The 55601-nt window shown below is 61.8% G+C and carries 59 protein-coding genes (1 of these 59 only partly in view); 27 read left to right on the forward strand and 32 right to left on the reverse strand.

Annotated elements, in window-relative coordinates; genetic code table 11:
* Positions 1 to 25 precede the first annotated feature (25 nt).
* The 12 genes from CD04_RS0114120 to CD04_RS0114175 all read right to left on the reverse strand — a co-directional run bounded on the left by CD04_RS0114120 (position 26) and on the right by CD04_RS0114175 (position 9449).
* A complete protein-coding gene (locus CD04_RS0114120; RefSeq protein WP_081858027.1) occupies positions 26 to 1150 on the reverse strand; it encodes a MucB/RseB C-terminal domain-containing protein in 1125 nt (374 codons plus the stop codon).
* A complete protein-coding gene (locus tag CD04_RS22740; RefSeq protein WP_051849310.1) occupies positions 1116 to 1787 on the reverse strand; it encodes a sigma-E factor negative regulatory protein in 672 nt (223 codons plus the stop codon). The genes CD04_RS0114120 and CD04_RS22740 overlap by 35 nt, the downstream gene beginning before the upstream one ends.
* 33 nt (positions 1788 to 1820) lie before the next feature.
* Positions 1821 to 2435: an RNA polymerase sigma factor RpoE gene (rpoE, locus tag CD04_RS0114130; protein WP_304413006.1), complete on the reverse strand. Its 615-nt coding sequence runs from the start codon at positions 2433 to 2435 to the stop codon at positions 1821 to 1823.
* Positions 2432 to 2881: a hypothetical protein gene (locus CD04_RS0114135; RefSeq protein WP_231480645.1), complete on the reverse strand. Its 450-nt coding sequence runs from the start codon at positions 2879 to 2881 to the stop codon at positions 2432 to 2434. The genes rpoE and CD04_RS0114135 overlap by 4 nt, the downstream gene beginning before the upstream one ends.
* Positions 2862 to 4100, reverse strand: a complete 1239-nt coding sequence (gene fabF / locus CD04_RS0114140; RefSeq protein ID WP_031407854.1) for a beta-ketoacyl-ACP synthase II — start codon at positions 4098 to 4100, stop codon at positions 2862 to 2864. Before fabF ends, CD04_RS0114135 begins: the two co-directional genes overlap by 20 nt.
* A gap of 163 nt (positions 4101 to 4263) precedes the next feature.
* Complete coding sequence (gene acpP / locus CD04_RS0114145) at positions 4264 to 4503, reverse strand: acyl carrier protein (protein WP_031407857.1); 240 nt, start codon at positions 4501 to 4503, stop codon at positions 4264 to 4266.
* A 60-nt stretch (positions 4504 to 4563) separates the two neighbouring features.
* A complete protein-coding gene (fabG, locus tag CD04_RS0114150; RefSeq protein ID WP_031407859.1) occupies positions 4564 to 5313 on the reverse strand; it encodes a 3-oxoacyl-ACP reductase FabG in 750 nt (249 codons plus the stop codon).
* Positions 5310 to 6248, reverse strand: coding sequence for an ACP S-malonyltransferase (gene fabD / locus CD04_RS0114155; RefSeq protein WP_031407861.1), 939 nt, complete (start codon positions 6246 to 6248; stop codon positions 5310 to 5312). The genes fabG and fabD overlap by 4 nt, the downstream gene beginning before the upstream one ends.
* Positions 6249 to 6340: 92 nt before the next feature.
* A complete protein-coding gene (locus CD04_RS0114160) occupies positions 6341 to 7318 on the reverse strand; it encodes a beta-ketoacyl-ACP synthase III (protein ID WP_031407862.1) in 978 nt (325 codons plus the stop codon).
* Between the two features lie 84 nt (positions 7319 to 7402).
* Positions 7403 to 8476 (reverse strand): phosphate acyltransferase PlsX, encoded by a 1074-nt coding sequence (gene plsX / locus CD04_RS0114165; RefSeq protein ID WP_031407863.1) that lies wholly within the window; start codon positions 8474 to 8476, stop codon positions 7403 to 7405.
* A 148-nt stretch (positions 8477 to 8624) separates the two neighbouring features.
* On the reverse strand, positions 8625 to 8807 hold the full coding sequence (rpmF, locus tag CD04_RS0114170; RefSeq protein WP_031407866.1) for a 50S ribosomal protein L32: 183 nt from the start codon (positions 8805 to 8807) through the stop codon (positions 8625 to 8627).
* 63 nt (positions 8808 to 8870) lie between these two features.
* A complete protein-coding gene (locus CD04_RS0114175) occupies positions 8871 to 9449 on the reverse strand; it encodes a DUF177 domain-containing protein (protein WP_197033135.1) in 579 nt (192 codons plus the stop codon).
* Between the two features lie 115 nt (positions 9450 to 9564).
* On the opposite strand from CD04_RS0114175, the gene CD04_RS0114180 reads away from it, so the two are divergent.
* From CD04_RS0114180 to CD04_RS0114195, 4 genes are read left to right on the forward strand one after another with little or no spacing between them, the layout of a single operon-like run.
* Positions 9565 to 10089: a YeeE/YedE family protein gene (locus CD04_RS0114180; RefSeq protein WP_369792838.1), complete on the forward strand. Its 525-nt coding sequence runs from the start codon at positions 9565 to 9567 to the stop codon at positions 10087 to 10089.
* Between the two features lies 1 nt (position 10090).
* Positions 10091 to 10519, forward strand: a complete 429-nt coding sequence (locus CD04_RS0114185; RefSeq protein ID WP_031407872.1) for a DUF6691 family protein — start codon at positions 10091 to 10093, stop codon at positions 10517 to 10519.
* A 5-nt stretch (positions 10520 to 10524) separates the two neighbouring features.
* Positions 10525 to 11139, forward strand: a complete 615-nt coding sequence (locus CD04_RS0114190) for a Maf family nucleotide pyrophosphatase (RefSeq protein ID WP_031407875.1) — start codon at positions 10525 to 10527, stop codon at positions 11137 to 11139.
* Complete coding sequence (locus tag CD04_RS0114195) at positions 11139 to 11894, forward strand: SAM-dependent methyltransferase (RefSeq protein WP_031407877.1); 756 nt, start codon at positions 11139 to 11141, stop codon at positions 11892 to 11894. The genes CD04_RS0114190 and CD04_RS0114195 overlap by 1 nt, the downstream gene beginning before the upstream one ends.
* 27 nt (positions 11895 to 11921) lie before the next feature.
* On the opposite strand, the gene CD04_RS0114200 is transcribed toward CD04_RS0114195, so the two are convergent.
* The 3 genes from CD04_RS0114200 to CD04_RS0114215 all read right to left on the reverse strand — a co-directional run bounded on the left by CD04_RS0114200 (position 11922) and on the right by CD04_RS0114215 (position 14696).
* Positions 11922 to 12923 carry a S49 family peptidase gene (locus tag CD04_RS0114200; protein WP_031407879.1) on the reverse strand — a complete coding sequence of 334 codons (1002 nt, stop codon included), beginning with the start codon at positions 12921 to 12923 and terminating at the stop codon, positions 11922 to 11924.
* An 88-nt stretch (positions 12924 to 13011) separates the two neighbouring features.
* Positions 13012 to 13674 (reverse strand): HAD family hydrolase, encoded by a 663-nt coding sequence (locus tag CD04_RS0114210; RefSeq protein ID WP_031407882.1) that lies wholly within the window; start codon positions 13672 to 13674, stop codon positions 13012 to 13014.
* A gap of 8 nt (positions 13675 to 13682) precedes the next feature.
* Positions 13683 to 14696 (reverse strand): RluA family pseudouridine synthase, encoded by a 1014-nt coding sequence (locus CD04_RS0114215; protein WP_031407885.1) that lies wholly within the window; start codon positions 14694 to 14696, stop codon positions 13683 to 13685.
* A 659-nt stretch (positions 14697 to 15355) separates the two neighbouring features.
* On the opposite strand from CD04_RS0114215, the gene CD04_RS0114220 reads away from it, so the two are divergent.
* Positions 15356 to 18406: an Rne/Rng family ribonuclease gene (locus CD04_RS0114220; RefSeq protein ID WP_031407887.1), complete on the forward strand. Its 3051-nt coding sequence runs from the start codon at positions 15356 to 15358 to the stop codon at positions 18404 to 18406.
* Positions 18407 to 18435: 29 nt separating this feature from the next.
* On the opposite strand, the gene CD04_RS0114225 is transcribed toward CD04_RS0114220, so the two are convergent.
* A complete protein-coding gene (locus tag CD04_RS0114225) occupies positions 18436 to 19389 on the reverse strand; it encodes an SDR family oxidoreductase (RefSeq protein ID WP_038168416.1) in 954 nt (317 codons plus the stop codon).
* Positions 19390 to 19404: 15 nt separating this feature from the next.
* Between CD04_RS0114225 and CD04_RS0114230 the strand changes: the two genes are divergently transcribed.
* On the forward strand, positions 19405 to 20442 hold the full coding sequence (locus tag CD04_RS0114230; protein ID WP_031407891.1) for a CDP-6-deoxy-delta-3,4-glucoseen reductase: 1038 nt from the start codon (positions 19405 to 19407) through the stop codon (positions 20440 to 20442).
* 171 nt (positions 20443 to 20613) lie between these two features.
* On the opposite strand, the gene CD04_RS0114235 is transcribed toward CD04_RS0114230, so the two are convergent.
* From CD04_RS0114235 to CD04_RS0114270, 8 genes are all read right to left on the reverse strand, one after another.
* Entirely contained in the window at positions 20614 to 21330 is a 717-nt protein-coding gene (locus CD04_RS0114235) for an ABC transporter ATP-binding protein (protein WP_031407893.1), read from the reverse strand.
* A 79-nt stretch (positions 21331 to 21409) separates the two neighbouring features.
* Positions 21410 to 22189 carry an ABC transporter ATP-binding protein gene (locus tag CD04_RS0114240; protein ID WP_031407895.1) on the reverse strand — a complete coding sequence of 260 codons (780 nt, stop codon included), beginning with the start codon at positions 22187 to 22189 and terminating at the stop codon, positions 21410 to 21412.
* Positions 22189 to 23334 (reverse strand): ABC transporter ATP-binding protein, encoded by a 1146-nt coding sequence (locus CD04_RS0114245; protein WP_038168422.1) that lies wholly within the window; start codon positions 23332 to 23334, stop codon positions 22189 to 22191. The genes CD04_RS0114240 and CD04_RS0114245 overlap by 1 nt, the downstream gene beginning before the upstream one ends.
* A gap of 15 nt (positions 23335 to 23349) precedes the next feature.
* Positions 23350 to 24279 carry a branched-chain amino acid ABC transporter permease gene (locus CD04_RS0114250; protein ID WP_031407900.1) on the reverse strand — a complete coding sequence of 310 codons (930 nt, stop codon included), beginning with the start codon at positions 24277 to 24279 and terminating at the stop codon, positions 23350 to 23352.
* 381 nt (positions 24280 to 24660) lie between these two features.
* Positions 24661 to 26037, reverse strand: coding sequence for a replication-associated recombination protein A (locus tag CD04_RS0114255; RefSeq protein WP_051849312.1), 1377 nt, complete (start codon positions 26035 to 26037; stop codon positions 24661 to 24663).
* Positions 26038 to 26091: 54 nt separating this feature from the next.
* Positions 26092 to 26814 (reverse strand): outer membrane lipoprotein chaperone LolA, encoded by a 723-nt coding sequence (gene lolA / locus CD04_RS0114260; RefSeq protein ID WP_231480646.1) that lies wholly within the window; start codon positions 26812 to 26814, stop codon positions 26092 to 26094.
* Positions 26815 to 26835: 21 nt separating this feature from the next.
* The gene (locus CD04_RS0114265; protein WP_369792839.1) at positions 26836 to 29100 is read right to left on the reverse strand and encodes a DNA translocase FtsK; all 2265 of its coding nucleotides are present in this window, start codon (positions 29098 to 29100) and stop codon (positions 26836 to 26838) included.
* A gap of 72 nt (positions 29101 to 29172) precedes the next feature.
* Positions 29173 to 29844 carry a Crp/Fnr family transcriptional regulator gene (locus CD04_RS0114270; protein ID WP_031407907.1) on the reverse strand — a complete coding sequence of 224 codons (672 nt, stop codon included), beginning with the start codon at positions 29842 to 29844 and terminating at the stop codon, positions 29173 to 29175.
* Between the two features lie 276 nt (positions 29845 to 30120).
* Between CD04_RS0114270 and trxB the strand changes: the two genes are divergently transcribed.
* Together trxB and CD04_RS0114280 are read left to right on the forward strand one after the other, a co-directional pair.
* Positions 30121 to 31074, forward strand: a complete 954-nt coding sequence (trxB, locus tag CD04_RS0114275; protein ID WP_031407909.1) for a thioredoxin-disulfide reductase — start codon at positions 30121 to 30123, stop codon at positions 31072 to 31074.
* A gap of 516 nt (positions 31075 to 31590) precedes the next feature.
* A complete protein-coding gene (locus CD04_RS0114280) occupies positions 31591 to 33297 on the forward strand; it encodes an AMP-binding protein (protein ID WP_031407911.1) in 1707 nt (568 codons plus the stop codon).
* 7 nt (positions 33298 to 33304) lie between these two features.
* On the opposite strand, the gene orn is transcribed toward CD04_RS0114280, so the two are convergent.
* Positions 33305 to 33904, reverse strand: a complete 600-nt coding sequence (orn, locus tag CD04_RS0114285) for an oligoribonuclease (protein ID WP_031407913.1) — start codon at positions 33902 to 33904, stop codon at positions 33305 to 33307.
* Between the two features lie 163 nt (positions 33905 to 34067).
* Between orn and CD04_RS0114290 the strand changes: the two genes are divergently transcribed.
* Genes CD04_RS0114290 through CD04_RS0114305 form a run of 4 tightly spaced genes read left to right on the forward strand, consistent with a single transcriptional unit; the run spans position 34068 to position 37027 of the window.
* Entirely contained in the window at positions 34068 to 35390 is a 1323-nt protein-coding gene (locus tag CD04_RS0114290; protein WP_051849314.1) for a M48 family metallopeptidase, read from the forward strand.
* Positions 35391 to 35439: 49 nt separating this feature from the next.
* Complete coding sequence (locus tag CD04_RS0114295; protein WP_031407917.1) at positions 35440 to 35784, forward strand: 4a-hydroxytetrahydrobiopterin dehydratase; 345 nt, start codon at positions 35440 to 35442, stop codon at positions 35782 to 35784.
* Between the two features lie 23 nt (positions 35785 to 35807).
* Complete coding sequence (gene rsgA / locus CD04_RS0114300; RefSeq protein WP_031407919.1) at positions 35808 to 36716, forward strand: ribosome small subunit-dependent GTPase A; 909 nt, start codon at positions 35808 to 35810, stop codon at positions 36714 to 36716.
* A complete protein-coding gene (locus CD04_RS0114305; RefSeq protein ID WP_031407921.1) occupies positions 36713 to 37027 on the forward strand; it encodes a hypothetical protein in 315 nt (104 codons plus the stop codon). Before rsgA ends, CD04_RS0114305 begins: the two co-directional genes overlap by 4 nt.
* A gap of 237 nt (positions 37028 to 37264) precedes the next feature.
* Here the strand turns inward: CD04_RS0114305 and argF are convergent, their stop codons facing one another.
* Both argF and CD04_RS0114315 read right to left on the reverse strand, forming a co-directional pair.
* The gene (gene argF, locus CD04_RS0114310; RefSeq protein WP_038168426.1) at positions 37265 to 38203 is read right to left on the reverse strand and encodes an ornithine carbamoyltransferase; all 939 of its coding nucleotides are present in this window, start codon (positions 38201 to 38203) and stop codon (positions 37265 to 37267) included.
* Positions 38204 to 38235: 32 nt separating this feature from the next.
* The gene (locus CD04_RS0114315; protein WP_031407925.1) at positions 38236 to 39426 is read right to left on the reverse strand and encodes an aspartate aminotransferase family protein; all 1191 of its coding nucleotides are present in this window, start codon (positions 39424 to 39426) and stop codon (positions 38236 to 38238) included.
* Between the two features lie 258 nt (positions 39427 to 39684).
* On the opposite strand from CD04_RS0114315, the gene CD04_RS0114320 reads away from it, so the two are divergent.
* A complete protein-coding gene (locus CD04_RS0114320; protein ID WP_031407927.1) occupies positions 39685 to 40038 on the forward strand; it encodes a DUF3579 domain-containing protein in 354 nt (117 codons plus the stop codon).
* Positions 40039 to 40228: 190 nt separating this feature from the next.
* Here CD04_RS0114320 and rpsT read toward each other — a convergent pair whose 3' ends face one another.
* Positions 40229 to 40525 (reverse strand): 30S ribosomal protein S20, encoded by a 297-nt coding sequence (rpsT, locus tag CD04_RS0114325; RefSeq protein ID WP_031407929.1) that lies wholly within the window; start codon positions 40523 to 40525, stop codon positions 40229 to 40231.
* 96 nt (positions 40526 to 40621) lie between these two features.
* On the opposite strand from rpsT, the gene murJ reads away from it, so the two are divergent.
* Positions 40622 to 42169, forward strand: a complete 1548-nt coding sequence (gene murJ / locus CD04_RS0114330) for a murein biosynthesis integral membrane protein MurJ (protein WP_031407932.1) — start codon at positions 40622 to 40624, stop codon at positions 42167 to 42169.
* A 92-nt stretch (positions 42170 to 42261) separates the two neighbouring features.
* A complete protein-coding gene (locus CD04_RS22030) occupies positions 42262 to 42630 on the forward strand; it encodes a TraR/DksA family transcriptional regulator (protein WP_038168427.1) in 369 nt (122 codons plus the stop codon).
* A gap of 71 nt (positions 42631 to 42701) precedes the next feature.
* Here CD04_RS22030 and purM read toward each other — a convergent pair whose 3' ends face one another.
* Positions 42702 to 43736, reverse strand: coding sequence for a phosphoribosylformylglycinamidine cyclo-ligase (gene purM, locus CD04_RS0114340; protein ID WP_031407936.1), 1035 nt, complete (start codon positions 43734 to 43736; stop codon positions 42702 to 42704).
* 253 nt (positions 43737 to 43989) lie between these two features.
* On the opposite strand from purM, the gene CD04_RS0114345 reads away from it, so the two are divergent.
* The 5 genes from CD04_RS0114345 to folK are packed head-to-tail and all read left to right on the forward strand — an operon-like array spanning position 43990 to position 48470.
* Entirely contained in the window at positions 43990 to 45054 is a 1065-nt protein-coding gene (locus CD04_RS0114345) for an AI-2E family transporter (RefSeq protein WP_031407938.1), read from the forward strand.
* A complete protein-coding gene (gene hda, locus CD04_RS0114350; protein ID WP_051849316.1) occupies positions 45051 to 45797 on the forward strand; it encodes a DnaA regulatory inactivator Hda in 747 nt (248 codons plus the stop codon). Before CD04_RS0114345 ends, hda begins: the two co-directional genes overlap by 4 nt.
* A gap of 11 nt (positions 45798 to 45808) precedes the next feature.
* Positions 45809 to 46486 carry an HAD family phosphatase gene (locus CD04_RS0114355; RefSeq protein ID WP_031407943.1) on the forward strand — a complete coding sequence of 226 codons (678 nt, stop codon included), beginning with the start codon at positions 45809 to 45811 and terminating at the stop codon, positions 46484 to 46486.
* Positions 46483 to 47922 (forward strand): polynucleotide adenylyltransferase PcnB, encoded by a 1440-nt coding sequence (pcnB, locus tag CD04_RS0114360; RefSeq protein ID WP_031407946.1) that lies wholly within the window; start codon positions 46483 to 46485, stop codon positions 47920 to 47922. The genes CD04_RS0114355 and pcnB overlap by 4 nt, the downstream gene beginning before the upstream one ends.
* 8 nt (positions 47923 to 47930) lie before the next feature.
* A complete protein-coding gene (folK, locus tag CD04_RS0114365) occupies positions 47931 to 48470 on the forward strand; it encodes a 2-amino-4-hydroxy-6-hydroxymethyldihydropteridine diphosphokinase (protein WP_031407948.1) in 540 nt (179 codons plus the stop codon).
* Positions 48471 to 48479: 9 nt separating this feature from the next.
* On the opposite strand, the gene CD04_RS0114370 is transcribed toward folK, so the two are convergent.
* Together CD04_RS0114370 and CD04_RS0114375 are read right to left on the reverse strand one after the other, a co-directional pair.
* Positions 48480 to 48899, reverse strand: a complete 420-nt coding sequence (locus CD04_RS0114370) for an NINE protein (protein ID WP_031407950.1) — start codon at positions 48897 to 48899, stop codon at positions 48480 to 48482.
* A gap of 37 nt (positions 48900 to 48936) precedes the next feature.
* On the reverse strand, positions 48937 to 49464 hold the full coding sequence (locus CD04_RS0114375; RefSeq protein ID WP_031407952.1) for a GNAT family N-acetyltransferase: 528 nt from the start codon (positions 49462 to 49464) through the stop codon (positions 48937 to 48939).
* Positions 49465 to 49699: 235 nt separating this feature from the next.
* On the opposite strand from CD04_RS0114375, the gene rpsP reads away from it, so the two are divergent.
* The 6 genes from rpsP (at position 49700) to CD04_RS0114405 (ending at position 53718) form a co-directional block, all read left to right on the forward strand.
* Positions 49700 to 49969 carry a 30S ribosomal protein S16 gene (gene rpsP, locus CD04_RS0114380; protein ID WP_031407954.1) on the forward strand — a complete coding sequence of 90 codons (270 nt, stop codon included), beginning with the start codon at positions 49700 to 49702 and terminating at the stop codon, positions 49967 to 49969.
* 117 nt (positions 49970 to 50086) lie between these two features.
* The gene (gene rimM, locus CD04_RS0114385; RefSeq protein ID WP_197033136.1) at positions 50087 to 50671 is read left to right on the forward strand and encodes a ribosome maturation factor RimM; all 585 of its coding nucleotides are present in this window, start codon (positions 50087 to 50089) and stop codon (positions 50669 to 50671) included.
* 13 nt (positions 50672 to 50684) lie between these two features.
* Complete coding sequence (gene trmD / locus CD04_RS0114390) at positions 50685 to 51437, forward strand: tRNA (guanosine(37)-N1)-methyltransferase TrmD (protein WP_031407958.1); 753 nt, start codon at positions 50685 to 50687, stop codon at positions 51435 to 51437.
* A gap of 107 nt (positions 51438 to 51544) precedes the next feature.
* Positions 51545 to 51910 carry a 50S ribosomal protein L19 gene (gene rplS, locus CD04_RS0114395; RefSeq protein ID WP_031407959.1) on the forward strand — a complete coding sequence of 122 codons (366 nt, stop codon included), beginning with the start codon at positions 51545 to 51547 and terminating at the stop codon, positions 51908 to 51910.
* Positions 51911 to 52002: 92 nt separating this feature from the next.
* Positions 52003 to 52737, forward strand: coding sequence for a CoA pyrophosphatase (locus CD04_RS0114400; protein ID WP_031407962.1), 735 nt, complete (start codon positions 52003 to 52005; stop codon positions 52735 to 52737).
* A gap of 9 nt (positions 52738 to 52746) precedes the next feature.
* Positions 52747 to 53718, forward strand: a complete 972-nt coding sequence (locus CD04_RS0114405) for a CobD/CbiB family protein (protein WP_031407963.1) — start codon at positions 52747 to 52749, stop codon at positions 53716 to 53718.
* A gap of 43 nt (positions 53719 to 53761) precedes the next feature.
* Here the strand turns inward: CD04_RS0114405 and CD04_RS0114410 are convergent, their stop codons facing one another.
* Positions 53762 to 54235 carry a class I SAM-dependent methyltransferase gene (locus tag CD04_RS0114410; protein ID WP_231480647.1) on the reverse strand — a complete coding sequence of 158 codons (474 nt, stop codon included), beginning with the start codon at positions 54233 to 54235 and terminating at the stop codon, positions 53762 to 53764.
* A 395-nt stretch (positions 54236 to 54630) separates the two neighbouring features.
* Here CD04_RS0114410 and CD04_RS0114415 point away from each other — a divergent pair, with 395 nt between their 5' ends.
* A protein-coding gene (locus CD04_RS0114415; RefSeq protein ID WP_031407966.1) for an RNA-guided endonuclease TnpB family protein crosses the window boundary here: on the forward strand, positions 54631 to 55601 show its 5' portion. The gene runs 334 nt beyond the window's last position; 971 of the gene's 1305 nt are visible here — the first part of the coding sequence; it begins with the start codon at positions 54631 to 54633; its stop codon lies off the right edge, out of view.

Genomic DNA, 55601 nt, shown 5'->3' on the forward strand with positions numbered 1-55601 from the left:
AACGTATTGTGACTGCCATTTGGACTTAGCGAAGCCGCGCAATCGAATCTGCGAACAGCTTGAGGGTCTTCGTTGGCACGGCACCAATTGCAATGACCGACCAAGCACCCTTGCGATCGAGCAAGGCATTGGTCTCGCCCATGTGCAGGCTTGCGCCGTGCTGCTGCGTATCGGCGGTCGAGCCGCCGAAGAGCGAAACCGAGGCCAGCCCATCGCTGAAAAGCCATTGGGTCACTTCGACCGGCTTGGCGCGCAGCAACAGCCTGCGCTGATAGATGCCCACCGACTTGAAGCCGGGGGGCGGTTTGCTCAGCGTCCAACCCTGTGCCCTCGACGTCGTGGGCGTGGCCCGCATATGCTCCACTTGGTAGCCTCCTGTGCCGCGCAGCGCCTGCGCGACCATATCAGGCTTGGGTGGGGGGTTGAGATTGAGTTGCGTAAACGCCACCTGATCGAGCACATTGCCCTGATCGTCCAGGGTCTGTGCTTTCACCAAGAGGTCTGAGGTCCGCTCCGTCCACAGCCTGTAGCCGTAGCGCAGATCGTCACGCGGAGTGATTCGTGTCACCTCGCAGACGTATCCGGCGCAGCGCTCCTGTCCCTCGTGCTGCATGGAGTACAACGCCGCGAGCTCGGCACGCGGTGTCTTGAGCACACGTGGAAAGCTAAAGTCGGTTTGATGATCCTCGACGACAACGAGCCGCTCGGCCGGAAGGATGGTGCGCGTTTTCTCATTCTCGCATAGCAAGATACGCCGCTCTCCGTCGAGCGTTTCAACCTTCTCCAGCGTGCTCCCCTTCGTCACATAGTGATCAATCGTCGAGCTGACCATGCGCCCTCCGGACTGCACGACGAAGATTCCCGAGTAGTTGCGCCGCTGGGCCGCATGGCTCACCCGCTCCAACCATGCCTGCAAATCCTCCGCCGCATCTGGTTTCACAGCAGAGGAGACTTCCGGCCTGCTGGTGACTGCCATGGGCTGCGCTGAGCTGGCCAGGGAGCCGCTCTGCTCAGCCGAAGCGATCGTGCTGGCCGCCTTGGCCGAAAGCGGCACAAGGCTAAGCATGCCCCACAGGACGAGCTGCCGCAGGCGCGATGTTTGCAGACGCAAAAACTCAGCGCGACGCGGCCACACGGAATTCCGCTTCATGAATGTCGGCTAGTGAGTAAGGCAATACGCTGCCCGCCAGTTGCTGATGCGCCATAAGGTACTGCGCCCAAGAACCCGCCTGCTGATCAGCCACGCCAAGCACGACCGGCACTTCACCGCGCGCGTGCGTTGCCGTTAGCGCCACCGTGCGTTGCGATATGACCCGGGTTGGCAGTGCCTGCAACCCCGATTGCACCCGGCCCGCAATGCTTTGCTCATCATGCCGAGATGGCCACGTTGAAAAGCTCACGAGAGCCACAGCAGCGACGCTCGCCACGGCAGCGCCCACTGCGCTCCAGTGCCTGCGCCCGCGCTGAGACGCCTGGTCCTTCTCGCGCTGCGCGTTGCGAACTGCACGCGGCAGGCACTGCACCGGTTCGCGGCTGAGTCGCTCGGAAAACCTCTGGATAAAGGCGCGCTCATCGGCCAGCGGCACCAGTTCAGATGAACGCAGAAGATCACCAATCTGGTGGTACTGCAACCAGGTGTCTCGCGCGGCCTCATGCGACGAGAGCTCGCGCAACGCGTCGTCCAGCGCGGCGCTATCCAACGCCAAGCCTTCGCCCTCGAACTCGCCATCCATCAGCGCCGAAATTCGTGCCGGCATCATCGGCTGCTTCATACTGAACTGCTCCATCTCAACGCTCCAGATGAACTTGCACTTGCGCCCTCACCAGCGCTCGCCCGATTTCGTACCGAGCAAAGGGCGCAACTGCTTTGCGATGGCCTCGCGCGCCCGAAAAATGCGCGAACGCACGGTGCCGACCGGGCAACGCATGACCTGCGCAATATCCTCGTAACTCATGCCTTCAATCTCGCGCAGCGCGATTGCGGTGCGCAAATCTTCCGGCAACGCATCCATTGCCGCATTCACGGTACGTGCAATTTCCCGCCCGCCAAGAACAGCCTCGGGTGTTTCCATGTCGATTAGTTGCTCACCTGGCACAAAAGTTTCGCCATCGTCAGAAATGGTTGACGACTCGCGCACGATCGGGTCGCGCGCGCCGTCGGCAATGGCCTTCTTGGCCGTGTTGACGGCGATGCGGTAGAGCCACGTGTAAAACTGGCTGTCGCCACGGAACTGGCCAATTGCACGGTAAGCGCGAAGAAACGTCTCCTGCGCCACATCCTCCGCCAATGATTGATCGCGAACGAATCGGGAGATGAGCCGGAAAATGCGGCGTTGGTACTTGATCACCAGAAGCTCAAATGCCTTCTGGTCGCCGCTTTGAACCCGCTGGACGAGCAGTTGATCGGAAATCGACTCAACCACGAGAGCAGTCACAGCGCAAGGCGGGTGCGCAGCTCTCGCCAGGCCGTGGGGGAGATGTCGGCCGACACGGGCAACACCACACGCCCCTTGCTGGTCACAGCTAGCACCACGAGTTGCCCCGGAAGCCTCATTCCCCGCACTTCAGCAAGATCCTCCTGGCGGTGGCCCTGCAGGAGCTTCCACCCGGACGCGCCGTGGATCAGCGTGAAGGGATGGATCTTCCAGTACGGAAACTGCGCAGCGAGCACAAGGAGGAACACCGCCAGTGCCAGTCCGCCCATGACGGCAAGCTCGCGTTCGCCACGCCACTCCCAGACATTCCAACCGGCGGCCAACGCCACGGCCAAGTCAAAACCCGTCAACAGCGCATGCCAGCGCACGAAACGCTCGACATGCAACTGAAATTGCGGGATCACGTTCATACCGATGAGCAGGACCTCAGACTCGGCGAAAGACAAGTGATCCGTTCGTTCCGCCAAAACCGAAATTGTTCTTGAGTGCGTGCTCGATGGGCATCTCACGTGCGGTATTGGCGCAATAATCGAGGTCGCATTCCGGGTCTGGCGTGAATAAATTGATGGTGGGAGGCGAAACCTGATGATGCAACGCGAGCACCGTGAACACCGACTCCAATCCGCCAGCCCCACCAAGCAGATGCCCGGTCATGGATTTGGTGGAATTGACCACGAGATCCTTAGCATGCGCACCGAATGCCGCCTTGATCGCATCGGTTTCGTTTTTATCACCCAGCGGAGTGGATGTGCCGTGCGCGTTAAGGTATTGAACCTGCTCAGGAGCAATCTCCGCATTGCGCAGCGCTGCCAACATGCACTTGCGCGGGCCGTCAACATTGGGGGCCGTGATGTGGTGCGCGTCGGCGCTCATGCCGAAACCGAGAAGCTCGGCATAAATCCGGGCGCCGCGCTTTTTTGCGTGTTCCCATTCCTCCAGCATCATGATGCCTGCACCCTCGCCCAGCACGAAGCCGTCGCGATCCTTGTCCCAGGGCCGGCTGGCTGTTGCTGGATCGTCGTTACGGGTGGACAGTGCACGCGCGGACGCAAAACCGCCGATCCCCAAAGGGCAGACGGTCGCTTCCGCACCGCCGGCCACCATGGCGTCAGCATCGCCGGACTCGATCAAGCGCGCCGCCAGTCCGATCGCGTGCAGTCCCGTGGTGCAGGCCGTTACCACGGCAAGATTGGGCCCTCGAAATCCGTACTGGATTGACAGATGGCCCGAGATCATGTTGATGATGGACGACGGCACAAAGAATGGCGAGATCCGCCGCGCGCCGCGGTCGATGAATTCCTGGTAGGTCTGCTCGATCATCGGCAGGCCGCCGATACCGGACCCCACCATCACGCCGATGCGCTCCGGGTCGACACCCGACGAATCGGCCAATCCGCTGTCCCGCACGGCTTGTATGGACGCTGCCATCCCGTAATGGATGAAGGTGTCCATATGACGGGCCTCCTTAACGGGGATGTAGGCGCCCACGTCAAAGTCACGCACCTCGCCAGCAATCTGCGCGGCGAATGTGGATGCGTCAAATTTGGTGATACGTCCGATCCCGGATTTTCCGGCAAGCAGATGACTCCAGGCATCTTCGACCGTGTTGCCAATGGGCGAGATGATGCCCAGACCGGTGATGGCGATTCGACGGCGCAGACTCATAGGACAGGGGTTCGCAAAGCGGAATCGAATAGGGAAAAGGAATGTATCGCACACATGCAACCGAGCCGAACAGGCTCAGGCTGCAAGTTCAAGGCTCTGCGCGCCGAACGCGGCCCGCAGCCTGGAGCACACCCGCGCCGCCGTATGGCGGGCGCACCCATGCTCAAGCCTTGTGGTGCTGTTTGGCGTAGTCAACCGCCAGTTGCACGGTCGTGATCTTTTCGGCGTCCTCATCGGGAATTTCGATGCCGAATTCATCCTCCAAAGCCATCACCAATTCCACCGTATCCAGCGAGTCTGCGCCCAGGTCATTGACGAAGGATTTTTCATTCGTGACCTGGTCTTCGGCCACACCCAACTGCTCGGCAATGATCTTTTTGACGCGCTGCTCAATATCACTCATGTAATTCTCCATAAAAAAGGCTATCGAATTCTAACAATCCGGATGCGAACGCCCCGACGATCAAGTCATATACATGCCGCCGTTCACGTGCAGTTCCACACCGGTGATGTAACTGGCGTGCGGGCTGACGAGAAAACCGACGGCATGGGCGATGTCGTGGGGCTGCCCCAGGCGCCCCAGCGGAATGCGGGTCAGAAGGGCCTGCGAGGCGGCCTCGCCAAGCGAGCGTGTCATGTCGGTGTCGATGAAACCCGGTGCGACGCAGTTCACGGTGATATTCCGGCTGCCAAGTTCCTGCGCCAGCGCCCGAGTCATGCCGGCCACACCTGCCTTGGCCGCGGCGTAATTGGCTTGACCCGGATTGCCCGAGGCGCCCACAACCGAGGTAATGTTGACAATCCGCCCTGCGCGCTGCTTCATCATGGGCCGGATCGCCGCACGACACAGACGAAATACAGCGCTCAGATTCGTTTCGATCACGAGCGCCCAATCGTCGTCCTTCATGCGAAGGGCCAAGGTGTCGCGGGTGATGCCCGCGTTGTTGACCAGAATATGCAAGCCGCCGCGCTCCCGAACCAAACGATCGATGAGCGCTTCGCCGGCATGGGCATTGGTCACATCGAGCACAACACCCTCGCCCGCACTCGCCAGCGCCCCGGCAATTTGCGCAGCGCCAGCCTCGCTGGTCGCCGTCCCCACGATGAACGCGCCCTGCCGGGCAAGCTCGGCCGCGATCGCTTGCCCGATGCCGCGGGTGGCACCAGTGACCAGAGCGACTTGCCCGGCCAATGGAAGTTGGGGTGATGTCATAGTAAAGCCTCCATGATCGTTTGCGCGCTGGCCAGGTCCACGAGCGCATGACCGCTCAGGGCCGGATCGATTCGACGCGAGAGCCCCGCCAGCACCTTGCCCGGCCCACACTCGACAATTTGGCTGCAACCCGCCGCGGCCAAGGCGTGCACACACTCCACCCAGCGGACGGGACTTGCCGCCTGGGCTGCGAGCGCACGCCGTATGGCTTGCGGCTCGGGGTGTTGAGCAACATCGACGTTGTGGATGACGGGAATATCGGGGCTGCGCACCGGAACCTGCTCCAAGTACTGCGCCAGGCGCTCGGCCGCTGGTTTGAGTAGGCTGCTGTGAAATGGTGCTGAAACGGGCAAAGGCAACGCGCGCTTGGCGCCACGGGCCTTTAGCAAAATGCATGCGCGTTCCACCGCTGCCTTGGTGCCTGCAATGACCACCTGGCCTGGCGCGTTGAAATTCACCGCCTCGACCACTTCACCGCCCTCTGTGGCAGCCTCGGCACATGCGTCGCGCACCGCTGCATCGTCCAAACCCAGGACGGCTGCCATGCCGCCGCTACCCACAGGAACTGCTTCCTGCATGACTTGAGCGCGAAAGCGCACGAGCGGCAGTGCGTCAGCAAATGCAATGGCACCGCCGGCCACCAACGCGGTGTATTCGCCGAGGCTGTGGCCGGCCATGTACTGAGGTTTGCCGCCGCCCTCAGCGCGCCATAGACGCCACAGCGCCACGCCTGCAGTAAGCATGACGGGCTGCGTGTTGGTCGTGAGATTAAGGGCCTCGGCGGGACCCTCCGCGATCAGCCGGCCGATGTCCTGGCGCAGCGCATCGCCAGCCTCCTGCAAGGTTTCGCGCACAACGGTGTGACCGGCGGCACCGTCCAGCATTCCGACGGCTTGCGAGCCTTGGCCAGGGAAAACGAAGGCAAAGGTTTTCATCGATGATGGTGCGGATTAAGCGTTTGGCACGTCTGGGCAAATGGCGTTGAAGGGTTTTCAACGACGCGAACTAGCATGCAGACCGTCATGGGTTAATAGTCGAGGAGCGCAGCGCCCCATGTCAGACCACCACCCACGGCTTCAAACAACAGGGTGTCGCCCCGGCGTATGGTGCCAGCCCGCACAGCCGTATCAAGCGCCAAGGGGATGGACGCCGCTGAGGTATTGCCATGATCGGCCACGGTCTGCACCACCTTCTCTGCCGGGATCCCCAGCTTTTTTGCCGTGTGCAACATGATGCGAATGTTGGCTTGGTGCGGCACCATCCAGTCCACATCTTCGGGCTTGCGGCCGGACTTGGCCAGCACCTCGCGGGCGACATTCTCGAGCACGTGCACAGCTTGCTTGAACACAGCCGGGCCATCCATCTTGAGGAACGGGTGTCCACTGATCTCGCCCGAGGCGACCCGGCCTGGCGTGCACAAGATGCCAGCCTGGCGACCATCGGCATGCAGGCTGGACGCCAGCAAGCCCGGCGTCTGGCTCTCCGCCAGCACCACGGCCCCGGCACCATCACCGAACAGCACACAGGTGCTGCGGTCCTTGAAGTCAAGGATCCGGGAGAAGACCTCAGTCCCGATGACAAGGGCATGACGCGCCAAGCCGCCGCGTACGAACTGATCAGCAATGGTCAACGCGTAGACGAAGCCCGCACACACCGCCTGCACATCGAATGCTGCACCGCCCCCAGCCCCTAACCGGCCTTGAATGAGCGCGGCATTCGAGGGGAAGATCATATCGGGCGTGGACGTGGCGACGATGATCAGATCAATGTCCTGAGCGACCAGGCCCGCTGCTTCAAGCGCGCGCCGCGCCGCTTGCTCACCAAGATCCACGCTCGTTGTGTCGGCACCAACAAAATGGCGGTGGCGGATGCCTGTGCGCTCGACGATCCATTCATCACTGGTTTCGATGCCATCACGAGCCAACCGTGCGGCAAGCTCATCGTTGCTGACCTTGTTGGGCGGGAGATGGCTGCCGGTGCCGATGATGCGGGAATAGCGCGACATGGAAGCGGGATGGAATGTTTCGGATGAAAGGAGCCGGGATGAAACCCAGCGTCGGAAAGCGGATAGACGCCCAGCCCAAGCGAATCAGGGACTGGCAGCGGAAAGCGGTGCAGCGGGCGGGGTTGCTGCTTTTTCGCCCTGCAAGTGCAGTGCAGCAAGGATGCGTTCAATCTCCTGCACAACTTGGCCCTCCACCGCTTCATAGGCCCGTTCCAGCGCTTGCTGAAAAGCGAAGTCGTCTGCGGAGCCGTGGCTTTTGAATACCAGACCGCGCAGCCCAAGAAGGGCCGCGCCGTTGTAGCGACGGTGATCGACGCGGCTGCGAAAGCGTTTGAGCACTGGCATGGCTGCCAGCGCCATGAGCTTCGTCCAAGGACTGCGCGTGAATTCCTGCCGGATCATCCCGGTCAGCATCTGCGCCAGCCCTTCGGATGTCTTGAGCGCAACGTTACCCACGAATCCATCACACACGACGATGTCCGCGGTGCCCTTGAAGATGTCGTTGCCCTCGACGTTCCCCAGAAAATTGAGGCGGCCTTCGGCGTGAGCCTGGCGCAGCAGTTCACCCGCACGCTTGATCATCTCATTGCCCTTGATCACCTCTTCGCCGATATTAAGGAGCCCGACCCGGGGGTTCGGGTGCCCCCCAGCCGCGGCGAACGCGGTGCCCATCACGGCGAATTGCAGCAAATGCTCCGCCTCGCAGTCGACATTGGCGCCCAGATCCAGCATCAGCGTGCCGCTACCTGCCGCATTCGGCAGGTATGTGGCGATGGCCGGACGGTCAATTCCAGGCAGAGTCTTGAGCACATAGCGTGCAACAGCCATCAGCGCACCCGTGTTTCCCGACGAGACACAGGCATCGGCAGTCCCGTCTTTCACCAATTCAATGGCGCGGCGCATGGACGAATCTTTCTTGCGTCGCAGCGCGACCTCGACAGAGTCTTCCATGGTGACGACCTCGGCAGCCGGCACGATTTGAACGCGAGGGTGCCCATCCAGCCCATGCTGGCGAAGCCCCGCCTGCATGGCCTCGGGCTGCCCCACGAGCAGCATCTGGCAGCCCGCATGCCGATCAAGCAGGCCACGGCAGGCTGGCAGGGTGACCGACACGCCATAGTCGCCACCCATGACGTCCACGGCGAGACTAGCGGCCATGAACAGGGTGCAAGGCCAAGTTGAACAGATGCATGATGCAAACTGCGGCTAGGCGGCGATCGGCCGGCCGGGTCAGGTCACTCGGCACCGTTGCCGCAGCCGCTCAGGCGCGCTCGAGGACTCGACATGAACTGCGCGTGCCGGCAGCTCACTCTTCCGATTTGGTCTTTACGACCTTGCGTCCGCGGTAAAACCCGGTTGGGCTGATGTGGTGGCGCAAATGCACTTCACCGGTGGTGGGCTCAAGCGCCACAGGAGGCTGACCCAAATGCTGGTGCGAGCGATGCATGCCGCGCTTGGACGGCGATTTCTTGTTCTGCTGGACGGCCATAGTGCTACCCCGTGCGAAAAATCCAACGATTGTACACGCGCAGGCTTCTTGGGTTCCGAAAATCTAGCCCGGCTTTTTCAGCCGCGCCAACGCGGCGAACGGCGACTCGCGAGTCCCGCGAACCTGCGCCTCGGCAGCTCGGTTTTGCAGGCCCTCGGCCACGATGGGCTGAGGACACACGTCATGCATGGGAACCAGCGGTAGCGCGAGGATGAGCTGGTCTTCCACCAGGCTGCGGACATCCGTCGCTCCACGCACGCACAAGGCCTCTTCCTCGGACTCGAGTTCCTCGATGGTCAACTCGGGCTCCTCCTCAACCAGCCGGAACAGCGCCGTGTCATGCACTTCCTGCATGGAACCCTGCAGACATCGTTGGCACTGCATCGGCAGCACCGCCTGTACACTCAACTCCACCACGGCCTGAGCTGGCTGGCCAGCTCGTTGCCGCATGAATCCACGCAAGCTCCAGTTTGCATGCAAGGATTTCAGGGAAGTGGGTGTGCCCATGAGCGAGGACGCCAAGCGGGGCAAATCAGGCACGGCAAACCGCCCCTCAAGCACACGCTGCTGCCGCGCAAACTCTTGCAGATTCAGGCGCAATTCCTCGGTGGGCGCAGGACTGGCAGGATCATCTCGCATCATGGGCGCAGTGTAGCCCCGCATACTTTCGCTTACCTGCCCGCCTTGGCAATACTCCTAAACTTAAGAGTTTTCCGCCTCGATCCTGCGCGTCGTACACGGCGCGCCGCAAGCGCCCATGCAGCGAAAAGGACGGGTCCAGTTTTCGATTTTTCCGGATACTTACATGGATTGGATTGCACGCTTGTTTCCTACAGGTTGGACTCACTTTCTCGCTGGAGGTGTTGCGATCGGCGCGGGTGTGAGCCTACTGTTTCTTCTCACCGGGTTCATTGGCGGAGTGAGCACTGCGTATAGCGCCGTATGGTCCTATTTCAGCTCGTGGCCACACTTTCGACAAGAGAAATTCATAGCCACCCGCAACTGGCGGCTGACCTATGCGTTGGGGATGATCCTGGGAGCCCTGGTGTTCACGATCGCCTTCAATCACGGCGAGAGTTTCGTGACTCGCGTTCCGACCTGGCAACTTCTGTTCGGGGGCGTCATCGGCGGCTTCGGTGCCCGTATGGGCGGCGGGTGCACATCAGGCCATGGCATCTGCGGCCTTGGCTCGCTGCAATTGCCATCGCTCTTGGCGGTCATCACCTTTCTCTTCACCGCGATCGTTACCGCGCATGTGGTGCGAGCGCTTGGGGGATTCTGACATGCTCAAACGCGTACGCCCCCTGCCTGTACTCGTCTCCGCCCTGCTCGCCGGCAGCCTCTTCGGCTTCGGTCTAGCCTTGTCAACCATGGTCAAGCCCGAGGCGATCATCCAGTTCCTGCTCCTCAGAAATATGGGCCTTTTGCTGGTCATGGCCGGCGCCGCTTTCGTCGTGATGCTGGCCTATCGCTTCATCCCCAGACTCATGCGCACCCCAGTGTTCGGCCTAGGCTGGGGTGTTCATCCCTCTCACCTCAACGCCCGTACGATTATCGGTGCCGCGCTGTTCGGGGTGGGATGGGGCTTGAGCGGTGTGTGTCCCGGCCCTGCGCTGGCCGCGCTTGGCGTTGGCAACTGGCCACTCCTTTATGTGATCGGTGGAATCCTGATTGGCGCCTGGCTTGAGGGCCGGTTTTTCGAAAAGGACTGAAAGACATGCACGGCATTGCGCAGCCGCATGACCATCCGCCCCTGGTGCTCGCCTCGACCTCGGTCTACCGACGCGAGCTTTTGCAACGCCTGCGCCTTGCCTTCTCTGTGCGCAGCCCGCAGACCGACGAAACTCAACTGCCGAGTGAAGCGCCACGCGAGATGGCGTTGCGATTGGCCAAGGCCAAAGCAAGTGCCGTCGCGTCCTTCGAACCTGGGGCTTGGGTCATCGGGTCGGACCAGGTATGCGCATGCGAGGGGCGTGTCCTGGGCAAACCTGGTAGCCATGATGCAGCCGCTGCGCAGTTGCGCCTCCTGAGCGGACGCGAGTCGGTGTTTCATACGGCAATTGCACTCGTCGCGCCGGATGGCCGGACGCAGGTGCAGGAGGTCCCTACGCGGGTACGCATGCGCCTGCTAACCGACATGCAGATCGAGGCCTATTTGCGCGCGGACCAACCCTACGACTGCGCCGGCAGCGCCAAGTCCGAGAGTCTCGGGATCGCGCTCGTTGAAGCCATCAGCAGCGACGATCCAACGGCAATTGTCGGGCTACCACTCATTGCCCTGTGCAACATGCTTCTCGCTGCGGGATTTCCCGTATTGGGGTCTGCCGCGTGATGGAGCCGCCCAGGACGCAGGAGGGCAGGCTCCTACTGGTTCCAACGCCATTGGCCGACGTGGCGCAGACGCCGCTCAGCGATATTTTGCCGCAGGCCACGATCCACGCTGCCAGCGCGCTGCACCACTGGATCGTTGAAAACGCAAAGACGGCGCGGGCCTTTCTGGGGGCCATTCATGCGGTTTCGCCCCTGCGGGTGCCCTTGCAGCAGCATGTCATGGCGGTGCTTCCCAAGCATTCACAACTAGACCGTGCTTCCACACGCTCGCTGTTGCAGGCCGCGCGAAATGGGCAGGACATCGGACTGCTGTCGGAAGCCGGCGCACCGTGCATCGCAGATCCGGGCGCAGCAGTCGTTGCGGCCGCGCATGAGCTGGGCATTACCGTCGTGCCGCTGGTCGGCCCAAGCAGCATTCTTCTCGGGCTCATGGCAAGCGGTCTGGATGGCCAGCGTTTCGCCTTTCAGGGCTATCTGCCCGTTCAGGCCGAGGCTCGCGACGCGACGATCCGGGCCCTCGAGCGCGAAAGCGCCCAGCGCCATCAGACGCAGTTGTGCATCGAAACACCCTACCGCAACGCTTCGCTGCTGCTGGCCATGACCCGCGTTCTGCAACCGGCGACGCGGCTGACTGTGGCTTGCGGTCTTACAGGACCGCAGGCGTTCGTGCGCACACGCACTGTGGAGCAATGGCGCCATGAAGGGATCGCCATGCCCGAAAAGATTCCGGCGCTTTTCGGTTTTTTGGCGGACTGACCGGCTCGCAAAAGGCTGTCTCCTGCGTCACTGCAGCGACCAACCACCGCTTTGCATCATCTCGTGCATGGCGCCCATGCCGAGAGACGCACCGAAACGCTTGGCTAGCCGGTCCACCACGTTTTCACTCCGGGTGTAGTCCACCAGCGTTTTTTCATGCACCACGTCGCGCGCCACACTGTCGGTGTCGCCAAAACCGTCCGCCAGACCTTGCTGCACCGCGGATTCGCCAGTCCACACCAGTCCGGAGAAGGTATCGTCGTTGATTTTCAACCGCTTGCCGCGCCCCTTCTCGACTGCGGCAATGAACTGCATGTGGATCTGCTTGAGCATCCCCAACGCGTAGGTCTTCTGGTCTTCGGGCATGGGCGAAAAAGGATCCATGAATCCCTTTTTAGCGCCTGCCGTGAGCAGGCGCCGGGTTACCCCCAACTTGTCCATCAGCCCTGATACGCCAAACCCCTCCATCAACACGCCGATGGATCCGACCAAGCTTGCCGGGTTCACGTAGATCTTGTCGGTTGCCACTGCGATGTAATAGGCTGCCGAGGCGCAGACCTCGTCGCAAACCGCGTAGATGGGTATGTGCTTGTGCCTTGCGCGCAGGCGCCAGATCTCCGCGTTGATCTGGCTGGCCTGCACCGGACTGCCCCCGGGGCTGTTGATACGAAGGATCACGGCCTTGGTGTTCGCATCATCAAAGGCATCCTGCAAAGCAGCGTTGATGTTGTCCGCGCTGGCAACCGACGAGGCAGAAATCTCCCCGTTGATCTCGACCAGTGCCGTGTGCGCGCCAGCCGACGTCCCGCTCGTGTACTCGGCGATGTAGCCACCACCAAGCACGGCCAGCAGCAGACCGAGGAAGACCAGGCGAAAAAAAATCGACCAGCGGCGAGCACGACGCTTTTCGGCGACGATTTCCAATACCAACCTTTCCATCACGCTGCGCTCCCATGCGCCGGAAGGCGGATGCGCAGAGTCGCCGAGCGCGGGTTCTCGTGGAAAGTCTTCAGGATGCTTATCGTTCATGGCTTTTCAGGCAGCGTCGTCGCGTGCGGCACCAAAGCCGCGCGCGGGCAGAATACCAGTGTGCGCTGACCCACATGCTGCTGCAGGCTCATTTGCCAAGAAGAAAACGCTGCAGCGAGGCCACTGAATCGGCCACATAGACGGGCTGCAATGCAGCCAGTTCACGAGCGTCGTGAGCCCCGTAAGTTACGGCAAGCGCGGCAGCGCCTGCATTACGCGCCATGAGCAGGTCGTGGGTCGTGTCGCCAATCATCAGGGTTTCCTCGGGGCCATGGCCGAGCGTCTCCATGATCTGTTGCAGCATGGCCGGGTGCGGCTTGGACTCACTCTCATCGGCTGTGCGCGTTGCATCGAACAGATGGCGCAGGTCGGTGTGGTCAAGTGCGCGGTCCAGTCCCAGCCGCGACTTGCCAGTGGCTACGGCGATGCTATGCCCGGCGGATTTGAGTGCCAGCAGCATGTCGAGCGCGCCAGGAAACAATGTAAGGTCGTTGTCGTGTGCAAAGTAGTGACGGCGGTAGGCCTGCGAGAGCTTGTCGTAATCACCTGGGTCCAGCATCGGTGCGGCGAAGCGCAAGGCATCGCCCAGGCCCAGGCCGATCACATAGGACGCATCAACATCGCTGGGCACGGCGAGGCCCAAATCCCGACAGGCGGCCTGGATCGACCGGGTGATGACGGCGGTGGAGTCCATCAAGGTCCCATCCCAATCGAAGACCAGGAGGGAATATGCGGTTCGTGCAGGGGACATATGCGTGTTCAGGATTGGGGGGACGGCCGGCACAGTTCACTGAGGCGCCGCAACCAGCGTGCGTCTTCTTCCGGCCAGTCGGCCGTCAGCACCAACGGCTGACCGCTGTGTGGGTGATTGAGCGCCAGCCTGGCCGCGTGCAAAAACATGCGGGCGTTGCCAGGCAACCCTGCCAGCAGACCGCCTCGTGCCAGAGTCCGGTTGAAGGCCTCGGACCCGTACTTTTCATCGCCCACAATGGGGAACCCCAAGCTTTGTAGATGCACGCGGATCTGATGGGTGCGCCCCGTGTGGATCCGTGCCTCAAGCAGGGTCAATCCCGGCACGCCCGTCGCTGTGACCAGCGCGGAATCTGGCCAAGGGTAGCGCTGCAGGGGACGAAACTGGGTTCGAGCCGGTTGGCCCTCGCCAGCCGCCGCCACCCTTACGCGCCGCTCGCCTGAGACTGTGAGGAATTTATGCAGAGGCGTGTTCACCGTGACCGCATCACCCTTCCACAACCCGGCCACGAGTGCAAAATACCGCTTGTCAGCCTCGCGCTCGCGCAGACTGGCGTGCACGGCAGTCAGGGCACTGCGCTTTTTGGCCAACAGCAACACTCCGGAAGTATCACGATCGAGCCGATGAACCAATTCCAGAAAACGCCCCTCCTGGCCTGCACGCATGGATTCGATCACCCCGAAACTCAGACCCGACCCACCATGCACGGCGATTCCTGCCGGCTTATTGATGGCCAGTAGCCACGCGTCCTCATGCAGAATCGGGTATTGCCGAGCCGGCGCTGCCGTGCCTGGCGGTGCGGTGCGGATCGGCGGCACACGCACCTGATCCGACTCGTTCAACTTCTGCGACGCCTCGGCGCGCGCGCCATTGACGCGCACTTCGCCCGAACGCACGATGCGATAAATGTGGCTGCGAGGCACCCCTTTGAGCACGCGCGCGAGAAAGTTGTCCAAGCGTTGGCCTGCCCCTGATTCGCCCACTGGGAGCACGGTGGCTGCTGCTGGAGTGGGAGGGTGCATATAATTGGCGTACGAAGCGCGTGCTAACAGAGGCCGGCTGAGTGGATGGATGTGCATCTGAATGCCGTGGGGCCTGAATCAAACTGAAGGATTCACGCCCATTGATCTGGCATTTTAGGTCCGCATCCGTGCCGCTTTCGAGAACTCCGCCAATGGGAGCCCCGAAGCGGCAACCCAACCGACGGGCATGGTCTCTGCGCAGCGCCGAAGTCCGCACGTCCAGCGGCCCAGACCCAAGAGGTTGTCTGGCCTGCTGCTGGATCAGCAAGCTCGAAGTCTGAACGAACAGAATGCCCCATATGACCCGGCCCCAGGCCGCGGTCCATGACAAAACGCATAACGTGCCCATTCCCAACTGCCTTTATCCCGCCCCGCGCACTGCGCCCGCTGTCGGCATCGCATGCCGCGCGGCGCGTCGTCTGGGGTTGTGGTTCGCGGATGGAACGTGTGAAGCTAATCCGTGCCTGAGCATGCATCCATGCCCAGATCCCGGTGGCTGCGCCTCACTCACGAGGCTTTTGTCCTGAAGGAGGTGGCGAGCTTGCTCGCCACCTTGTGGTCATTCTCCAGTCTGGCACCGTGCCTGCTGCGCGAGTTGGGTCCAAGTGGCCCCGTTGCAGTCACGCAGCCCGCCCGATGGGTGGGATGGAGATATTGAAATGAAACGTATGTTGTTTAATGCGACGCAGGCCGAAGAGCTTCGCGTCGCCATCGTCGAAGGTCAGAAGCTGCTGGACATCGACATCGAGCAGGTCGGGCGCGAGCAGCGCAAGGGCAATATTTACCGTGCCGTCGTCACTCGGGTTGAGCCCTCGCTCGAAGCATGTTTCGTCGACTATGGCGAGGAACGCCACGGGTTCCTCCCGTTCAAAGAGATCTCGCGCCGCTACTTCAAGGATGGCGTGGCACCCTCGCAGGCACGCATCCAGGACGTGATCCGCGAAGGCCAGGAAATGCTGGTCCAGGTGGAAAAGGAAGAGCGCGGCAATAAAGGTGCTGCGCTCACCACTTTCATCTCGCTGGCCGGGCGCTATCTCGTGCTGATGCCCAATAACCCTCGCGGCGGCGGCGTGAGCCGCCGCATTGAGGGCGAAGACCGTCAGGAACTGCGCGAAACCATGGAACAGTTGCAGTACCCCGACGGCATGAGCCTGATCGCCCGGACGGCTGGCATCGGGCGCAGTGCTGAGGAACTCCAGTGGGACTTGAACTACCTGCTCAAACTCTGGTCGGCGATCGAAGAGGCCGGCGAGTCACAAAAAGGTGCTTTCCTCATCTACCAGGAGTCATCCCTGGTCATCCGCGCGATCCGCGATTACTTCACGAGTGACATCGGTGAAATTCTGATCGACACACAAGATGTGTACGAGCAGGCCCATCAGTTCATGGCGCACGTCATGCCTGATAACGTGGACCGCGTCAAGCGTTACCGCGATGACCTTCCTCTGTTCTCGCGCTTCCAGATCGAGCACCAGATCGAGACCGCGTACTCGCGCACCGTCAACCTGCCGTCGGGCGGCGCTATCGTTATCGACCACACCGAAGCACTTGTGGCCGTCGACGTGAATTCGGCGCGCTCCACGCGCGGAAGCGCAATCGAAGACACGGCCCTGCGCACCAACCTGGAAGCTGCGGAGGAAATTGCGCGTCAGATGCGGCTGCGCGATTTGGGCGGACTCATTGTCATGGACTTTATCGACATGGATGAGCCCAAGAACCAGCGCGCTGTGGAGGACCGATTGCGCGACTGCCTGCGACAGGATCGCGCACGCGTGCAAACAAGCAAAATTTCTAAGTTCGGCTTGCTGGAAGTCTCGCGCCAACGCCTGCGCCCTGCGCTGTCTGAAGGCGCTTACGTGACCTGCCCGCGCTGCAACGGAACCGGCCATATCCGCGATACCGAGTCCAGCGCGTTGCAGATTCTGCGCATCATCCAGGAAGAGGCGATGAAGGAGGGCACGGCAGCTGTGCACGTGCAAGTCCCCGTGGAGGTCGCTTCCTTCCTGCTCAACGAGAAGCGCGCCGAGATCACAAAAATCGAGTTGCGTCAGCGCGCCTCGGTGCTATTGGCGCCGAACAAGCAGCTCGAGACCCCGAATTACAAGCTTGAACGCCTCAAGCACGACGATCCACGCCTGGAAAACCTTCCCGTCAGCTACCGCATGGCGGAAGAATTCGAGCAGGAAACCACCATCCTGCGCAGCGAAAAGGATGAGCGCCCGCGCCAAGAGGCCCTGGTTCGCGGCATCACGCCCGAAGGACCCGCGCCGTCGGCGCCTGTTCCATCAAGCCCGCCGGTTCGCGCACCCTCTGCTGCTGCGCAGGCCGTCAAGACCGAGACCTCCACCACCTCTGGCGGCGCTGGCTTCTTCAGCTGGCTGCGCAAGGTATTCGGGGGCGGTGAGACACACACCCCGGTTCAGGTCACTGCCCCATCTGCACCGTCACCCACACCCTCCGCACCGGGCAGCGCGGCGAGCCGCAATGGCAACGGCGCCTCCCGAAACAATCGGGGCCGCGGGCGCGACGGCAGCCGACAGGGAGCCAAAGGTAACGAACGCAGTGCACGTGAACCCGCTGCCCTGAGCGAGGGACGCCGCCAAGGGCAAGGCGAGGGGGCCTCGGATAGCCCCACCGGCAAGAGCCGCTCCGCTCGCGGTGAGCGCAACGCGGCTGGGGGCAGCCTTGCCCAGCAACCCACCAAAGGCACTCGGCCCGCACAATCGGGGGAAACACAGCCTGCCCGTCCTGAGCGGGCAGAGCGTGCGGACCGCGGTGAACGCCCGGAGCGCGGACCACGCAATGGCCGCCAAACTCCACGCCCGGCTCAGGCTCCTGCCGCAGGAGAAGAGACCTGGGAAAGCTTCGGCCTGACCTTGCCAGCGCCCACACGCGCGCCGTCCGAACAACCCGGCGCATCCGTCCCGGATGAAACGCTCACGCCGCCCGTGGCACTAACGGACATCACACCATCGCCGGTGCTCGATGAAGCCGCGCCGCCGCTGGAGGGTGCCAGTGGCGACGCGACAACGCGTCGCAACCGGGGCCGCCGGCGCCGCGGAGGCCGCGGTGGCCGATCGCAGGAAGCGACGATCAGCGATGCCGTCAACCCTGAAGATCAACAAGAACCGGTTGGGCAGGAAACGACGGACACCGATCAAAGATCGACTTCGCAGCCCACCGCTGAGGAATCATCCTTGCCAAGCCTCGAGCGCCATGTCGCCCATGCACCGACTTCTGTGGCGAGCGCTGGCGCGGCAATGATGGCGATGCATGCCGGCGCTCAAGCCGAGAATGCCGGGCAACTACCCGCCGCTGTTGCTGAGCCTGCGCGTGCTGCACCGGCTCCAGTCGCAGAGCCTGCGTTGATCGCGCCGGCAATCGCCGTAACTCCTGCGCAGGCAGAGCCCGTGGTCCCCAGCGCTCAAGTGGCAAGTGCCACGGCCGCTGCCTTGGAGCCGACTCCCGAGTCCCTGCCCATACCTGACCTCAACGCTGTGGTGCAGGCTGCCGGACTGCAATGGGTGCAGTCGGATCCCATACGCGTCGAGCAGGCCCAACGTGCTTTGCGCCAGATGAGCGTGCCAAAGCGCGCGCCGCGCGAGCGCAAGCCCTTAGCGCTCGCGGACGAGGGACCGTTGATGCTGGTCGAAACACGCAAGGCGCTGCCAACTTTGAACATTCCGGAAAACAACGGCTCGGCGGGCTGATCCTGCGCACCGACGCCGAAACGGGCAGGTCACCCTGCCCGTTTTTTTGCGCCCGACTTTTCTGACAGGGGGCGCACACACTCGCCGCGGAGCCCTTGCGCCACTTGGGGGTAACACAATGCCACACCGAGTTCAGTGCGCATGCGCGTATTGTCCAAAATGCGCGACTCCGTCATGAAGCTCAAAGCCATGGGTGAGATACCGCTTGCCAGCGCCTGCGCACGCGCCACCCGGGGTGGCGGCGGCATGCCATACTCTTGCGCAGCAAGATCAAGATACTCACCCATCTTGATGCAGCTGTCGTCGCTTGCGTGGTAAATCCGGTTCGGGTCGGCACGAAACAGGGCAAACAGGACGATGCGGGCGAGATCATCCGCATGGATATGGTTTGTGTAGACATCGTCCTGCGGGCATAGGGCCGGGATGCCCTGGCGCAAGCGCTTTGCGGGCGACCGCCCATGCGCGTCGTAAATTCCAGGGATGCGAAGAATGCCGACGCGCGCATGGGGGCTTCGACCAAGCCCACGCCAACGGGCCTCCGCATCCAGACGTCGATGGGCACGGTCGGACTGGGGATGGGGCGGGCGCGTCTCGTACACCCGCGCACCCGCACAGTCGCCATAGACTCCCGAGGTGCTGGCGTAAACCACCCGCAGCGGTCGAGCTCGCGCTGCACCTATCATTCCGTTTCGCAAGACTGTGGTGAGATGCATTGAGCGCGGATCATGCAACCCGGCGCCCGGCGGCGGCGCCAACATGACAGCCCAGCGCGCCAAGCCGGCCAGGCGCCAAAGGCTGTTTACATCGTCCAGATTGCCAAGCAAAGGAACGATACCCGCTTGGCGCAGGATCCCTACGCGCTCCGGGTTTGATGTCAGTGCGATAACGCGAAAGCGCGGTCGCGCAAGCTCAGCCAGACGCATCCCGACGTCGCCACAACCGACGATGAGCAACCGAGGTTTACGGAACACACGCATCAACATGGAATCAAGTCAATCATGAGCCTGACAGTGAGAGTTTTACCCAGCGAACACCAATTCGAAGTCGGCAGCGGCGAAACCGTATTGGCTGCCGCCATTCGGCAGGGGGTGGGACTCCCCTATGGTTGCCAAGATGGTGCCTGCGGTTCATGCAAATGCCGCTGGATATCGGGCGAATTCGAACTCGGCGTCCATCAGCTTAAGGCTCTTTCGGAAGCCGAACGCGCAGCGGGCTTCATCCTCGCCTGCCGCACAACACCGAAAACGGATCTCGTGATCGAAAGCCACGAACTGCCTGCTGCGGGCATGTTTGCAGTGAAAAAGATGCCCTGCCGCGTCATCTCCATCGTGCGCCCAACGCCGGATGTGGCCATCATCCATCTGCAGCTTCCCGCAAACGACCGACTCGACTACCACGCCGGCCAATACGTGCAGCTTATCCTACGCGACGGCACCCGGCGTAGCTACTCGATGGCAAACGCGCACGGGGCTGACGACAAGCAGATTGAACTGCATGTCAGGCACATGCCCGGGGGCAAATTCACCGACCACGTCTTTGGTGCGATGAAGGACAGGGACATCTTGCGCCTGGAGGGCCCTTTTGGCAGCTTTTACCTGCGCGAGGATAGTAAAAAGCCCCTCGTGCTGCTGGCCTCGGGCACCGGGTTGGCGCCGATCAAGGCCATCATTGAATCCATGCAAGCCCAAGGCAATACGCGCCCCGCGGTGCTGTATTGGGGCTGTCGCAGCAAGGCAGACTTGTATTTACACGGTTGGGCGCAGGCACAGGCCGCTGCGCTGCCTTGGCTGGACTATGTGCCGGTGCTGTCAGAACCCAAGGATGACGACGCTTGGAGTGGCCGTACTGGATTCGTGCACCACGCGGTGATGCGCGACATTCCGGACCTATCGACCCACGAGGTTTACGCTTGCGGTGCACCGGTCATGGTGGATGCGGCCAAGGCGGACTTCACGACACAGTGTCATCTGCCCGAGGATGCCTTCTACGCCGACGCCTTCACAACCGAAGCCGACAAGGCAGGCCCGGCCGCCTGAGCTCAGGTTTGAAGCGTTCACGCCGCACGAGTCTTGCAAAGGCTCATGCGGCGCGCCGCGAAACCGCATCATTGCGCGGGTGAGCAAAGTCGCCTCAGGCAACCCTGCCAGCGGCCCGCACAACCTGAAGATCCATGTCACCGAGCGCCTCGTCGGGCTCCACGGCGTGTTCTACTCACCGAGATAAGCAGCGCGCACACGTGGATCGTGCAGAAGCTCATGGGCGGAGCCCGTCATGGTGACGTTGCCCGAGTCCATCACGTAGCCACGCTGTGCCAGTTCTAGCGCGCGCTTGGCGTTTTGCTCGACCAGAAGAATCGTCACCCCCTGCTTGGCGATGTCCGCAACAACCTCGAAGATCTTGTCAACCATGATGGGCGACAAGCCCATGGACGGCTCGTCGAGCAGCAGTAGTTTTGGCTGACACATCAACGCCCGTCCCATGGCAAGCATTTGTTGCTCACCGCCGGACATCGTGCCCGCAAGCTGAGTACGCCGCTCCTTCAATCGGGGGAAAATGGTGAATACCCGTTCGACGTCAGCTTCAACGCCCTTCTTGTCCTTGCGGATGAACGCGCCCATCAAAAGATTTTCGTGAATCGTCATGCGGGTAAACACTCCGCGCCCTTCGGGGACCATGGCCAGACCCATGCGCACGAGATCGAATGAGCCCTTGCCCTTGACCGCATGCCCCGCATACATGATGGAGCCGTCGGTGATGGGCTGCATTCCGGTAATTGCCTTGAGCGTGGTCGTTTTGCCCGCACCATTGGCGCCAATAAGGCTCACCAGTTCACCCTTGCGCACCTCGAAGTCGATGCCCTTGACGGCTTGAATGCCGCCGTAGGCAACCTTCAAGCCCCTGACCTGAAGGAGTGCGCCGGTCATCGTCGCTTCCGACGCGCCGCGTGCGGCGCCTTCGGTACGGAGTTCGCCTTGTTTCGGAAGGCCTTGCGATTCACTCATCTCAATGCCCCCCCGTACCCAAGTACGCTTCGATCACTTTGGAGTCCTTTTGTACATCGGCCGGAATGCCTTCGGCGATGATCTTTCCATAGTCCAGCACGGTCACGCGGTCGCAAAGGCCCATCACCAGCTTCACATCATGCTCGATTAGCAGGATGGTCCGGCCGTCGCCGCGAATGGTGGCCAGCAAATTGCGCAGCTGGACCTTCTCAGTCGCATTCATCCCAGCTGCTGGCTCGTCAAGAGCCAGCAGCTTGGGATCGGTGGCCAGTGCCCTCGCAATTTCGAGGCGTCGCTGATCACCATAGGACAAGGTGCGCGCCCGGAAATCGGCGTAGTGCGCGACACCGACATACTGCAGCAACTCATAGGCCTTGGCGCGGATGCTATGTTCCTCGGCCTTAAACCGGCGCGTCCGGAACACGGCCCCGAGCAAAGCGCTGTTGGTGCGCACATGGCGCCCAACCATGACATTCTCCAACGCTGTCATGTCGGGAAAGAGCCGAATATTCTGGAACGTCCGCGCGATGCCCTCGCGCGCAACCTGGTGCACGGCCTGCGGCCGGTAAGGCTTGTCCTCCAGCGAGAACTCGCCGCTGTCGGGCGTGTACATGCCGGTGATGACATTGAAAAAGGTGGTCTTGCCTGCGCCGTTGGGACCGATCAGGCCGTAAATCTGTCCGCGACGAATCTCGATCCCAACATCCGATAGAGCCTGCAGGCCCCCGAACCGCTTGGATGCGCCAGCAACCTTGAGAGTAATGGGTGCGGAGGTGCTCATCACACGCCCTCCTTGGCAACGGCGGGCGCAGCAGTACCGTTGCCCATGTTCAGCGCTGCAATGCCCTTGCCATGCTCAGGTGCTGGCCATAAGCCCTTGGGCCGAATGAGCATCACCAAGATCATGGCCATGGAGTAAATGAGCTGGCGAAGGATGCCACTGTCGATGTAGACATGATTGAACATGTGCTGCTGCCAATCCGAGATGAACCCCATGTAGCGAAGCGCCTCGGGCAGCACGGATAGCAGGATGGCACCGAGAATCACGCCGGGGATATTGCCCATGCCGCCGATAACCACCATGGCCAAGACGTTCACGGACTCCATTAGAGAAAACGACTCAGGCGAGACAAAGCCCTGGAACGCGGCGAACATGACGCCCGCCACCCCGCCGAACGTGGCGCCCATGGAAAATGCAAGCAGCTTCATATTGCGTGTGTTGATGCCCATGGCCTTGGCCGCAATCTCATCCTCCCGCATTGCCATCCACGCGCGGCCAATTCGCGAGTCCTGCAGGCGGTAGCACACGATCACGGTGAGCGTGACCAGTGCCAGAAAAAGCCAGTAGTACTCCGTCACCGAGTTGATGGTGTAGCTGCCAATGTCGATATTGCGGTTCAAATGCCAGCCAAACATGCGAACGCCGTGAATGCCGGAAACGCCCTGGGGCCCATTGGTGATGTTCACCGGCGCATTGAGGTTGTTCATGAAAATGCGGATGATCTCCCCGAAACCCAGGGTGACAATCGCCAGATAGTCGCCGCGTAGCTTCAGCACCGGTGTGCCAAGCAAGATGCCAAACAACGCGGCCAACCCGGCCCCCAGCGGGATCACGAGCCAGATCGACACGTTGAATCCGTTGGGAAACATTGCACCCAGCGCATCAAAGTTGCTCGTGAGCTGGTTGGACGACAAAAGCGCGAACATGTAGGCTCCCACCGCATAAAACGCGATGTAGCCCAAGTCGAGCAGGCCGGCAAGGCCAACCACGATGTTCAGTCCCAGCGCAAGCATGATGTAGAGCAGTGCAAACGCTGCGATGCGCACCCACGCGTCACCGACAACCTGCAGGCCCAAGGGCAGCGCAAGCAGCGCAGCGGCCGCAATGAGAAAACCAAGTAGATGGGTTTGCTTGTTCCTTAACATGTCGTGTCTCCTGCTTCAGGCGCGATCGGCCACGCGTTCGCCCAACAACCCTTGGGGACGCAAGGTGAGCACGAGGATCAGCACGATGAAGGCGAAGATGTCCTGGTAATTGCTGCCAAACATCCCACCCGTAAGGGTTCCGATATAGCCTGCGCCCAGCACTTCGATGACACCCAGGAGCACACCACCAAGCATGGCCCCGGACAGGTTGCCGATACCGCCCAGCACCGCCGCAGTAAAGGCCTTCAGGCCCGGCGTAAAGCCCATGTAGAAATTGGCGGTTGAGAAGTTTGCGTACCACATGACTCCCGCTATGGCCGCCAGCATGGCGCCGATGACAAAAGCGGCCGAAATCACCATGTTCGGGTTCACACCCATGAGCCCGGCAACCCGCGGATTCTCAGCCGTTGCCCGCATCGCACGGCCGAGCTTCGTCTTGTTAATGAGGATCGTCAGACCCAGAAGCAGCACGCAGGTGAGCACCAAGATCATGATCTGAACCGGCGTGATGACGACGCCGTGAATGGTGATGATGGTGTTCGGCAGCAGACTGGGGAAGACTTTGTAGTCGCGTCCCCAGATCACCATGGCGAGGGTTTCAAGCAGGATGGACATACCGATCGCCGTCACCAAGGGCGCAAGCTTCGGCGCATTGCGCAGTCGCCTGTATGCAAGGCGCTCGATGAAATAGTTCAGCGTGCCGCATACAAGCATGGCTCCGGCGGTGGCAATGATCACCGTGAGCCACCCGGGCAAACCGGGAGCGACGTGCGCGAGCAGAAGGAACATGCTGTAGGCGGTCAGTGCGCCGACCATCATGACGTCGCCATGCGCAAAGTTGATGAGATTGACGATGCCGTACACCATCGTATAGCCCAGTGCAACCAGGGCATACATGCTGCCGAGCACCAAGCCGTTGACGATTTGCTGTATGAAGGTTTCCATCCCGAGATGTCCTTATGGGTTCAGGGTCTTGCGGTTTGCAACTTCCCGGCCTTGGCCTTGTGAGCCTAGTGCAGCGGGTTGCGAGGGGCTTGCAAGTTTCGTGCTCAGGAGAAATCTCCCGGGCATGAGTGCGCCGGACCATGCGCGACGGCTAGGTGCAATGAGGATGCCGATGAGCGAGGCCGCTCCGGCGTATTGATGAGTCTCCCGTGACGAGCCACTTGGGTGCGCCCTGTCGTGCTTTGTTGTCCGTATGGCCGCGAATGATAACCACACACCGGGCCCAGCCAGCCTGTGGGATTCCCTCGGTTTGGCGCGAACTGCCCCGCAACGCGCCGTAATGGGCGCCCGCGCGCTCGGCGGCGTTGACGGCCCGGGCGCTCAGTCCCGAGCGCCCGGAGCGGAGGTTGAAGGGTCAAGCACCTTGGTGCCCGCGCGTGCCTGACGGTTCAACCGACGCAACTCCGCTAGGCGCTCGGCAATGCGGGCCTCTTGGCCGCGATCTGTGGGACGGTACAGCCGCGTTTCAGGTAAGCCTTCGGGGAAATAGCGCTCGCCCGCAGCGAAGGCGCCCGGTTCGTCGTGCGCGTACCGATAGCCTTCGGAGGCGCCAAGGCTGCGCATGAGCTTCGTTGGCGCGTTGCGCAGGTGCATGGGCACCGCCGCGGTACCGTGCTCGCGTACAAAACGCCGTGCCTCACCCGCGGCGACGTAGACCGCGTTGGACTTCGGCGCGATGGAAAGGTACAGAACCGCCTGCACAAGCGCCAGTTCGCCTTCGGGGCTGCCCAGACGCTCGAAGGCAGCGACCGCGTCCAGCGTGTGCCCCAGGGCACGCGGATCGGCCAGGCCGATGTCTTCGCTTGCCATGCGCACCAGGCGTCGTCCGATATACAGCGGGTCCACGCCGCCGTCGAGCATGCGTGCCATCCAGTACAGCGCCGCGTCCGGATCGCTACCACGCACCGATTTGTGCAGAGCGGAGATCACGTCATAGAACTGGTCTCCAGCCTTGTCGTAGCGGCGCAGCGACTCGGCAAGCGCCGCATGGAGAAGGCCCATGTCGACCACATTGCGCTTTGACGCCTGTGCGCAAGCCGTCACGGCTTCAATTGCATTGAACAGCCGCCTTGCGTCGCCGTCTGCGTGTGCAGCGAGTTGGGCCAAGGCGTCGGGCTCGATGTGCAGCCCGCCACTTGCTTCAAGCCCACGTACAGCGAGTACCTGCAACTCCGCGCCTGTCAGTGGCTGCAGTACGTAGACGGTGGCGCGCGAAAGCAACGCGCTGTTCACCTCGAACGAGGGATTCTCAGTTGTTGCGCCGATGAACGTGAAGAGCCCCGACTCAACATGTGGCAAAAAGGCGTCCTGCTGGCTCTTGTTGAAGCGGTGTACTTCGTCAACGAATACCAGCGTGGATCGCCCGGCTGCGCGAGCCTGCTCGGCCAGGAGCACCGCGTCGCGAATGTCCTTGACCCCGGCCAGAACGGCTGAGATGGCGATGAATTGTGCGTTGAACTGCTGCGCAATCAATCGCGCCAGCGTGGTCTTGCCCACGCCCGGTGGCCCCCACAGGATCATGGAGTGCATACGGCGGGTGTCAAAGGCCACGCGAAGCGGTTTGCCCGCTCCAAGCAGATGCTCCTGTCCCACCACATCGTCCAGACCACGCGGGCGCAAGCGCTCAGCGAGCGGTATGGACGTCGAAGCCCCTGGGCCCGCCGGCTCTTCGTCGAAAAGGCTTGGAGTCTGATCCATCATGCGATACGGTGCCTGCGTTCGAGGGTTTGCCGCACGATCAACGCACGGCACTCAGGGCTGCTGGATCACGGATGCGCCCTGCGGAGCCTTGAAGTGAAAACTCCCGGCAGCGAACTCTTGATTGCGCCGGATGTTGGAGAACACGATGGTCGACGTGCGCCGGAAGGCGTCGCGCAACTGCATCTGCACCAACTCTGGACCTTGCGGCGTTGATTTGAGGCCGATCCGCACCCAGTCAAACGAATTGTCTGTGCCGCGTGGCACGGCCTGGACCCACTGCAACCCACCGGCCGATGGCAACGGGGTCAACGTGAAGAGCTTCCCAACGTCACCGCCGGCTAGCAGTAAGGCCGGAGTGCCAGACAGCGCTTGGGACTGCTGGCTGACCGTTACCTGGTCGAGATCGTGGTCGTATGTCCAAATGGTCTGGCCATCGCTGACGATGTCCTGCCGATAGGGTTTGGTGTAAATCCAGCGGAATTTGCCAGGACGCTCAAACGCAAAACTGCCACTTGACGCTGCGCCCGCCTTTTTCTTTTCATCGACCACGGTCTGTGTGAAATCGCATTGCGCGCTGTGGGTCTCCCGAACCCATTGGTTCAGCAACGTCAAGCCCTGTGCGTGCGGGACAACAGACGGGGCCCGCTGGTCTGCGGCAGCGGATGCGCCCTGCGCATGCACTTGAGGCGCCAACGCCATTGCGAGGCCTGACACCAGCATGGTGCCGATCATCGTTACAAGTGGAAACACGGGAGATTTAAATCGCACATTCATTGATACCACTCCGAAAACGATTCAGGATTCGGCACGGACCGGAACCAAAATATCCCGATTGCCGCTGGCCGACAAAGTGGAGACCAACCCCGCTTTTTCCATCTGATCCAACAGCCGCGCCGAGCGGTTGTAGCCAATGCGCAGATGGCGCTGCACGAGCGAGATGGAAGCCTTGCGATTTTGCAGCACGATCTGCACTGCCTGGTCATACAGCGGATCGCTCTCGGCGTCGCCGCCTCCACCGTCAAAACTGCCGGCATCGCCTTCATCGCCCGATTCAGGTTCCAGCAAGCCAGGCACATAATCGGGTTCACCTTGCGCTTTGAGCTGCTCGACGACGCGGTGGACCTCGGCGTCGCTCACGAAGGCTCCATGCACGCGCTGCGGCACGCCCGAACCGGGCGGAAGGTAAAGCATGTCACCCATGCCGAGAAGGCTCTCGGCACCCATCTGGTCAAGAATCGTGCGGGAATCCACTTTGCTTGAGACCTGGAAAGCCATGCGCGTCGGGATATTCGCCTTGATCAGACCTGTGATGACATCCACGCTCGGGCGCTGGGTGGCCAGGATCAGATGGATGCCTGCGGCGCGCGCCTTCTGCGCCAAACGGGCAATGAGCTCCTCGATCTTCTTGCCGACCACCATCATGAGGTCAGCCAATTCGTCGATGATGACGACCACGTAGGGCATGTGCTGCAACGGCTCGGGGCTCTCCGGCGTGAGTGACAGCGGGTTGGGTACATGTTCGCCCCGCTGTGTCGCTTCATGGATGCGGGCGTTATAGCTCGCCAGGTTGCGCACGCCAAGCTTGCTCATCACCTTGTAACGCCGTTCCATCTCACCCACGCACCACGACAATGCATGCGCCGCCTGTTTCATGTCGGTGACCACAGGCGCAAGCAAATGCGGGATCCCCTCATAGACGCTGAGTTCCAGCATTTTGGGGTCGATCATGATCATGCGCACCTGCTTGGCCTCGGCCTTGTACAGCAGACTCAGAATCATCGCGTTGATACCCACCGACTTGCCCGAGCCCGTGGTGCCAGCCACGAGCAGATGGGGCATTTTGGCCAGATCGGCCACAACCGGGTTACCGACGATGTCTTTGCCCAGCCCCATGCTTAGCATGGACGACGCGTCGTTATAGACCTGCGAGCCGAGGATTTCCGCTAAACGAATGGTCTGCCGCTTGGCGTTCGGAAGCTCAAGGGCCATCGTGTTCTTGCCGGGGATGGTTTCCACCACACGAATACTCACCAACGACAGCGCCCGCGCCAAGTCGCGCGACAGGCCTACGACCTGAGAGCCCTTCACGCCGGCCTCGGGCTCTACTTCATAGCGCGTGATCACCGGGCCCGGCGATGCTGCCACCACGCGCACGGCCACGCCGAAGTCCTTGAGCTTCTTTTCGATCAAACGCGATGTGAACTCGAGCGTCTCAGCGCCGATGGCATCCTTCGGCGCGGTGCCATGGTCCAGTAGATCCAACGTGGGCAGAGCTGAACTTGGAATGTCGTGGAACAAAGGTTTTTGCTTTTCGCGCTCAACCCGTGGTGACTGCGGCACCTGCGCCACCGGCGGCTCGATGAACACGGGTGCGAACACTTCCTCGGCTTCGCGCGCCTGTTCGCTCACCACATCAGCCTCACGTTCCTGCATTGCCTGGACACCCGCCTGGCGATCCTGCGCCTGTGCACGGCGCTCCCGCAGGCGTTGCCAGATCCATTCCGCGCCCATCCCAACACGCTCGGCGGCATCGGCCCAGCTCATTTGTGCAAACCACGACGTGGACAACAAGAACACCGCCAACAGCACGATCGCGCTGCCGGTAAACCCCAGCAACCGCTGCGCCAGGTCGCCCAGCCAAGTGCCGATGACGCCGCCAGCATCGCCAGGCAGATCGCTCTTCAACCCATACAACCGCGTGGCCTCCAGCGCCGCGCTGGAAAGCGGCAGAAGGCACAGCCCGACAACCCCACCGACCTTGGCCAAAACATGATGGTGCCAGGTGTCGGACGCGGCATGTGAACGGCGCCAGCCACGCAGTAAGGCATAAAGGCCCATGGGCAGCAGCCAGAGCGCAGAAAAACCCAAAAGAAAGTAAAGGATATCTGCCGTCCAGGCGCCAGCAGCGCCCACCAGATTCGCGGTACCACGGGCTGCGTTTCCCGATGTGGACCAAGACGGATCGTTGCGGTGGTAGCTGAGCATGGCTAAGACCAGCAAAAGCCAGACAATAGCCCCGGCGGCCAGCCGGATTTCGGACAGCAACCGGCTTTTACGCACGCCTTGTGCAATGTTTGGGGCTTCTGCTGCCCGATTGAAAGCGAACCAGCGCAAGATATTGGTCAAGCTGTATCAGAGCAGTGAAGCCATATGTTCGCGCACGATTGTGCTGCCATCCTCGCGCTCGACCACCAGACCCTGCTGCTCAAAATCCTTCATCACGCGGCTGACCATCTCGCGCGAGGCACCAACCATCTTAGCCAAATCCTGGCGCGATAGCTTGTTCCCGATGATGCGCTCGGCACCATCCTCTTCGCTCATCTCCATCAACGCACGCGCCACACGTCCGTACACATCCATCAGCGCGAGAGACTCGATCTTGCTATCAGCTCGGCGCAAGCGGTGCACCAAACCACGCATGATGGAAAACGACATGCTGGAATTCTCGGGCAAACTTTGCAGGAAGGCCACGCGGCCCAGCATCAGGACATCGGTTTGCGCCTCGGCACTCACAGATGCCGAATGGGGCTCGCCATCAATCAGGCTCATCTCGCCAACGTGATCGCCCGGGTGCAGCACCGCCAGGATGACTTCGCGCCCTTTGGCGTCCACGCTCACCACGCGTGCGCGTCCAGCCAAAATGATGAACAGTGCATTCGATCGCCCCCCTTGCTCGACAATGGACTCTCCACGCTTGTAACGTTTTTTCACAATAGACTGGGACAGCGTCCAAGCCTGTGCCTCTGTCAGCACAGAAAACATCGGCACACGCCGCACCAGATCGATATTGGAAATCGCTGCCATCTTCGCTCCTCGCAAGACTACGACCACCGCCGCCCAAGGTTCTTTTGCCCGCTCGCGATGGACGCCACGGGCAGCGTCCGGGGGTATTGGACACATGACTCGATGCTAACCCAGAGCGCAAGGCGTGCACTCACCGCCTGCCCAGGAACGCACCAAACGCCTCCATCCAACTCGCCGCGCATGGAATCCGGGCCAACCCTAGAATCCACCATGTCCAAGCCGTGTACGGCGATCTATCCAGGCTCAAGCGAGCCGCTCCCCCTTCACAGGCCCCACATGACTTCCAAGCACGCCCAAGTTCTGATTCTCGGTTCCGGCCCTGCCGGCTACTCCGCCGCGGTGTACGCCGCTCGCGCCAACCTCAAACCCGTGCTCATCACCGGCATGGCTCAGGGCGGGCAGTTGATGACGACCACCGAAGTCGACAACTGGCCTGCAGACGTCGACGGCGTGCTCGGTCCCGATCTAATGGCACGCTTTGAGGCGCACGCGCGGCGATTCGACACCGAAATCATTTTCGACCACATCCACACGGTGGACTTTTCCAAGCGGCCTTACACGCTAACCGGCGACAGTGGCTCCTACACCTGCGAGGCCCTCATTATTGCCACGGGCGCCTCGGCTAAATATCTAGGCCTGGAATCCGAGCAGGCATTCATGGGCAGAGGCGTGTCGGGTTGTGCCACTTGCGACGGCTTTTTCTACCGCAACCAGCCGGTGTGCGTGGTGGGCGGTGGAAACACCGCTGTGGAAGAAGCGCTCTACCTTACCGGCATTGCGAGCAAGGTCACGGTCATCCATCGCCGCGACAAGTTTCGCGCCGAGCCGATCCTGGTTGACCGGTTAATGGAACGCGTGAAGGAAGGCAAAGCCGAACTCAGACTCTGGAGCGAACTGGATGCCGTGCTGGGGGACGCCAGCGGAGTGACCGGCGTACGCATCCAAAGCAAGCAGACTGGCGAAAAATACGACCTCGCCGTTAATGGCTGCTTCATCGCCATTGGCCATCAACCCAATACCCAACTGTTCGAAGGCAAATTGGACATGAAAGGCGGCTATATCGTCACCCGAGGAGGCTTGGAGGGGATGGCCACCGCGACCAGCGTGCCAGGAGTATTTGCCGCGGGTGACGTGCAGGACCATGTCTACCGCCAAGCCATCACCAGTGCCGGAACCGGCTGCATGGCCGCACTGGACGCGCAGCGCTACTTGGAAAACCTTCCCGCGTGAGTCTCGCTGACTCGGCAAGCCGCCGCTAGGAGAGATCGAAAAACGCGTCGCGTCGCTGTGCGGGAGCACGTCCGCCATTTGCCGGACGCCGACGCGCTTTCGGCACGAAGCCCTCGCGACCCATGGTCTTCTTCGGTTTGCTTCGCAGAGCCGCGCAGCACGCAATCCAGCCCTCATGCGTGGGCTAGACGGTTGCCACCGAGCCCAAGCAGGCCTCTTGCAAAGCTGCGGACAAGCTGAGCGATCTTCCGTGTGCTGGAGTCTTGCAGCCGGAGTCCTCAACCCGGCGCATGACCATCGACGGCATAGGCCGAGATCCATCGGGCTGATTTGCAGCGCCCTTGCGCAGCGCAAGATCGAAGGGAGGTCTCTGCTTGACGCGCATGGATCCCACCGATCCATCGTTCGGCCAGGACCTGATTGCCGGTCAGCGAAGCATGCACCGGCAAGGTTTCAGCTTCATGTCAGGCTTACCCTGCAGGCTTGAGGGTGAATTACAAAAACGAGGAGATTGACATGAACATGGCCGCAGGAGCCTTTCTGGAAGCGCGCGACACCTTATTTGCGCTGCGTGCCGACCATCCCACCGCACAAAAGCGGTTCGCATGGCCGAAGCCCGAGCACTTCAATTGGGCGCTTGACTATTTTGACCCCATGGCGCGCGACAATGCTGCCACAGCGCTATGGATCGTGGAGGAGGATGGCAGCGAAACGCGCCTGAGTTTTGCGGACATGCACCTTCGCAGCCAGCGCATGGCGACCTTCTTGCGGCAACACGGGGTGAAACGCGGGGACCGCGTCATGCTCATGCTGCCCAATTGCCTGGCCCTCTGGGAGGTCATGCTCGCCGTCATCAAAATCGGGGCGGTGATGATTCCAGCCACCACGTTGCTCACGGCAGAGGATCTCGTTGACCGCATTGAGCGTGCCGACATCGCGCAAATCGTCACAACCGCGCAAGATGCGGCGAAGTTCGACACCCTTTCCCCGACCGCGATGGGCCGAGTGCGAGGGCGCTTTGCAACGGCACCGCGCCCTGGCTGGGTCGACCTCGCAGGCGCTGACGCGGTGAGCACCAATTTCACGCCTGACGGTCCGACGCCCGCGTCGGATCCGCTGTTGCTGTACTTTACGTCGGGCACGACCTCGCGCCCGAAGTTGGTGCAGCACACCCACATCAGCTATCCCATCGGTCACCTGTCCACGATGTACTGGATCGGCTTGCACCCGGGCGACGTGCACTGGAATATCAGCTCCCCCGGATGGGCCAAGCACGCTTGGAGCTGCTTTTTTGCACCCTGGAACGCTGGTGCCTGCGTGTTCGCCTTCAATCAAGGGCGCTTCGACGCACAGGCAGCGCTGGCTGCGGCTGCCCGCTATGGCGTTACAACACTGTGTGCGCCGCCCACCGTTTGGCGGCTGTTTATCCAGCAAGACCTCAAGAGCTTCCCGGTGCGGTTTCGGGAGCTTGTCGGTGCAGGTGAACCATTGAACCCGGAAATCATCGCCCGCGTGCAAGCGGCTTGGGGCATCACCATTCGCGACGGCTATGGCCAGACCGAGACATGCTGCATGATTGGTAATGCCCCTGGACAGCCCCTGACCCCCGGTGCAATGGGCCGGCCATTGCCGGGTTGGCAGATCGAACTGCTCGATGTGGATGGAAACCCTGCAGAGGAAGGCGAAGTCTGTGTTGCCCTCGAACCGCGCCCGGTAGGCTTAATGGCCGGCTACGCGGGCGATGCCGAGAAGACTGCCCAGGTCATGCACGCTGGCTACTACCACACCGGAGATGTGGCCCAGCGCAATTCCGACGGCACCTTCACTTTTGTCGGGCGCACTGATGACGTCTTCAAAGCCTCTGACTACCGCATCAGTCCCTTCGAGCTCGAAAGCGTGCTGGTCGCGCACGCCGCAGTAGCTGAGGCTGCCGTCGTACCGAGCCCCGATCCTGCGCGACTTGCCGTGCCCAAGGCGTTCATCGCCTGCCGCGCGGGCTATTCCCCGAGTGCCGAACTGGCCCTGGATGTGCTTCGCTACGCGCGCGAACATCTCGCTGCTTATAAACGCGTGCGGCGCATCGAATTTTACGAACTGCCCAAGACGATCTCAGGCAAGATCCGTCGCGTCCAACTGCGTGCACTGGAACAGGCGCCGCGGACCGGGGGCACCCGCCGGCCAATGGAATTCTGGGAGGAGGACTTTCCGGAACTGCGCCGGTGAAGCTCATTCAGGGCACTGCCGGCTCAAAGGACAATGGCGCCTGGATGAAATGCTCTCGGTAGTGGAGCAACTCGTCGATGGATTCGTGAATATCGGCCAGCGCCGTGTGCTCCTGCCGTTTCTTGAACGACGCACACACCTCCGGGCGCCAACGCCGCGCAAGCTCCTTGAGCGTACTCACGTCCAGGTTGCGATAGTGAAAATACGCTTCCAGCCGCGGCATCCAGCGCGCCATGAAGCGCCGGTCTTGGCAGATGCTGTTGCCGCACATGGGACTCTTGCCGGCAGGAACATAACGGGCGACGAAATCTAGCAACTGTTGCTCGGCGCCATCCTCGTTCAGAGCGCTCTCGGCCACTTTCTGGATCAGGCCCGAGCGGCCATGGGTACCCTTGTTCCACGAATCCATCGCGTCCATCACTGCTGAGGTTTGGTGCACCACCAGCACTGGACCTTCCACCCGCGTGCGCACTTGGGGATCGGTGACGACAATGGCCACCTCGATGATGCGGTCGGACTCAGGGTTCAACCCAGTCATTTCCATGTCCACCCATAAAAGGTTTGACTCATGCGGGGTGATTTTCGCGGCTTCAATTGGCAGGCTCATGCGCAAATTTCTCGAAAATGGAGATGGGGTCCGGATGACGTCGACAAGGTCTACGGTACGCGTAGCCTGCACGAGTGCAGCCAGGGTGGAATAATGCGGCCGCTGCAAGGTTGAGGATTGCCCACCTAGGGTCAGGCACCTTGCGCTGGAGCACGATTCTCGCATGAGCCCTCAAAACATCACCTTACTATGGTCGGCCCTGTTTGCCGCCGCTCTCGTAGCCGGCACGGGCCTCAAGCTTTGGCTGGCGACGCGACAGATCCGCCATGTCCGGGCGCACCGCGCCGAAGTCCCCGCCGCGTTTGCTGCGGTCATCAAGCTGCCAGCGCATGAAAAGGCCGCGGATTACGCGGTGGCGCGAACGCGCTTTGGGATGTGGCATACGCTTTTTTCGGCAGCCGTACTCCTGGGCTGGACCTTTCTGGGCCTGCTTCAAGCCCTGGCCGACTGGTCCGCCGCGCACTTCGGAGCAGGCCTGCTCGCGCAACTGCTGTTGCTGGTGGAGTTCGCGCTCATCGGCGCCGTGATCGAGCTGCCTTGGACCCTGTGGCAGACGTTCCGGCTGGAGGCACAGTTCGGGTTCAATCGCAACACCCCTGCATTGTTCATCGCCGACATGCTGAAAAACCTGATCGTGTCGGCCTTGCTCCTGCTGCCACTTGGCCTGCTCGTACTTTGGCTCATGCAAGCCACTGCGCTATGGTGGCTCTGGTCCTGGGCAGCCTTCGCCGTCTTCAGCCTTGCAATGATGGTCGCGTTCCCAATGTTCATTGCCCCGCTCTTCAACCGCTTCGACCCATTGGCCGACGGCGAGGTCAAAAGCCGCGCGCAGGCCCTGATGCAGCGTTGCAGCTTTGCACTGAAGGGGCTTTACGTGATGGACGGCTCGCGCCGCAGCGCCCATGCCAATGCCTATTTCACCGGTCTGGGGGCTGCGCGACGTGTGGTCTTGTTTGACACCCTGCTCAAACAGCTCAACGCAGCCCAGATCGAAGCCGTGCTTGCGCACGAAGTGGGCCATTACAAGCGCCACCATATTCAGCAGCGCCTCATCGTCACCCTGTTGCTCAGTTTGGCGGGTTTTGCGCTGATTGGCTGGCTTTCCAAGCAGGTTTGGTTCTACACCGGCCTTGGCTATACGCCAAACATGCTCGGCGGCAATACAGCGGCGGCACTGATCCTATTCATGCTGGCCGTGCCTGTGTTCGGCGTGTTCTTCAGCCCACTGTCAGCGAGTTGGTCGCGTAAGCACGAGTTCGAAGCTGACGCTTATGCGTCCGAACACAGCGACGCTCGTCAGCTCGGGGCTGCGCTCGTACGCATGTATCAGGACAATGCATCCACGCTCACGCCTGACCCTCTGTATGTTCGCTTTTACTATAGCCACCCTCCGGCCTTGCAGCGCTTGGCTCGCATGGGGGCGTTGACCGCGCTGGCGGGCACCACCGAACAGCAACATGCCCAGGCTGCCGGAACGCAGCCCTAGACAAATTGCCTGTATCCACTCATGACCACTCGACTTTGAACGACCTGCGATGATGTCTTTTGAGCAACTTTTACAGGCCCATTGCCAACCGCAGGTCGGTCGATCCCTGACGGCGTCCGATATACGCGATCAGCTCGCGGCGCTGCTCGAGTGGCAGTACAAGGATGGTCGCATCCAACGTACGTATGGCTTCCGCGGCTATTTCGACACCATCGCCTTTGTCAACGCGCTGGCGTGGATGGTGTATCGCGAGGACCATCACCCGGAGCTTGGAGTGCACCACAATCGCTGCGTGGTGACCTTCAGCACACACTCGGTGGGAGGCATTTCTTACAACGATTTCATTTGCGCTGCAAAAGTCGAGGCGCTCTACTCGCAAAGGCCATTCATCTGAATCCGATCGCGCCCACCCCGGGCTTGCCCCTTCGACCGGCACGAATCGTTGCGGCCTTCGGCCGCAGCTATTTGGCGGATACGGGTGTTGGCGAGCCGCTGCCATGCGTGGCACGTGGCAAACGCAGCGTCGCCGTCTGCGGCGATCAAGTCATGCTGCAGCCGGGGACGCCCGCCGTCATAGCGTCGATCCTCCCACGCTCCAATGTGCTGTGGCGCCAAGATGCATGGCGCAGCAAAATCTTCGCTGTGAACTTGGATCTGCTTCTCGTCGTCACCGCCTCGGAGCCCGCACCAAATCTTGAGCTTGTGGGCCGCGCATTGATTGCGGCGCAGGCCGAGGGCATTCCCGCAGCCGTCATCCTCAACAAGTGTGATCTTCCCTCCACGCCTTCGCTGCGCGCGAAGCTGCAGCCCCTGCAGAAAGCCGGCTACACAGTTATCGAGCTTACTGCCCGCCAAGCCCCCGCACAGGCAACTGCCATCCTTTCAACGTGGCTCGACGGGCGTACGACGATGCTCATTGGAGCCTCCGGAGTGGGCAAATCAACCTTGGTCAACGCGCTGGCACCGGGTGTGCAGGTGCATACTCAGGCGATCTCGGCTGCCCTCAACGCGGGGCGCCACACCACCACGGCCACACGCCTATACAAGTTGCCTGGGCTCGGCCCCGGAAGCGCCCTGCTTGACTCTCCCGGTTTCCAGGCATTCGGCCTGAACCACCTCTCGGTGACGCAGTTGCAGCACGCCTTGCCGGAGATCGCAAAACTGAACGGCACCTGCCGTTTCAATAACTGCACGCACCGACAGGAGCCGGGCTGTGCCGTGCGTGCTGCCGTCGAGGCCGGCAATCTCGATGCGTCGCGCTACGCTCTGTATCTGCGTGTCCTGGATGAGTTGCTCGGCGCCTCCAGCACGAAGGCGACGCCATGAAACGCCTGCGCGCCGCGCCGAATCTTGTCGTCGCCACCATGTGGGCCGACGCGCTCAACGCCGCCGGGTATCCAGCCCAGGTGTTTTCCCGGTATCTCTCCAGCATCGCCGGCGAGATACCGCCTGACCAAGCGTTGCCCACCGTATGGGTGATGGATGCCCGACAGGCTTTAGCCGCACTGGCCTTCTTGGACGCGCTCGAGCGCCCCTGCGCCAGTCCGCCATGGGTCTGCACGGGGTGTGGCGAACGCCACACTGGCTCATTCAGCCAGTGCTGGAATTGTGGAGCACAACGCCCCGCGGACTCCTAAGCGGCGATCAGGCTCGGCGAACGGCAATCAGAAACTGTCCCATCGGCAATGGATCATCCCAAACTCACCGGTACCCCACCCACTCTTACCCTCTTCTTCTCCTGACATGCTCATTCCACGGCACGATTCCGGCTGGCTGACCTTGCGATTGAATGCGCAAGCGAGAGTCAAGTGGGCGGCCATCGCCTCAGACGAGGCACTGCGGTACACGAGGAACTGGCAATCGCGGCGCTGCGCTTAATCAGCCAAGCGCCCGAGCAGAAGGAATTCCATGAGCGCCTTCTGCACATGCAAGCGGTTCTCAGCCTCGTCCCACACCACGCTTTGCGGCCCGTCGATCACGGAAGCCTCCACCTCTTCACCCCGATGAGCTGGCAGGCAATGCATGAACACGGCTTTCGGATCAGCGCCGCGCATCATCGCCTGGCTCACCATGAAACCCTGAAACGCCTGTAGTCGCGCAGCGTTCTCGGCCTCATAGCCCATACTCGTCCAAACATCCGTCGTGACCAAATGCGCTCCGGCGCAGGCCTCGGCCGGATCATCGAAGCAACGCAGATGGCTCTGTTCATTGGCGCTGACCGGATAGCTCGGCCGGTTCACGTCCACCCAGTAGCCCGCGGGGCCAGCGAAATGGACTGTGAAATCCAAGATGGCTGCCGCTTGCAGCCACGTGTAGAGCATGTTGTTGGCGTCTCCAACCCAGGCTACGGTTTTCCCCTGAATGCTTCCTCGGTGCTCGATATAGGTGAACACGTCGGCAAGCACCTGGCAGGGATGAAACTCATTGGTCAAGCCATTGATGACGGGCACCCGCGAATATGCAGAGAATCGCTCGACGATGTCTTGGCCGTAGGTGCGGATCATGACAAGATCCACCATGCGCGAAAACACCTGTGCGGCGTCCTCGATGGGCTCTCCACGCCCAAGCTGTGAATCGCGTGTGTTGACGTAGATGGCTGCGCCACCAAGCTGGTGCATGCCAGCCTCAAAGCTCAGCCGCGTGCGCGTCGAGTGCTTCTCAAAAATCATTGCCAGGGTGCGGTCCACCAATGGCTGGTGGATTTCGTAGCGCTTGAACTTCGCCTTGATCCGCGCCGTGCGCGAGAACAAGTAGGTACATTCATCGGCCGTCAAGTCGCTAAATTGAAGGTAGTGTCTCGGGCTTGTTGTCATTGACATCTGGTTCTCCCTAGGTTCGCCTCACCTCAGGCCGTTTGCGCTCCAGCAGCGAGAAAACGCTGCACGAGGGGTATGAGAAGCGCAAGCAATCGCTCCGCTTCTTCCATACGGAAGATCAACGGCGGGAGCAGGCGGATTACACGATCGTGGGTCACGTTAATCAGCAAACCTTCCTGCTGAGCTTGGCCCACGAGTGCGCCGCATGGCCTGTCGAGCTCAACGCCGATCATCAGTCCTGCGCCCCGCACCTCCACCACGCCGGCGAGCCCGCCGAGGCGCTCACGCAACTGCTGCTGCATCCAACCGCCGACCCGCTTGGCATTGTCCAGAAGCCCTTCATCTTCGATGATGGCCAACGTCTCCAGTGCGGCACGACAAGCCAGCGGATTGCCACCAAAGGTCGTGCCGTGCTGGCCGGGTCCAAACGTCGCAGCCGCGTCGCCATAAGCCAGCAAGGCCCCGATGGGCACGCCCGAGGCCAGCCCCTTGGCGAGCGCAATAACGTCCGGCCGAATCTCGGCCCATTGATGAGCAAACCACTTGCCAGTGCGCCCGGTCCCGCATTGCACCTCATCAATCATCAATAACCAGCCACGCTCGTCGCACGCACGGCGCAGGAAGCGCAGGTAATCAGCCCGCGCGGGATTGATGCCCCCCTCGCCCTGGATGGCCTCGATAAACACGGCCGTGATGTTCGGGTGGCGCGCTGCGACGTCTGCAATCGCTGCTTCATCGTTGAGGGGAACGCGGACGAACCCCTCCACCAGCGGCTCAAATCCCTTTTGAACTTTGGGATTTCCAGTTGCGGACAAAGTGGCCAAAGAACGTCCGTGAAACGCATCTTCGTATACGACGATTTCCGGGTTCTCGACACCGCGCTTGTGTCCCCACAGGCGAGCCAGCTTGATCGCCGCCTCGTTGGCTTCCAGGCCCGAATTACAGAAAAACGCGCGGTCGGCCCCGGCCAGGCTGCAGAGCTGATCAGCCAATTGGTCTTGCAAGGGAATTGCGTAAAGATTGGACGTGTGAATCAGCTTGCCCACTTGATCGCGCAGAGCAGCGACCAAACGCGGATGCGCATGGCCCACCGTGTTGACGGCAATACCGCTGAGCCCATCCAGATACCGCCTGCCCTCCGTGTCCCAGACCCATGCCCCGACACCATGCGTCAAGGCCAACGGAAGGCGGGCGTACGTGTTCATCAAATGACCGGGCATGAACGTCTCCAGGAGTCGAAAAAACAACAGCCTGCGACATCGCGTTTTCCATCGCAAGCGCAGGCTCCACATGATTATAGGAAGGCAACATGCGGACTACTCCCGAAAGAGCTGTGCGCTGGGCGCGGTTCAAGACCTGAGCCGCGCCCGAAGACGGGTTCGCATACCCCCATTCTTTGCTGCGTCGCACCAATTTTGCTACAATTGCGGCATCGTTTTAGTCGACGCGACGCGCCTTCCATGAAACCTACTGCTCCAATGATGTCGGTTAAGCCCCGCGAAATTTTCATCATGGGCATCACCCGTGAAGGCAAGACATTCCGCCCCAGCGATTGGGCGGATCGCTTGGCCGGACTCATGACGCAGTTCCGCCATCCCGACTGTCCGGCACGCGAGCCTCATCTGGGTTACTCCCCCTTTTGTCTGCCCACCACGCTTGGTGGCGTTCGCTGCGTCGTGGTCAGTGAGACCTTGCGCGAAATCGAGCCGATGGCCTTCGATTTTCTGATGGGTTTCGCTCGTGACAACAATTTGCAAGTCGAGCAAGCTTGTCTGCTGGACAGCACCCCGGAGCAACTGCCCACAGCGCCTGGCCTGGCGATTGCAGCGTAGGCATCGCCGAGGGTGCGACGGCACCACGATCCTTTGAGGGATTTCCAGTTCGGCGAAGACCGCTTCGCGCGGTCGCTCCGTCTTGTTTGAAAAAAAGCCCCCGGTGTGCACCGGGGGCTTTTTTTACTTGAGGCGGTGCTGGACCCGCAAAGCGTGCAGGTCCCGCGCCACTTATCCGGGGCACCCGGTCTCAGGCAGCCATGCCTTTGAGCGCAGCATTCAGGCGACTCTTGTCACGCGCCGCCTTGTTGGGATGAAACAGGCCCTTGCGTGCAATGGAGTCAAGTACTGGCACAGCCGCTTTGTATGCCTCCACGGCCTTGCCTTTATCTCCGGCTGCAATTGCCTTGCGCACGGATTTGATGGCCGTACGGAAGCGTGAACGCATCGCCGAATTGGCCGCGTTCAGCTTGATGTCCTGACGCGCGCGCTTGCGCCCGGAGGGCGTGCGGGCGCTTTTCTTTTTCGCTTGCGCGGATGTCGCCATGAGTATTGACCTCGAAATCGTATGGAAAACATCACATTATAACCAGGCCGGGCATGTTCTCAAATCCGCCGCCGCCCCCTGCCTATAATCGCCGCCGTGAATCTCCTCAAGGCCGCCTACACCGTCTCACTGCTGACCCTCGTCTCCCGCATCACCGGCCTGCTGCGCGAGGTCCTTGTCGCACGGTATTTCGGGGCCAGCGCCTGGACAGATGCCTTCAACGTCGCCTTTCGTCTGCCCAACCTGCTGCGCAGACTCTTTGCAGAGGGGGCGTTCTCGCAAGCTTTCATTCCCATCCTCGCCCAGTCGCGCGAACACGACAGCCCCGAGGCCAATCGCAAGCTCGTGGACGATGTGGCCACAGCGCTTGCCTGGATCCTCGCTGCAGTAAGCGTTGTAGGAGTACTGCTGGCACCGATCCTGATCTTCCTCACCGCCTCGGGCCTCCACCCGGCAGCGTTTGACGCCGCCGTATGGATGACCCGCCTGATGTTCCCCTACGCTGGGTTGATCTCGTTGGTGGCGCTATCGGCCGGAATCCTCAACACGTGGAAGCATTTCACGATCCCTTCGCTCACACCCGCACTCCTGAATCTGTCGGTCATCGTTGCGGCCATCGCATTGCACCGGGTGATGCATCCTCCCGTTTACGCGCTGGCCGTTGGGGTCATGGCCGGAGGGGTCCTGCAACTTGCCCTGCAATGGCCTGCTCTCAGACGCTACGCCGTCGTGCCACGGATCCACATGAATGCGCTCGCCGCCTGGCGCTCTCCCGGAGTGAGCCGGGTCGTCAGGCAGATGCTGCCAGCCAGCATGGCTGTCTCTGTGGCGCAGGTATCGCTCGTCATCAACACCCAAATCGCCTCGCACCTGCAAGCGGGCAGCGTATCCTGGCTCGCCTACGCAGACCGGCTCATGGAGTTTCCCACTGCACTTCTTGGCGTGGCACTGGGTTCGGTGCTTCTGCCCAGCCTTTCGCGAGCCCACGCCGCGGGCGATCCTGAGCGCTACAGCAAGCTTCTGGACTGGGGCCTACGCCTGACCTTGCTCCTGGCTCTGCCCAGCGCGGTCGCCCTGGGTGTCTTCGCCAAGCCCCTGATTGCGATCCTCTTCAATTATGGACACTTCAATGCGTTTGACCTTGACCAAACGACGACTGCGCTGCGTGCCTATGGTCTCGGACTGCTGGGTTTGGTGGGGGTGAAAATTCTTGCACCCGGCTTCTACGCCAAGCGAGACGTGCGCACGCCCGTCAAGCTGGCCATCATCGTTCTTATCGGTACGCAGGCGATGAACGCGCTGTTCGTACCCTGGCTCGCCCACGCGGGGCTAGCGCTAGCCATTTCCTGCGGTGCGTTGCTCAATGCCGCGCTGTTGCTGCGCGGCCTCCGCCGTCGCGGCAGCTATCGTCCCGAACCGGGCTGGGCGATGTTTGCGGCAAAGGTCTTGTTGGCGCTGCTTCCGCTGGCCCTGATCCTCTTCTGGGGCGCCGAGCATTTCCCCTGGGCACATTGGAGCGGCACCGCTGCGCACTGGAAGCGGCTGGGCGCGGCGTTTGGCCTGATGGCTGTCGCCGCAACTGCCTATTTCTTGGCTCTGGCCCTCCTAGGCATGCGGCCCAGCCAATTCCGGCATCGCGAGTAACGCCAGAGCGGAATGCAGCCCATTGGCAACGCTGCGCGCAGGACGCGCACAATGCACATGAGGATTTCATCTTGCAAGAGACGGAGACGATCATGTCACTGAACAGCGAGCAAAAGCACGCAATCGAACTTGCCTTGCGCCAGCGCCGAGCGGCAGTGCTGGACGAGCTGCGCAGCGAAACCCACGCCGAAGATGGCACGATGCGCCTGCCTACCCACCGCGGGGAAGCCGACGACGACGTGACCTCTGCAACAGACGCGGTGGATATGGCGCAAACGCTGCGTGACGCCTCGGAGCTCGAGCGTATCGACGCGGCGCTGGCTCGTTTGCCGAGTGCGCAGTTTGGCGTGTGCGTTGACTGCCGCGAAGACATTGGAGTCGAGCGCCTGCAGGCTGAACCGACAGCCGTGCGGTGCACGGCTTGCCAGATTCGCTACGAGAAGAGCCACGCCCCCGTCTGATACGGCGCTTTCGCTTGGCATCTTCCCCGTCCTCAGCGACGGGGCTTGTCGCGCACCGGGTCAGTCTGGCATCAACGGACGCTGACTGCAGATTCACCCGCAACACGCGGGCGGATCACACCAATGCGTGAGCATTGCTCGCCGGCCGCCTGGAGGTTCTTCAATGCCTCGTCGGCCCGCTCATGGTCGACCACCAACACGTAGCCGATACCGCAATTGAAGGTCCGCAGCATCTCATCTTCGGGTATGTTTCCTTCACGCTGAAGCCACTTGAACACCTCGGGCCTGGCCCAAGCGTCGCGTTGCAGCGCGCAATGCAGATCCGCTGGCAGGACCCGCGGAATGTTCTCCAATAAGCCGCCACCCGTGATGTGCGCCATGGCATTGACCTCAATCGTCTGCAAGAGCGCCAGCACAGATTTGCAGTAAATCCGCGTTGGAGCCATCACTGCATCACGGAATGGCCGCCCGTCGAGTTCCTCGGGCAACTGGCCGGCCGCACGCTCAATGACCTTGTGTACGAGCGAATAGCCGTTTGAATGGATGCCGCTTGAAGCCAGGCCAAGCACGACGTCGCCGGCGCGCACGGTGGCGCCCGATACGAGCCGGCTTTTTTCCGCAGCGCCGACGCAAAAACCAGCGAGGTCATACTCCCCTGGCGGGTACATGCCTGGCATTTCGGCCGTCTCCCCACCAATCAAGGCGCAACCCGCCAGTTCGCATCCACGAGCGATACCGCCGACCACCTGCGCCGCCACATCCACCGCCAGCTTGCCGCACGCGAAATAATCGAGAAAGAACAGAGGCTCAGCACCCTGCACGAGCACATCATTGACGCTCATGGCCACCAGATCGATGCCGACCGTGTCATGGCGGGCCCACTTGAATGCCAAGCGCAGCTTCGTGCCCACACCATCGGTGCCGGACACGAGCACGGGCTCGCGGTACCGCTTGGGCACCTCGAACAAGGCGCCAAAGCCACCAATGCCGGCCAGGACACCGTCGCGCATCGTACGGGCGGCCAGCGGCTTGATGGCATCGACCAAGGCATCTCCGGCATCGATATCAACGCCTGCGTCACGATAAGTCAGACTGGTTTTGGACATGGTTCGGGAAGGGCTGGCGCAGCGCCGGTGTCGGCTGCCGCTGCGCATTCATAGAATATCGGCAGCATTCTAGGAGCCTGCCGCGCAGGGGCCGTGTGAAGGTGCGAATGTGGCGGGTGGTCGATCCGTGCTGCGCTGCCCGTTCACAGCCCATAATGTTCACGTCTGCTGGCCCCTCAGGTCGACGCTGCCGGAAATGACCAGCGCAGGATCTGCACGCAACCTGAATCAACCACGACTCGCGACCCCTCACGTGCAACTATCCAAAGCCAACAAGGTTCGCCTGATCTGGGCGGCGATCATCCTCATTGCACTATGGGCGACTTCACTGCTTGGCTCCGTTCTGATGCCGTTCCTGGTTGCGCTGACAATCGCTTATGGCTTGCACCCGACCGTTGAGCGGCTGCAACGCTGGCACATCCCCCGTCCCGTCGGCACAACCCTTGCGCTCGTGCTCCTCATTGTCGCGCTGGTCGCCCTCGGCAGCTTGATCGTTTCCGTGCTGAGCAGCACCCTACCCCAATTGCAGCAGCAAGTGCCTTCGTTGCTATTGAGCATGAATGCCTGGCTCAGCGCGAAAGCGGCACACCTGGGGTTTCAGGCGCAATTCGACACGACGAGCCTTAAGCGTTTACTGACGAAGATCCTTTCAGGCGACCCCGAACGATCGGCCATGCAGTTGCTGAGCTCTGCCCGTAGCGGAGGTGGAGCGATCATCGTGGTTTTGGGCAATCTTGTGCTCATTCCGGTTCTCACCTTTTACCTGCTCATGGACTGGCACAACCTCATGCGCCGCAGCTTCAGCCTGGTGCCGCTGCATCAACGCGAGGCACTGCACGACTTCCTCGGCGAATGCGACGCCATTCTCAACCGCTACGTGCGTGGGCAATTGGCCGTCATGCTCATCCTGGCGGCTTTCTACGCGGCTGGTTTAGCCCTGGCCGGGTTCCAGCTGGCCCTGCCCATCGGCGTATTCACGGGGCTTGCCGTATTCGTCCCGTTCGTGGGTTTCGGGTTCGGACTGCTTTTGGCTTTGCTTGCGGGCGCCCTCCAATTCCAGAGCTTTTATGCACTGTGGGCCGTGGCGGTGGTTTACGGCATCGGGCAGGTTCTCGAGAGCTCCTACCTGACACCGAAGCTCCTAGGCCGCCATATCGGCCTGCATCCCTTGCTGGTCATATTCCTGCTCCTTGCGTTCGGCCATTTGTTCGGTTTCGTTGGTGTGCTGCTTGCCTTGCCAGCGGGGGCACTATTGCTCGTGGTGGCTCGTCACGCGTTGGTCTGGTATCGTTCGAGTCCCTTGTTTTTGCGCACATGAGAACGCCATTCGACGACGGTGCGAGCCGGCAGTTGCTGCTGGCCCTGCAATGGGATGATGAACCGACGCTGGAGAACTTTGAGCCCGGTGCGAACGGTCTCGCGCTTGAAGCCTTGCACAAATTGCTGACCGCCACCGAAGGCGGCGCGCTTTACCTTTGGGGCCCGACGGCCAGCGGCAAGAGCCACCTCCTGCGCGCCTGCTGTGGCGAAGTGCAGAGGGGCCAGCGTTGGGCTCTATACCTGACACCGCATAGTCCGCCCTCCCATTGGCCTTCGCTCGACTCCCTCGCGCATGTTGGGCCCGGCGCGTTGCTGGCAGTGGATGACGTGCAGTCCTGTGCGGCGTGGCAGCAGGACGTGTTGTTCGGCCTCTTTAACGCGGCGCGCCAGTTCAACGTGGCTTTTGTGGCCGCAGGGGATGCTGCACCAGCGCAACTCGATCTCCGTGCCGACATACGCACGCGACTCGCCTGGGGCCTGGCGTTGGCACTGGAGCCATTGGACGATGCTGCCAAGCAACGCGTGCTGCAGCGCATGGCCGCGTCACGAGGATTTGAACTGCGCGATGATCTGAGCCGTTATATTCTGACCCACCACGCGCGCGACATGACTTCGCTGCTGGATCTCGTTTCTCGGCTCGACGCCTACGCCATGCAGCACGCGCGCGCCACCAGCATTCCCCTGCTCAAAGCCATGCTGGCACATGCGGATTCCGCCACCCTTTCCACCACCAGATCCTGACTCCCACGCGAATGCCCAACCGTCGTCTTGCGCTGTTCGACTTGGACAACACCCTCATCCCGTTCGATTCGGACCATGCGTGGGGCGAATTCTGCGTGCACCTCGGCTGGGCCGACGGTGAACGGTACCGCCAGGAAAATGACCGCTTTTACGCCGCCTACCGCGCAGGTACGCTGGACTTGGATGCATACCTGCGCTTCTCGCTTGCTCCCTTGGTCGGGCGTTCGCCAGAGGCGCTGGAAGCCGCCAACCACGCTTTCATGCAGAAAGTCGTGCTGCCGCAAATCCGCCCCCAGGCAATAAACCTGGTCCAAAAACACCAGCGCAATGGCGATTTGTGCGCAATCGTCACTGCCACCAACGACTTCGTCACCGGGCCGATTGCCCGGGCCTTCGGCGTCGATCATTTGATCGCCGTGCAAGCCGAGCGCGATGCTGCCGGCTCCTACACCGGGGGCTGGGTTGGCATTCCCTCATTCCGCGAGGGGAAGATTGCACGCACCGAGCAATGGCTTGCTGCGCAAGGTCTGGGCTGGGTCAGTTTCACCCAGACATGGTTCTATTCCGACTCGATCAACGACCAATCGCTGCTCGAACGCGTCACCCACCCCGTGGTCGTGCATCCCGACCCCAAGCTCGCCGACGTCGCACACCGTCGCGGCTGGCCCGTCCTTGACCTTTTTCCATGATCCGCAAACTTATCACTCGCCTGCTTGGCGGCAAATCGCAACCGTCCGCCCCTACGGGCAAACGCTTGGAAATCCCGCGGGCCCAGCACCAGATCAATGTTGGGCAGCTGCCCAACTCCGCGCTCACCGTCGTGCGTACGCTGCAGCAAGCCGGATTCGAAGCCTATATCGTGGGTGGCGCCGTGCGCGATCTTCTGCTTGGATTCAAGCCTAAGGACTTCGACGTCGCCACGAATGCCACGCCGGAACAAGTCAAGCCGCTGTTTCGACGCGCCATTCTCATCGGGAGGCGCTTCCGCATCGTGCACGTCATGTTCGGTCGCGAAATCATTGAAGTATCCACCTTCCGCGCGAGCATGGACACGCAACCCGCCGCCAGAGTGGGTGGTGACGAGCGCAACGTGCGCGATCTTGCGGGCAAGCTCCACGCTGTGGACGAGAGCGGCCGCGTGCTGCGTGACAACGTCTGGGGGCCGCAGGACCAGGATGCCGCGCGCCGTGACTTCACGGTCAACGCGTTGTATTACGACCCGACACGCGATATCGTCGTGGACTACCACCACGGTCTTCGGGATATCAAGGCGCGCACCCTGCGCATGATCGGCGACCCTGCCACCCGCTACCGTGAGGATCCAGTGCGCCTGCTGCGCGTAGCGCGATTTGCTGCCAAGCTTGGCTTCGCCATCGACCCGGCAACACGTGCACCCATCGCCCACCATACGGCTCTGCTACGCAATGTCCCCTCGGCGCGACTATTCGACGAAACAATCAAGCTGCTGCAGACCGGACATGCGCTGGCCTCGCTGGAGCAATTGCGGAACCTGGGGCTGCACAAGGGACTGCTTCCGCTTATCGACCTGGCGCTCAACCAGCCACAAGGCGAGGCCTTTGTGATGGCGGCGCTTCGTGATACTGACGCGCGACTCGCCGAGGGCAAGACAGCAAGTCCCAGCTTTTTGTTCGCCTGTCTGCTGTGGCCGCAGGTCAACAGTCACTGGGCCGCGCTGCAGACCGAGGGCGTGCCGGCCATTGCCGCGCTCGATCAAGCTGCCGATGAGGTGCTGAGCGCCCAAGCCGAGCGCCTCGCCATCCAGCGCCGCATCGCTGTGGACATGCGTGAGATATGGTCGCTGCAGCCACGCCTGGCTCGGCGCACGCCGCGTTATGCATACAGCGTGCTTGAGCATCCACGTTTTCGCGCCGCTTACGATTTTCTGCTGCTGCGAGCACGCACTGGCGGCGCCGATCCTGATCTGGCGAGCTGGTGGTCACACTTCCAGGACGCTGACGAGACTGAACGCGCCGCGCTCATTGAGCAGGCGGCACGGACCAATCCCGCCGAGCCCGGCAAGCGCAAGCGCCGCAAGCGCAAAAAGCCCGGGGCGTCGCAGACTGAGCCGTCCACCGGCGGGGGCGGCAGCGCATCATCCCAGTAGCCACGCGCATGGCACGCCAAGACCCGGCCGGGGCCGAGGTCGCCCTCATCAGCCTGGGCGCAAATCTGGGTGACGGCGCGAAGGCCTTGCATACGGCTCTTGCCGCTCTGCAGACTGTGCCCGCCTGCCGTCTTGTCGAGGCTTCGAGCCTTTATCGCAGCGCTCCCGTGGATGCGGCGGGACCAGACTACTGGAACGCTGTTGTTGCCATGCAGTGCGGCTTGACGCCGGACGCCCTGCTCGCCTGGCTACAACGCCTTGAGAACGAGCACGGGCGCGAGCGCCCGCAAGGGGTTCACAATGCACCACGCACGCTCGATCTCGATTTGCTTCTTTTCGGCTCGCGCCGTCTGCACGATGAACGGCTCATCTTGCCCCATCCACGAATGCATCTGCGCGCCTTTGTGCTGGTGCCTCTCGCGGAGATCTGGCCGCATTGGACTTTGCCTGACGGCGAGTCCGTCGCGCACGCGGCGCGCCGGCTTCAACAAGCGGGGCAGCAAATCCAGCGCGTTGGCCCCCTTGCCATCATCTCGACCAATTCGTAACGGCTGCGATCACGGCTGGAACGCCTGCTGCAAGCTGAACACCAGGCCGCCGACCAGCACCGCGGCACCAATGAGAAGCGCAAAAATGACGACGAGCACTGCGCCCCAGCCGCTTGACGACACGCGCCCGTTGCCGCGATTCCACGTCGCATCCCAGCGCGTGTCAGGCGTCAGCCCAATGAGCAGCGCTTGGAATAGTGCGACACCAATGACCAAAGCGAGCACCGGAAATGCGATTCGCGCGATCCTGTCATTCTCGCCGTAGTCGATAAATCGCATGCCGCCCCAGACACCAAGGGCGAACAGAGGCGGGTGCAGCCAGCCGAGCGCATCGCGCCAGCCTTTCAAATAGAAGCGATGAGCCCCGAGCACGCCCAAAAGCAACGCCAGGGCGGCGGCCACGCTCTTGGATTTGAATGTTCGGGCCATGGGTCCAGGAATCCGATGCACGGACACGACCTCGGGCTCAGGCGAGAAGCGGCGCCGTCCCGGCGCCAGGTCCCAAAGCCTTTTGCATCAATACGACATCCAGCCACCGCCCAAACTTCCACCCCACGGCCGGCATGACGCCGCGATGGGTGAAGCCAAACCGTTCGTGCAGGGCGATGGAGCCCTGGTTCGCCGAGTCGCCAATCACGGCAAGCATCTGCCGGCATCCCTGCTGGGCGCTAGCCTGTAGCAACTGCTCCATCAGCAGCGAGCCCAGGCCCGCTCCACGCTGCACCTCGTCGATATACACCGAGTCCTCCACGGTCCACCGAAAGGCCTCGCGCTCGCGAAACCAGTTGGCATAGGCGAAGCCTGCAATGGCGCCATCACGCTCGACAACAATCCAAGGCAGGCCGCGCTGGACCACGACCTGCCACCGTCTGCGCATCTCCGCGACATCGGGCGGATCAATCTCAAAAGTGCCCGTACCGTGCAACACATGATGCCTGTAGATGCGGGTAATCGCATCGAGGTCTGTTTCAGCGGCGGCCCGGACCGGGGTCATGTTTAATGCTTGCATCGAATGGTGCCGATCGGTGTGGATATAATGGCGAGTTTAATGGGCTTGGCCCGGCTCACCGCAAGCAATACATGCGGGACGTCTTTTAGGCTCTCGCAGTTTCGTCCAGGTGAGGGGTCGATTGAGTAGCCCATCCTGCACGGCGGTTCGTACGATGAACTGTATGGCCGAGGCGGTTCGCACGCATACCCATCAAGCAGACATTTCAGGAATTCAAGCAATGGTCGTCATTCGTCTTTCACGCGCCGGTGCCAAAGGGCGCCCCTTCTACCACATCGTGGCCACCGATTCCCGCAATCGCCGTGACGGTCGGTACCTCGAGCGCCTGGGTTTCTACAATCCGGTTGCCCGAGGGCAGGAGCAGCCGCTGCGCATCGAGATTGCCCGCCTGGACTATTGGGCTGGTGTGGGCGCTCAACTCTCGCCAACAGTCCAGCGCCTCGTCAAGCAATCCAAGCAGGCTCAGGCGCCCGTTCCTGCGTCGGCCTGAGCATACCGCAGCGGGCAGCCTCCACAGCCCCGCACCGCTTTATCCCTGTCAGGGTCTGCGCCAGTCGGCCAGGATGCGACACCGCAAGCGTTTCCTTGCGGTGTTTTGCTTTGCGCCATGAATACATCCCCTAAAACTCCGCCTCCACTGGACATCGCGTGGCCCGATGGCTTGCTCCAAGTCGGTCACGTGCTGGGCGCCTGGGGTACGCAGGGGTGGATCAAGGTCGCCCCCGCTTCCAGCGAGGCCGGCGTGCTGCTCAAAGCCCGGCGCTGGTGGATGCAATCGCCACTTGGGCGGCCTGTGCAGCGTGTTGAACTCGCCGTTCGGCTGGCGCGCCGCCATACAGCATCCGTCGTCGCCTTGCTCGAGGGAGTCGGCACCCGCACACAGGCGGAAGCGATGAGGGGCTGGACGATCCATGCGCGGCGCGAAGATTTCCCGCCCCCCGGTGAAGGTGAGTATTACTGGGTTGACTTGATCGGTTGTGCCGTATTCAATCGCGAGGGTCTGGAGCTCGGCACTGTTTCCGGGTTGCTGGACAGCGGCGCGCAGTCCATCCTGCAATTGAAAACGAGCGCTCCCCTGGGGGAAGAGACGAAAGCCAATGAGCGCCTCATCCCTTTCGTTGATGCCTACATCGTCAATGTCGACACGGCAGCGCGGCGAATTGTTGTCGACTGGCAGCCAGACTACGACTGAGCAAGGACTCACCATGCCACGCTTCGACGTGCTGACCCTGTTCGGTGAATACTTCGAGCCGCTACGCACCCAGGGTGTCTGTCGACGCGCCTTTGATCGCGGTGCCATGGCACTGCAGCACTGGAACCCGCGCGATTTTTCGATCGATACCCACCACACCGTGGATGACCGCCCCTACGGCGGGGGACCGGGCATGGTGATGCTGGTTGAGCCCCTGGAACGCGCTTTGCGAGCGGCGCAGAGCTCCCGTGAAACCGCGGGGATGGACACTGCACCAGTGCTGCTTTTTTCACCTGCTGGCGCAAAGCTGACGCAAGAGCAGGTGAAGCGGTGGGCCTGCTCGGCAGGCGCCGTCCTGGTTTGCGGGCGCTACGAAGGCATCGATCAGCGCTTTATCGACCGCCATGTGGACGAAGAAATCAGCCTTGGAGACTATGTGCTGTCAGGCGGTGAAATTGCGGCCATGGCCTTTCTCGATGCCGTGGCACGATTACAGCCCGGCGTGCTGGGAAGCGCAGATTCAGCCCAGCAGGACAGCTTCTCCGACGGACTGCTTGACTGCCCGCACTACACCCGCCCGCCAACGCACACGGGCCTTCATGTTCCGGCAGTCTTGCTATCGGGCGACCATGCACGCATTGCGCGCTGGCGGCGCGACCGCAGCCTGCAACTGACCCAAGAGCGAAGGCCCGATCTCATCGCCATCATGCGCCGCGAAAACCGCCTCAGCGCGCGCGATGAGCAAGCACTCGCAAGTTTGGATTAAGATATCTGGTTTTTCGATCCTCTGCACCGCGACAACAAGCGAGCATCGGCTGTATGCCGACTCTTGCAATTCCCTTTCATGCGGTCGCAAGATCATAGGAGCCCTTCATGAGCACTCATCTGATTCAGCAACTCGAGCAGGAAGAAATCCAGCGCCTGACCCAAGGCAAGGCGATCCCCGAGTTCTCCCCCGGCGACACCGTCATCGTCAGCGTTAACGTGGTCGAAGGATCGCGCAAGCGTGCGCAGGCGTACGAAGGCGTGGTGATCGCCAAGCGAAACCGCGGCTTGAACTCCAATTTCATCGTCCGCAAGATCTCGTCAGGCGAAGGCGTCGAGCGCACGTTCCAGCTCTACTCGCCAATGATCGCCTCAATCGAGGTCAAGCGTCGGGGCGATGTGCGCCGCGCCAAGCTGTACTACCTTCGTGGCCGCACAGGCAAATCTGCCCGCATCAAGGAAAAGCTGGCCTGAGCGACGCCATCTGGCCTCCATATCGGGCCCATGCGAATCCCTTCTCCGCGTCATGCAAAAAGCCGGCTCAAGCCGGTTTTTTGCATTTCGGCATGATCAACAAGCCCGTTCCGCCTGTCCTTCCCCCCTTTGATCCCGAGCGGGTTCCGGTTACCCACCGCGATTCGGGGCTCCCCTCGGTGCACGCCTCACGTTTGCAGAGCGCCTGGCTGCGCTCACGCTTCGCCCAGGCACCGGACTGGAAGCCGGAAGTTTTCGAAGACGTTGCCCATGCACGCGGCGTAACAACGCGGCAAGCTGCAGTGCTTGTTCCGCTCGTCGAACGCACCCATGGCGTTCAGCTGCTGCTGACGCGGCGAAACGCCAACCTGCACGTCCATGCCGGGCAGATCAGCTTCCCTGGCGGAAGTCGAGATCTGGATGACGCAACGCCCGCTGACACCGCGCTGCGTGAGGCCCATGAAGAAATCGGTCTTCATCCAGATCACGTCGAAACCCTGGGCCTGATGCCCGTGTACACCACCATCACTGGCTATGCCGTCACGCCGGTCATAGCCATGATTGATCCCTATGCGCCGCTGCGCCCTCAACCCAGTGAAGTTGCCGAGGTTTTTGAGGTGCCTCTGGAATTTCTCATGAACCCCGCGCACCACGAATTGCGGACTTGGGACATGCAAACCGGCCTCCCTGCCTCTGGCCTTGCACCCGACACCACGCGCCGCAGCTTCTATGCCATGCCGTGGAGTACCGCCGACGGCAAACGCTATTTCATCTGGGGCGCTACAGCCGCGATGATTCGCAACCTTTACCGGTTGCTGATCGCTTAGCATGTTGGCATGGCTTTTTTCTCTGTTCTCCTCTCGCTGCTCCTGGAGCAAATCAAACCCCTGGGCCGCCTGAGCGTCGTATACGCTGCACGCAAGTCGCTCGCCGATTTTGCCGCGCGCAATTTCGACGCGGGAGAGCGCAGGCACGGCTTGGCCGCTTGGTTCATCGCGGTGCTGCTACCTGCGCTCGTGGCGCTGCTGGTGTACTGGGGCGCGCTGCGCGTGAACGTTCTCCTGGCTTTTGCCTGGAACGTGGTGGTGTTGTATTTCACGTTGGGCTTCAGGCAATTTAGCCATTACTTCACCGATATCTCCGACGCGCTTAGTCATGGGGACGTGCCAGGTGCGCGGGCCATCCTCAAGCAATGGAAGGCGCTGGATACCGTGGAAATGTCGGCGGACGACGTCACGCAGCAAACCATCGAGCACGCCCTCGTAGCGGCGCAGCGCTATGTGTTGGGTGTTTTCTTCTGGTTCCTGCTACCACTCGGTCCGGCAGGCGCCGTGCTGTACCGTATGTCTGAATACACAGCTGGCAAGTGGAGCGCGAGCGGCTCCGATGCAAGTCCCTGGCTGCGTGATTTCGCCTGCAAGGCCTTTCACGTGCTGGACTGGCTGCCTGCGCGCCTGACGGCTGCCGGCTATGCCGTCGTCGGCAATTTCGAAGAAGCCGTGGACATGTGGCGCAACTACGCCCGGCTATGGCCCGACAGCAATACTGGAGCCATGCTTGCATCTGCGGCGGGCGCGGTAGGCATACGCTTGGGGGCGACGGCCCAGAAGGCATCCGTGGAGCCGGGAGAGCAGGGCTGGGCCAGTGCGATCGACGTGGAACTGCAAGGCCCAGGCTTGGCGCCGGAAATGCCCGGTGACTCCCCCACCCCTGCGCATCTGCGTAGTGTGGTTGGGCTGGTATGGCGTTCGGTTTTGCTTTGGATGTTGCTGCTTGCCGTCGTGACGATCACGATGTGGGTGTCCTGATCGACGCTAACCGGTGCCAAGCTGCGACAAGCGGCCAGATCGCCTACTGCATGGAACCTGCACGAAAACGGAAGGCCTCGATGCGTGCCGGTGGCAGATTGCGCCAGACCAAATGGGCCTGGTCCCGCTCGAATCCCGGCGCCATGCCCTGCCCGCTGCCACGCAGGGCGTAGCTGAACTGGATGAAAACCGTGCCTGGCCCCGAAACGAGCGCGACCTGTTCCAGAATCTGGCGCACCACCGCACGGGGCAGACTACGCAGTGGCAAACTCGACACGATGGCGCGTACGGGCTGCCGCTGAAGGGCATCAAAGCGGCTCAGATGCATGGCATCGCCCTGGATAAGCCGCACCCCGGGAAAGCGCTTGGCAAGATGAGCAGACAGCGCCGCCGAGCGCTCGACCAGAACAAGATCACGCGCGTGTACACCATGACTGAGCAGCGCGGCGGTCACGGCACCACCGCCTGGACCGAGTTCAACCACCATGCCATCACCTGCCGGAACAAGGCTGGCCATGCGCCGGGCAAGGAAAGGCGAACTGGGGCAGATGGCCCCAATCTGGCGCGGGTTACGTACGAACTCCCGCATGAAGTGCCAGTAGCCCACTGCGCGTCTGTTCCTCGTTTGCTTGTTCGCCTCGTTCATACCTTGACTTGATGACCGCCCATGCCCGAAATGTGGCCGCAGCCAGCCGACTCACTTGAAGTCGCCCAGTTTAGCGACCCTGACTTAGCAGCCAATGAGAGCGTCGCCTGACGACACAGGCCATCGCCTTGAACAAATGCCCGCGCATTCCCCTTCCTCGCCCGGTCCGACGCACAGCGTCGCTCAGGCGAAGCCGACCGGGCAGGAGGGGGTCAAGCGGGCGGCTTTCGCTTGTTGTTCCTCTCCAGGCTGGATAAAATACCAGTATGCAACGGCGCAAAGTCACGCTCAAGCTGTATCCCAATGCCGCGCAAGCTGCGCGGCTGGAGGCGTGGACGCGGCTGCACTGCGAGTTGTACAACGCGGCGCTCGAGGAGCGCATCGACGCCTGGCACAAGGCTAGGAAGTCCATCTCTTACGACGAGCAGCAAAACGCGCTGCCACAGATCAAGGCTGATCGGCCTGAGCTCAACGAACTCGGCAGCCACGCCTTGCAGCAGACGCTGCGGCGGCTGGATCTCGCCTTCCAGTCGTTCTTTCGCCGGGTCAAAGCTGGTCAAACGCCTGGATTCCCGCGGTTCAAGTCCGCGAAGCGGTTCGCGGGTTTTGCCTATCCCGATCCGGCTGGCTGGAAGCTCATGCAGCATGGCGGCCGTGGTGCCACGCTGCGCTTGGGAAGCGGCGATGCGGCGATGTCCATTCGGGCGCGCGGCCGGCACCGCTTCGGCGATCAGGCAAAACCCAATGACATCACGCTCACGCGCAGGAACGATCAGTGGTTCGTGTCGGTGACGCTGCGCGTGCCCGAGTCGGCCTGTGCGCGCGAGCGCACCGCTGATCTTCGACGCGGGGTGGATTTCGGGATCACCGACTGGGCGACGTTCGATGATGGACGGACCATCGACAACCCGCGCTGGCTGCGCGAGGAACTGCCGCGCCTTGCCGCGCTGCAGCGGCAGCGCGCCAGGAAGAAGAAGGGATCGCTGCGCTTCAAACGGCTCGGGCGTCGCATCGCGCGGCTGCACGACCGCATCGGCAACCTGCGCCGGGACTTCATGCACAAGGAAACAACCAGGATGGTGCGGCAATGCGCCGTCCTGGCCACGGAGCAATTGGCTCCGAAGACCATGAGCCGCAGCGCGAAGGGCACGGTGGATGCACCGGGCCGTCGCGTGCGGCAGAAGGCCGGACTCAATCGGGAGATCCTCTCGGCGGGGTTCGGCATGGCGCATCCGAT

Origin of the sequence: Thiomonas sp. FB-Cd (genome assembly GCF_000733775.1) — a bacterium.
Lineage (GTDB): Bacteria > Pseudomonadota > Gammaproteobacteria > Burkholderiales > Burkholderiaceae_C > Thiomonas_A.

Coding starts and splice junctions, on each gene's coding strand:
- CD04_RS22740 (WP_051849310.1), bottom strand. CDS start 1,787: ATGGAGCAGTTCAGTATGAAGCAGCCGATGATGCCGGCACGAATTTCG.
- folK (WP_031407948.1), top strand. CDS start 47,931: ATGGCACGCCAAGACCCGGCCGGGGCCGAGGTCGCCCTCATCAGCCTG.
- CD04_RS0114185 (WP_031407872.1), top strand. CDS start 10,091: ATGCTCAAACGCGTACGCCCCCTGCCTGTACTCGTCTCCGCCCTGCTC.
- plsX (WP_031407863.1), bottom strand. CDS start 8,476: ATGGCCGCTAGTCTCGCCGTGGACGTCATGGGTGGCGACTATGGCGTG.
- CD04_RS0114160 (WP_031407862.1), bottom strand. CDS start 7,318: ATGTCGCGCTATTCCCGCATCATCGGCACCGGCAGCCATCTCCCGCCC.
- CD04_RS0114255 (WP_051849312.1), bottom strand. CDS start 26,037: ATGGATCAGACTCCAAGCCTTTTCGACGAAGAGCCGGCGGGCCCAGGG.
- argF (WP_038168426.1), bottom strand. CDS start 38,203: ATGACAACAAGCCCGAGACACTACCTTCAATTTAGCGACTTGACGGCC.
- CD04_RS0114225 (WP_038168416.1), bottom strand. CDS start 19,389: ATGTTGATGCGTGTGTTCCGTAAACCTCGGTTGCTCATCGTCGGTTGT.
- CD04_RS0114280 (WP_031407911.1), top strand. CDS start 31,591: ATGAACATGGCCGCAGGAGCCTTTCTGGAAGCGCGCGACACCTTATTT.
- CD04_RS0114245 (WP_038168422.1), bottom strand. CDS start 23,334: ATGTTAAGGAACAAGCAAACCCATCTACTTGGTTTTCTCATTGCGGCC.
- CD04_RS22030 (WP_038168427.1), top strand. CDS start 42,262: ATGTCACTGAACAGCGAGCAAAAGCACGCAATCGAACTTGCCTTGCGC.
- rplS (WP_031407959.1), top strand. CDS start 51,545: ATGAGCACTCATCTGATTCAGCAACTCGAGCAGGAAGAAATCCAGCGC.
- CD04_RS0114235 (WP_031407893.1), bottom strand. CDS start 21,330: ATGACCGGCGCACTCCTTCAGGTCAGGGGCTTGAAGGTTGCCTACGGC.
- CD04_RS0114355 (WP_031407943.1), top strand. CDS start 45,809: ATGCCCAACCGTCGTCTTGCGCTGTTCGACTTGGACAACACCCTCATC.
- CD04_RS0114210 (WP_031407882.1), bottom strand. CDS start 13,674: ATGTCCCCTGCACGAACCGCATATTCCCTCCTGGTCTTCGATTGGGAT.
- CD04_RS0114320 (WP_031407927.1), top strand. CDS start 39,685: ATGATGTCGGTTAAGCCCCGCGAAATTTTCATCATGGGCATCACCCGT.
- trmD (WP_031407958.1), top strand. CDS start 50,685: ATGCCACGCTTCGACGTGCTGACCCTGTTCGGTGAATACTTCGAGCCG.
- fabF (WP_031407854.1), bottom strand. CDS start 4,100: ATGAGTCTGCGCCGTCGAATCGCCATCACCGGTCTGGGCATCATCTCG.
- fabD (WP_031407861.1), bottom strand. CDS start 6,248: ATGAAAACCTTTGCCTTCGTTTTCCCTGGCCAAGGCTCGCAAGCCGTC.
- orn (WP_031407913.1), bottom strand. CDS start 33,904: ATGAGCCTGCCAATTGAAGCCGCGAAAATCACCCCGCATGAGTCAAAC.
- CD04_RS0114190 (WP_031407875.1), top strand. CDS start 10,525: ATGCACGGCATTGCGCAGCCGCATGACCATCCGCCCCTGGTGCTCGCC.
- fabG (WP_031407859.1), bottom strand. CDS start 5,313: ATGACATCACCCCAACTTCCATTGGCCGGGCAAGTCGCTCTGGTCACT.
- hda (WP_051849316.1), top strand. CDS start 45,051: ATGAGAACGCCATTCGACGACGGTGCGAGCCGGCAGTTGCTGCTGGCC.
- CD04_RS0114215 (WP_031407885.1), bottom strand. CDS start 14,696: ATGCACCCTCCCACTCCAGCAGCAGCCACCGTGCTCCCAGTGGGCGAA.
- rpsP (WP_031407954.1), top strand. CDS start 49,700: ATGGTCGTCATTCGTCTTTCACGCGCCGGTGCCAAAGGGCGCCCCTTC.
- CD04_RS0114220 (WP_031407887.1), top strand. CDS start 15,356: ATGAAACGTATGTTGTTTAATGCGACGCAGGCCGAAGAGCTTCGCGTC.
- CD04_RS0114120 (WP_081858027.1), bottom strand. CDS start 1,150: ATGAAGCGGAATTCCGTGTGGCCGCGTCGCGCTGAGTTTTTGCGTCTG.
- CD04_RS0114370 (WP_031407950.1), bottom strand. CDS start 48,899: ATGGCCCGAACATTCAAATCCAAGAGCGTGGCCGCCGCCCTGGCGTTG.
- CD04_RS0114180 (WP_369792838.1), top strand. CDS start 9,565: ATGCAGCGAAAAGGACGGGTCCAGTTTTCGATTTTTCCGGATACTTAC.
- CD04_RS0114175 (WP_197033135.1), bottom strand. CDS start 9,449: ATGATGCGAGATGATCCTGCCAGTCCTGCGCCCACCGAGGAATTGCGC.
- trxB (WP_031407909.1), top strand. CDS start 30,121: ATGACTTCCAAGCACGCCCAAGTTCTGATTCTCGGTTCCGGCCCTGCC.
- CD04_RS0114315 (WP_031407925.1), bottom strand. CDS start 39,426: ATGCCCGGTCATTTGATGAACACGTACGCCCGCCTTCCGTTGGCCTTG.
- rpsT (WP_031407929.1), bottom strand. CDS start 40,525: ATGGCGACATCCGCGCAAGCGAAAAAGAAAAGCGCCCGCACGCCCTCC.
- CD04_RS0114270 (WP_031407907.1), bottom strand. CDS start 29,844: ATGGCAGCGATTTCCAATATCGATCTGGTGCGGCGTGTGCCGATGTTT.
- acpP (WP_031407857.1), bottom strand. CDS start 4,503: ATGAGTGATATTGAGCAGCGCGTCAAAAAGATCATTGCCGAGCAGTTG.
- CD04_RS0114410 (WP_231480647.1), bottom strand. CDS start 54,235: ATGGCCAGCCTTGTTCCGGCAGGTGATGGCATGGTGGTTGAACTCGGT.
- CD04_RS0114405 (WP_031407963.1), top strand. CDS start 52,747: ATGGCTTTTTTCTCTGTTCTCCTCTCGCTGCTCCTGGAGCAAATCAAA.
- purM (WP_031407936.1), bottom strand. CDS start 43,736: ATGTCCAAAACCAGTCTGACTTATCGTGACGCAGGCGTTGATATCGAT.
- rpmF (WP_031407866.1), bottom strand. CDS start 8,807: ATGGCCGTCCAGCAGAACAAGAAATCGCCGTCCAAGCGCGGCATGCAT.
- CD04_RS0114400 (WP_031407962.1), top strand. CDS start 52,003: ATGATCAACAAGCCCGTTCCGCCTGTCCTTCCCCCCTTTGATCCCGAG.
- CD04_RS0114195 (WP_031407877.1), top strand. CDS start 11,139: ATGGAGCCGCCCAGGACGCAGGAGGGCAGGCTCCTACTGGTTCCAACG.
- CD04_RS0114305 (WP_031407921.1), top strand. CDS start 36,713: ATGAAACGCCTGCGCGCCGCGCCGAATCTTGTCGTCGCCACCATGTGG.
- CD04_RS0114375 (WP_031407952.1), bottom strand. CDS start 49,464: ATGACCCCGGTCCGGGCCGCCGCTGAAACAGACCTCGATGCGATTACC.
- pcnB (WP_031407946.1), top strand. CDS start 46,483: ATGATCCGCAAACTTATCACTCGCCTGCTTGGCGGCAAATCGCAACCG.
- CD04_RS0114200 (WP_031407879.1), bottom strand. CDS start 12,923: ATGAACGATAAGCATCCTGAAGACTTTCCACGAGAACCCGCGCTCGGC.
- CD04_RS0114290 (WP_051849314.1), top strand. CDS start 34,068: ATGAGCCCTCAAAACATCACCTTACTATGGTCGGCCCTGTTTGCCGCC.
- CD04_RS0114295 (WP_031407917.1), top strand. CDS start 35,440: ATGATGTCTTTTGAGCAACTTTTACAGGCCCATTGCCAACCGCAGGTC.
- CD04_RS0114240 (WP_031407895.1), bottom strand. CDS start 22,189: ATGAGCACCTCCGCACCCATTACTCTCAAGGTTGCTGGCGCATCCAAG.
- rimM (WP_197033136.1), top strand. CDS start 50,087: ATGAATACATCCCCTAAAACTCCGCCTCCACTGGACATCGCGTGGCCC.
- lolA (WP_231480646.1), bottom strand. CDS start 26,814: ATGAATGTGCGATTTAAATCTCCCGTGTTTCCACTTGTAACGATGATC.
- CD04_RS0114250 (WP_031407900.1), bottom strand. CDS start 24,279: ATGGAAACCTTCATACAGCAAATCGTCAACGGCTTGGTGCTCGGCAGC.
- CD04_RS0114230 (WP_031407891.1), top strand. CDS start 19,405: ATGAGCCTGACAGTGAGAGTTTTACCCAGCGAACACCAATTCGAAGTC.